General features: G+C 62.2%; 57 protein-coding genes (2 of these 57 running past the window's edge). 34 read left to right on the top strand and 23 right to left on the bottom strand.

The window, feature by feature from the left end; all coding sequences use genetic code 11:
• From rplP to rpmD, 12 genes are all read left to right on the top strand, one after another.
• On the top strand, positions 1-275 hold the 3' portion of the coding sequence (gene rplP, locus ABVV53_RS15200) for a 50S ribosomal protein L16 (protein ID WP_021233439.1). 160 nt of this gene lie to the left of the window's left edge; 275 of the gene's 435 nt are visible here — the last part of the coding sequence; its start codon lies beyond the left edge, outside the window; the stop codon is at positions 273-275.
• A gap of 1 nt (position 276) precedes the next feature.
• On the top strand, positions 277-480 hold the full coding sequence (gene rpmC, locus ABVV53_RS15195) for a 50S ribosomal protein L29 (RefSeq protein ID WP_353985279.1): 204 nt from the start codon (positions 277-279) through the stop codon (positions 478-480).
• Between the two features lie 11 nt (positions 481-491).
• Positions 492-779: a 30S ribosomal protein S17 gene (gene rpsQ, locus ABVV53_RS15190; protein ID WP_353985278.1), complete on the top strand. Its 288-nt coding sequence runs from the start codon at positions 492-494 to the stop codon at positions 777-779.
• A 109-nt stretch (positions 780-888) separates the two neighbouring features.
• Positions 889-1257 carry a 50S ribosomal protein L14 gene (gene rplN / locus ABVV53_RS15185; RefSeq protein ID WP_353985277.1) on the top strand — a complete coding sequence of 123 codons (369 nt, stop codon included), beginning with the start codon at positions 889-891 and terminating at the stop codon, positions 1255-1257.
• On the top strand, positions 1257-1577 hold the full coding sequence (rplX, locus tag ABVV53_RS15180) for a 50S ribosomal protein L24 (protein WP_353985276.1): 321 nt from the start codon (positions 1257-1259) through the stop codon (positions 1575-1577). The genes rplN and rplX overlap by 1 nt, the downstream gene beginning before the upstream one ends.
• Positions 1570-2151 carry a 50S ribosomal protein L5 gene (gene rplE / locus ABVV53_RS15175; RefSeq protein ID WP_353985275.1) on the top strand — a complete coding sequence of 194 codons (582 nt, stop codon included), beginning with the start codon at positions 1570-1572 and terminating at the stop codon, positions 2149-2151. Before rplX ends, rplE begins: the two co-directional genes overlap by 8 nt.
• Before the next feature lie 27 nt (positions 2152-2178).
• Positions 2179-2484 carry a 30S ribosomal protein S14 gene (rpsN, locus tag ABVV53_RS15170; RefSeq protein ID WP_353985274.1) on the top strand — a complete coding sequence of 102 codons (306 nt, stop codon included), beginning with the start codon at positions 2179-2181 and terminating at the stop codon, positions 2482-2484.
• Between the two features lie 12 nt (positions 2485-2496).
• Positions 2497-2892: a 30S ribosomal protein S8 gene (gene rpsH, locus ABVV53_RS15165; protein WP_353985273.1), complete on the top strand. Its 396-nt coding sequence runs from the start codon at positions 2497-2499 to the stop codon at positions 2890-2892.
• A complete protein-coding gene (gene rplF, locus ABVV53_RS15160; protein WP_353985272.1) occupies positions 2892-3425 on the top strand; it encodes a 50S ribosomal protein L6 in 534 nt (177 codons plus the stop codon). Before rpsH ends, rplF begins: the two co-directional genes overlap by 1 nt.
• Positions 3425-3763: a 50S ribosomal protein L18 gene (gene rplR / locus ABVV53_RS15155; protein WP_353985271.1), complete on the top strand. Its 339-nt coding sequence runs from the start codon at positions 3425-3427 to the stop codon at positions 3761-3763. Before rplF ends, rplR begins: the two co-directional genes overlap by 1 nt.
• 2 nt (positions 3764-3765) lie before the next feature.
• Positions 3766-4545, top strand: coding sequence for a 30S ribosomal protein S5 (rpsE, locus tag ABVV53_RS15150; protein WP_353985270.1), 780 nt, complete (start codon positions 3766-3768; stop codon positions 4543-4545).
• 5 nt (positions 4546-4550) lie between these two features.
• The gene (gene rpmD / locus ABVV53_RS15145) at positions 4551-4727 is read left to right on the top strand and encodes a 50S ribosomal protein L30 (protein WP_353985269.1); all 177 of its coding nucleotides are present in this window, start codon (positions 4551-4553) and stop codon (positions 4725-4727) included.
• A gap of 386 nt (positions 4728-5113) precedes the next feature.
• On the opposite strand, the gene ABVV53_RS15140 is transcribed toward rpmD, so the two are convergent.
• Complete coding sequence (locus ABVV53_RS15140; protein ID WP_353985309.1) at positions 5114-5485, bottom strand: TonB family protein; 372 nt, start codon at positions 5483-5485, stop codon at positions 5114-5116.
• A 757-nt stretch (positions 5486-6242) separates the two neighbouring features.
• Between ABVV53_RS15140 and ABVV53_RS15135 the strand changes: the two genes are divergently transcribed.
• Positions 6243-6701 carry a hypothetical protein gene (locus ABVV53_RS15135; RefSeq protein WP_353985268.1) on the top strand — a complete coding sequence of 153 codons (459 nt, stop codon included), beginning with the start codon at positions 6243-6245 and terminating at the stop codon, positions 6699-6701.
• Positions 6702-6754: 53 nt separating this feature from the next.
• Here ABVV53_RS15135 and ABVV53_RS15130 read toward each other — a convergent pair whose 3' ends face one another.
• The 3 genes from ABVV53_RS15130 to ABVV53_RS15120 form a co-directional block, all read right to left on the bottom strand.
• Positions 6755-8173, bottom strand: a complete 1419-nt coding sequence (locus tag ABVV53_RS15130; RefSeq protein WP_353985267.1) for an aromatic ring-hydroxylating oxygenase subunit alpha — start codon at positions 8171-8173, stop codon at positions 6755-6757.
• Between the two features lie 202 nt (positions 8174-8375).
• Positions 8376-10856, bottom strand: a complete 2481-nt coding sequence (locus ABVV53_RS15125) for a PhoX family protein (RefSeq protein WP_353985266.1) — start codon at positions 10854-10856, stop codon at positions 8376-8378.
• Positions 10857-10942: 86 nt separating this feature from the next.
• Positions 10943-11680, bottom strand: a complete 738-nt coding sequence (locus ABVV53_RS15120; protein WP_353985265.1) for a Crp/Fnr family transcriptional regulator — start codon at positions 11678-11680, stop codon at positions 10943-10945.
• 234 nt (positions 11681-11914) lie between these two features.
• Here ABVV53_RS15120 and ABVV53_RS15115 point away from each other — a divergent pair, with 234 nt between their 5' ends.
• Positions 11915-12466: a heme oxygenase-like domain-containing protein gene (locus tag ABVV53_RS15115; RefSeq protein WP_353985264.1), complete on the top strand. Its 552-nt coding sequence runs from the start codon at positions 11915-11917 to the stop codon at positions 12464-12466.
• Positions 12467-12471: 5 nt separating this feature from the next.
• Complete coding sequence (locus tag ABVV53_RS15110) at positions 12472-15045, top strand: HWE histidine kinase domain-containing protein (RefSeq protein ID WP_353985263.1); 2574 nt, start codon at positions 12472-12474, stop codon at positions 15043-15045.
• A gap of 18 nt (positions 15046-15063) precedes the next feature.
• Here the strand turns inward: ABVV53_RS15110 and ABVV53_RS15105 are convergent, their stop codons facing one another.
• The gene (locus ABVV53_RS15105) at positions 15064-16062 is read right to left on the bottom strand and encodes a DNA topoisomerase IB (protein ID WP_353985262.1); all 999 of its coding nucleotides are present in this window, start codon (positions 16060-16062) and stop codon (positions 15064-15066) included.
• A gap of 129 nt (positions 16063-16191) precedes the next feature.
• On the opposite strand from ABVV53_RS15105, the gene ABVV53_RS15100 reads away from it, so the two are divergent.
• From ABVV53_RS15100 to ABVV53_RS15075, 6 genes are all read left to right on the top strand, one after another.
• Positions 16192-17430 carry a putative DNA modification/repair radical SAM protein gene (locus ABVV53_RS15100; protein ID WP_353985261.1) on the top strand — a complete coding sequence of 413 codons (1239 nt, stop codon included), beginning with the start codon at positions 16192-16194 and terminating at the stop codon, positions 17428-17430.
• 65 nt (positions 17431-17495) lie between these two features.
• The gene (locus ABVV53_RS15095) at positions 17496-17978 is read left to right on the top strand and encodes a hemerythrin domain-containing protein (protein ID WP_353985260.1); all 483 of its coding nucleotides are present in this window, start codon (positions 17496-17498) and stop codon (positions 17976-17978) included.
• A gap of 19 nt (positions 17979-17997) precedes the next feature.
• Positions 17998-19389 (top strand): UdgX family uracil-DNA binding protein, encoded by a 1392-nt coding sequence (locus ABVV53_RS15090; RefSeq protein WP_353985308.1) that lies wholly within the window; start codon positions 17998-18000, stop codon positions 19387-19389.
• A 103-nt stretch (positions 19390-19492) separates the two neighbouring features.
• Positions 19493-19957, top strand: coding sequence for a pyridoxamine 5'-phosphate oxidase family protein (locus ABVV53_RS15085; RefSeq protein WP_353985259.1), 465 nt, complete (start codon positions 19493-19495; stop codon positions 19955-19957).
• Between the two features lie 78 nt (positions 19958-20035).
• A complete protein-coding gene (locus tag ABVV53_RS15080; protein ID WP_353985258.1) occupies positions 20036-22783 on the top strand; it encodes an ATP-dependent DNA helicase in 2748 nt (915 codons plus the stop codon).
• Positions 22780-23325, top strand: a complete 546-nt coding sequence (locus tag ABVV53_RS15075; protein ID WP_353985257.1) for a SixA phosphatase family protein — start codon at positions 22780-22782, stop codon at positions 23323-23325. The genes ABVV53_RS15080 and ABVV53_RS15075 overlap by 4 nt, the downstream gene beginning before the upstream one ends.
• Positions 23326-23372: 47 nt before the next feature.
• Here the strand turns inward: ABVV53_RS15075 and ABVV53_RS15070 are convergent, their stop codons facing one another.
• From ABVV53_RS15070 to rpmF, 5 genes are all read right to left on the bottom strand, one after another.
• Positions 23373-23750, bottom strand: a complete 378-nt coding sequence (locus ABVV53_RS15070; RefSeq protein WP_353985256.1) for a MerR family transcriptional regulator — start codon at positions 23748-23750, stop codon at positions 23373-23375.
• Positions 23751-23773: 23 nt separating this feature from the next.
• Positions 23774-24070 carry an integration host factor subunit alpha gene (locus ABVV53_RS15065; protein ID WP_353985255.1) on the bottom strand — a complete coding sequence of 99 codons (297 nt, stop codon included), beginning with the start codon at positions 24068-24070 and terminating at the stop codon, positions 23774-23776.
• Positions 24071-24172: 102 nt separating this feature from the next.
• Positions 24173-25141: a beta-ketoacyl-ACP synthase III gene (locus tag ABVV53_RS15060; RefSeq protein ID WP_353985254.1), complete on the bottom strand. Its 969-nt coding sequence runs from the start codon at positions 25139-25141 to the stop codon at positions 24173-24175.
• The gene (plsX, locus tag ABVV53_RS15055; protein ID WP_353985253.1) at positions 25141-26202 is read right to left on the bottom strand and encodes a phosphate acyltransferase PlsX; all 1062 of its coding nucleotides are present in this window, start codon (positions 26200-26202) and stop codon (positions 25141-25143) included. The genes ABVV53_RS15060 and plsX overlap by 1 nt, the downstream gene beginning before the upstream one ends.
• Before the next feature lie 31 nt (positions 26203-26233).
• Complete coding sequence (rpmF, locus tag ABVV53_RS15050) at positions 26234-26413, bottom strand: 50S ribosomal protein L32 (RefSeq protein WP_353985252.1); 180 nt, start codon at positions 26411-26413, stop codon at positions 26234-26236.
• A 168-nt stretch (positions 26414-26581) separates the two neighbouring features.
• Here rpmF and ABVV53_RS15045 point away from each other — a divergent pair, with 168 nt between their 5' ends.
• Positions 26582-26974: an MAPEG family protein gene (locus tag ABVV53_RS15045; protein ID WP_353985251.1), complete on the top strand. Its 393-nt coding sequence runs from the start codon at positions 26582-26584 to the stop codon at positions 26972-26974.
• Between the two features lie 62 nt (positions 26975-27036).
• On the opposite strand, the gene ABVV53_RS15040 is transcribed toward ABVV53_RS15045, so the two are convergent.
• Both ABVV53_RS15040 and ABVV53_RS15035 read right to left on the bottom strand, forming a co-directional pair.
• On the bottom strand, positions 27037-27714 hold the full coding sequence (locus ABVV53_RS15040; RefSeq protein WP_353985250.1) for an MBL fold metallo-hydrolase: 678 nt from the start codon (positions 27712-27714) through the stop codon (positions 27037-27039).
• A gap of 88 nt (positions 27715-27802) precedes the next feature.
• Positions 27803-28453, bottom strand: a complete 651-nt coding sequence (locus ABVV53_RS15035) for a S24 family peptidase (protein ID WP_419956784.1) — start codon at positions 28451-28453, stop codon at positions 27803-27805.
• A gap of 97 nt (positions 28454-28550) precedes the next feature.
• Between ABVV53_RS15035 and ABVV53_RS15030 the strand changes: the two genes are divergently transcribed.
• Together ABVV53_RS15030 and ABVV53_RS15025 are read left to right on the top strand one after the other, a co-directional pair.
• A complete protein-coding gene (locus ABVV53_RS15030) occupies positions 28551-28739 on the top strand; it encodes a hypothetical protein (protein WP_353985248.1) in 189 nt (62 codons plus the stop codon).
• The gene (locus ABVV53_RS15025; RefSeq protein WP_353985247.1) at positions 28729-29100 is read left to right on the top strand and encodes a hypothetical protein; all 372 of its coding nucleotides are present in this window, start codon (positions 28729-28731) and stop codon (positions 29098-29100) included. Before ABVV53_RS15030 ends, ABVV53_RS15025 begins: the two co-directional genes overlap by 11 nt.
• A 10-nt stretch (positions 29101-29110) precedes the next feature.
• On the opposite strand, the gene ABVV53_RS15020 is transcribed toward ABVV53_RS15025, so the two are convergent.
• The 7 genes from ABVV53_RS15020 to ABVV53_RS14990 form a co-directional block, all read right to left on the bottom strand.
• Entirely contained in the window at positions 29111-30049 is a 939-nt protein-coding gene (locus tag ABVV53_RS15020) for a D-2-hydroxyacid dehydrogenase (RefSeq protein ID WP_353985246.1), read from the bottom strand.
• A gap of 19 nt (positions 30050-30068) precedes the next feature.
• On the bottom strand, positions 30069-31511 hold the full coding sequence (gene cysS / locus ABVV53_RS15015; protein ID WP_353985245.1) for a cysteine--tRNA ligase: 1443 nt from the start codon (positions 31509-31511) through the stop codon (positions 30069-30071).
• A gap of 32 nt (positions 31512-31543) precedes the next feature.
• A complete protein-coding gene (locus ABVV53_RS15010; protein WP_353985244.1) occupies positions 31544-32449 on the bottom strand; it encodes an EamA family transporter in 906 nt (301 codons plus the stop codon).
• Positions 32446-33111: a nitroreductase gene (locus tag ABVV53_RS15005; protein ID WP_353985243.1), complete on the bottom strand. Its 666-nt coding sequence runs from the start codon at positions 33109-33111 to the stop codon at positions 32446-32448. Before ABVV53_RS15005 ends, ABVV53_RS15010 begins: the two co-directional genes overlap by 4 nt.
• Complete coding sequence (gene cobT, locus ABVV53_RS15000; protein ID WP_353985242.1) at positions 33111-34925, bottom strand: cobaltochelatase subunit CobT; 1815 nt, start codon at positions 34923-34925, stop codon at positions 33111-33113. Before cobT ends, ABVV53_RS15005 begins: the two co-directional genes overlap by 1 nt.
• Before the next feature lie 110 nt (positions 34926-35035).
• On the bottom strand, positions 35036-35686 hold the full coding sequence (gene fsa / locus ABVV53_RS14995) for a fructose-6-phosphate aldolase (RefSeq protein WP_353985241.1): 651 nt from the start codon (positions 35684-35686) through the stop codon (positions 35036-35038).
• A gap of 80 nt (positions 35687-35766) precedes the next feature.
• A complete protein-coding gene (locus ABVV53_RS14990) occupies positions 35767-36474 on the bottom strand; it encodes a DUF4197 domain-containing protein (RefSeq protein WP_353985240.1) in 708 nt (235 codons plus the stop codon).
• 48 nt (positions 36475-36522) lie between these two features.
• Here ABVV53_RS14990 and ABVV53_RS14985 point away from each other — a divergent pair, with 48 nt between their 5' ends.
• A complete protein-coding gene (locus ABVV53_RS14985) occupies positions 36523-38709 on the top strand; it encodes a primosomal protein N' (RefSeq protein ID WP_353985239.1) in 2187 nt (728 codons plus the stop codon).
• Positions 38710-38761: 52 nt separating this feature from the next.
• On the opposite strand, the gene ada is transcribed toward ABVV53_RS14985, so the two are convergent.
• The gene (ada, locus tag ABVV53_RS14980) at positions 38762-39784 is read right to left on the bottom strand and encodes a bifunctional DNA-binding transcriptional regulator/O6-methylguanine-DNA methyltransferase Ada (RefSeq protein ID WP_353985237.1); all 1023 of its coding nucleotides are present in this window, start codon (positions 39782-39784) and stop codon (positions 38762-38764) included.
• A gap of 386 nt (positions 39785-40170) precedes the next feature.
• Here ada and ABVV53_RS14975 point away from each other — a divergent pair, with 386 nt between their 5' ends.
• The 6 genes from ABVV53_RS14975 (at position 40171) to ABVV53_RS14950 (ending at position 45294) form a co-directional block, all read left to right on the top strand.
• Positions 40171-40725: a F0F1 ATP synthase subunit delta gene (locus ABVV53_RS14975; RefSeq protein WP_353985236.1), complete on the top strand. Its 555-nt coding sequence runs from the start codon at positions 40171-40173 to the stop codon at positions 40723-40725.
• Between the two features lie 13 nt (positions 40726-40738).
• Complete coding sequence (atpA, locus tag ABVV53_RS14970) at positions 40739-42268, top strand: F0F1 ATP synthase subunit alpha (RefSeq protein WP_353985235.1); 1530 nt, start codon at positions 40739-40741, stop codon at positions 42266-42268.
• Positions 42268-42561, top strand: coding sequence for a putative quinol monooxygenase (locus ABVV53_RS14965; protein WP_353985234.1), 294 nt, complete (start codon positions 42268-42270; stop codon positions 42559-42561). The genes atpA and ABVV53_RS14965 overlap by 1 nt, the downstream gene beginning before the upstream one ends.
• 1 nt (position 42562) lies before the next feature.
• Entirely contained in the window at positions 42563-43438 is an 876-nt protein-coding gene (locus ABVV53_RS14960; protein WP_353985233.1) for a F0F1 ATP synthase subunit gamma, read from the top strand.
• Positions 43439-43462: 24 nt separating this feature from the next.
• Positions 43463-44920: a F0F1 ATP synthase subunit beta gene (gene atpD, locus ABVV53_RS14955; RefSeq protein WP_353985232.1), complete on the top strand. Its 1458-nt coding sequence runs from the start codon at positions 43463-43465 to the stop codon at positions 44918-44920.
• 116 nt (positions 44921-45036) lie between these two features.
• Positions 45037-45294 (top strand): ATP synthase F1 subunit epsilon, encoded by a 258-nt coding sequence (locus tag ABVV53_RS14950; protein ID WP_353985230.1) that lies wholly within the window; start codon positions 45037-45039, stop codon positions 45292-45294.
• A gap of 2 nt (positions 45295-45296) precedes the next feature.
• On the opposite strand, the gene ABVV53_RS14945 is transcribed toward ABVV53_RS14950, so the two are convergent.
• Both ABVV53_RS14945 and ABVV53_RS14940 read right to left on the bottom strand, forming a co-directional pair.
• Positions 45297-45581, bottom strand: coding sequence for an HNH endonuclease (locus ABVV53_RS14945; RefSeq protein WP_353985229.1), 285 nt, complete (start codon positions 45579-45581; stop codon positions 45297-45299).
• 1009 nt (positions 45582-46590) lie between these two features.
• On the bottom strand, positions 46591-47682 hold the full coding sequence (locus tag ABVV53_RS14940) for a potassium channel family protein (protein ID WP_353985228.1): 1092 nt from the start codon (positions 47680-47682) through the stop codon (positions 46591-46593).
• A 442-nt stretch (positions 47683-48124) separates the two neighbouring features.
• Here ABVV53_RS14940 and ABVV53_RS14935 point away from each other — a divergent pair, with 442 nt between their 5' ends.
• The 3 genes from ABVV53_RS14935 to ABVV53_RS14925 are packed head-to-tail and all read left to right on the top strand — an operon-like array spanning position 48125 to position 53986.
• A complete protein-coding gene (locus ABVV53_RS14935; RefSeq protein WP_474101020.1) occupies positions 48125-49294 on the top strand; it encodes an efflux RND transporter periplasmic adaptor subunit in 1170 nt (389 codons plus the stop codon).
• Positions 49295-49301: 7 nt separating this feature from the next.
• Positions 49302-52514, top strand: coding sequence for an efflux RND transporter permease subunit (locus ABVV53_RS14930; protein ID WP_353985227.1), 3213 nt, complete (start codon positions 49302-49304; stop codon positions 52512-52514).
• Positions 52511-53986 (top strand): efflux transporter outer membrane subunit, encoded by a 1476-nt coding sequence (locus tag ABVV53_RS14925; RefSeq protein WP_353985226.1) that lies wholly within the window; start codon positions 52511-52513, stop codon positions 53984-53986. The genes ABVV53_RS14930 and ABVV53_RS14925 overlap by 4 nt, the downstream gene beginning before the upstream one ends.
• A gap of 20 nt (positions 53987-54006) precedes the next feature.
• On the opposite strand, the gene ABVV53_RS14920 is transcribed toward ABVV53_RS14925, so the two are convergent.
• A protein-coding gene (locus tag ABVV53_RS14920; protein ID WP_353985225.1) for an NAD(P)H-dependent amine dehydrogenase family protein crosses the window boundary here: on the bottom strand, positions 54007-54864 show its 3' portion. 183 nt of this gene lie beyond the right edge of the window; only the last 858 of its 1041 coding nucleotides appear in the window; its start codon lies off the right edge, out of view — the gene reads right to left on this strand; the stop codon is at positions 54007-54009.

Below are 54864 nucleotides of genomic sequence, written 5' to 3'. Positions count from 1 at the left end.
TCACCCGCCACATCAAGCGCCAGGGTCGCCTCTGGATTCGCGTCTTCCCGGACGTGCCGGTCTCGAAGAAGCCGGCCGAAGTCCGCCAGGGTAAGGGCAAGGGTTCAGTGGAATACTGGGCCGCACGCGTAAAGCCGGGCCGCATTCTGTTTGAACTCGACGGTGTCGCCGGCCCGCTCGCTGCAGAGGCTTTCAGCCGCGCGGCGATGAAGCTGCCAATCAAGACCAAGGTCGTCGCCCGCCTCGGCGACACCTCACATTTGGGAGGTGAGTGACATGGCCAAGACCGAGGACCTGCGCGCCAAGACTGATGACCAGCTCAATGCTGACTTGGCCGATCTCAAGCGTGAGCAGTTCAACCTGAGATTCCAGGCGGCAACGAGCCAGCTCGAGCGCCCTGCCCGGATCAAGGAAGTCCGCCGCGACATCGCCCGGATCAAGACGCTGCAGACGCAGCGCTCTGCTGAAGCGGCGAAGTAAGGAGACACACGATGCCCAAGCGTATTCTGACGGGGACCGTGGTTTCCGACAAGACCGACAAGACTGTGACCGTGCTGGTCGAGCGTAAGGTGAAGCACCCCCTTTACGGGAAGATCATCCGTCGTTCGAAGAAGTACCACGCCCATGATGAAGCCAACTCGTACCGGACGGGCGAGCGCGTTCGGATTGAAGAGACCAAGCCGATCTCCAAGACCAAGTCCTGGGTCGTGCTTGATCGCCTGCAGGCGAGCAAGGGCACTGCGATTGAGGCGAACCTCGACGTGGACAACGCCCGCTAAGCTGTGTATGGGCGCCGATCCCTCGGTGCCCCTCCAGCTTAGGCAGGGTACGAGATTTTTTGGAACTGCCGGACTAGTTCCGGCAAGCCGTTGAGAAGGAACCGGATCGATGATCCAGATGCAATCCAATCTCGACGTCGCGGATAACAGCGGCGCTAAGCGCGTCCAGTGCATTAAGGTGCTGGGTGGCTCTAAGCGTCGTACCGCAGGCGTCGGCGACATCATCGTGGTGTCGGTCAAGGAGGCGCAGCCCCGTGCACGCGTCAAGAAGGGCGACGTGCACCGCGCGGTGATCGTGCGCACGCGTAAGGATGTGCGCCGTGCCGATGGCAGCGTGATCCGCTTCGATTCGAACGCGGCCGTGCTGATCAACAAGAACGAGGAGCCGATCGGCACTCGTATCTTTGGCCCTGTGGTCCGCGAGCTTCGTGGCCGCGGCTTCATGAAGATCATCTCGCTCGCTCCGGAGGTGTTGTAATGGGCGCCGCTAAGATCAAGAAGGGCGACAGCGTCGTCGTTCGGTCGGGCAAGGACAAGGGCCGTACCGGCACCGTCGTTCAAGTCATGCCGAAGGAAGGCAAAGTCGTGGTCGAGGGCGTCAACGTGATGACCCGCCATCGCAAGCCTAGCCAGGCGAACCCGCAGGGTGGCATCGACCGCCTCCCCGCGCCGATGGCGATCAGCAAGGTCGGCCTTGCCGATCCCAAGGATGGCAAGCCTACTCGCGTCCGTTTCGAGACCAAGGACGGCAAGAAGGTCCGCGTGGCCGTAAAGTCCGGGGAGACCATCGATGGCTGATTCCTACACCCCTCGCCTGCGCCAGCGCTACGACGACGAGATCGTCAAGGCGATGACCGAGAAGTTCGGTTACAAGAACCGCATGGAAGTGCCGAAGATCGAGAAGATCACGCTCAACATGGGCGTGGGCGAAGCGAGCCAGGACAAGAAGAAGGTCCAGACTGCCGCTGCCGAGATGGAGGCGATTGCCGGTCAAAAGCCCGTGATCACCAAGGCTCGCAAGTCGATTGCGCAGTTCAAGCTGCGTGAAGGCATGCCGATCGGCTGCAAAGTCACCTTGCGTCGTGAGCGGATGTACGAGTTTCTTGATCGGCTGGTTACCGTTGCCATGCCGCGCATCCGCGACTTTCGGGGCCTTAACCCGAAGTCATTTGACGGTCGCGGCAATTATGCGATGGGCTTGAAAGAGCAGATCATCTTCCCAGAGATCAGCTACGACAAGATCGACAAGGTGCGTGGCATGGACATCATCGTCACCACCACCGCGAAGTCCGATGACGAGGCGCGCGAGCTGCTGCGCCTGTTCGGGTTCCCGTTCCCGGCGGAAGCCGCCGAAGAGAAGCAGGCCGCGTGAGCGGTTGCAGGAAGAGAGCTTAAGTCCATGGCGAAACTGAGTTCCGTTAATAAGAATGAGCGTCGTAAGAAGCTCGTGAAGAAGTACGCTGGCAAGTATGAGCGACTTAAGGCGATTGCTGATGATCAGTCGCTTGATGAGACCGAGCGTCTTATCGCTCGCCTGAAGCTGGCCGAGATCCCGCGCAATGCCAACCCGACCCGGGTTCGCAACCGTTGCGCCACGACCGGCCGCCCGCGTGGCTACTACCGCAAGTTCGGGATCAACCGGATTGAGATCAGGAACCTTGGCAACAAGGGCATGATCCCCGGCCTGGTCAAGTCGAGCTGGTAAGGATTATTCGAAATGGCTTTGACCGATCCCCTGGGTGACATGCTCACTCGCATCCGTAACGGCCAGCAGGCGAAGAAGGACTCCGTTCTCTCGCCAGCTTCGAAGCTGCGTTCGCGCGTGCTTGAGGTGCTGCAGCGTGAAGGTTACATCCGCGGCTTCAGCGATGATGCCACCGGTGCTCACCCGCAGCTGCGCATTGAGCTGAAGTATTTCGAGGGCGAGCCTGCTATCAAGCACATCGCTCGCGTCTCCAAGCCCGGCCGTCGCGTCTATTCGGGTTCCAAGGAACTTCCGATCGTACGTAACGGCCTCGGCATCACCATCGTCTCGACGCCGCGTGGCGTGCTCTCGGATGCCGAAGCACGTACCCAGAACGTCGGCGGCGAAGTGCTCGCGGAGGTGTTCTGATGAGCCGCATCGGCAAGCGTCCGGTTGCGATCCCCAGCGGGGTCACTGCGGACATCAAGGATGGCGTGCTGTCGGTGAAAGGGCCAAAGGGCACCCTCACCCTCACCATGCGTGACGAGATCAGCTACACGCTCGACGAGGGTTCGATCCTCGTGAAGCCGGCGAACGACACCAAGGAAGCTCGCGCTTTCTGGGGCATGCAGCGCACGCTCGTGTCGAACCTGGTTGAAGGCGTAACTGCGGGCTTCACCAAGACGCTCGAGATCACTGGCGTTGGCTACCGTGCCTCAGCCCAGGGCAAGAAGCTCAAGCTTCAGCTCGGCTATTCGCACGATGTCGACATCGACGTGCCGGAAGGCATCGAGATCAAGACGCCCGATAACACTACGATCGAGATCTCCGGCACCGACAAGCAGAAGGTCGGGCAGATTGCCGCTGAGATCCGCCGCTGGCGCAAGCCCGAGCCCTATAAGGGCAAGGGCATCAAGTACCGTGGCGAGTACATCTTCCGCAAGGAAGGGAAGAAGAAGTAATGGCCAAGCTGTCCCTCTTCGATCGCCGCCGGCGTCGTGTGCGTACCGCACTACGCGCTCGCTCCGGCAACCGCCCTCGCCTTTCGGTGCACCGCACCGGCCGGCATATCTATGCGCAAATTATTGACGATGCGCAGGGCCGGACCATCGCTGCCGCCAATACGCTTGGCGCCAAGGGCACTGACATCGACGCAGCAACGCGCGTCGGTCAGCAGCTCGCCGAGGCTGCCAAGCAGGCCGGCGTGACGGCTGTCGTGTTCGACCGCGGCGGTTTCCTGTTCCACGGTCGCGTGAAGGCGCTGGCCGAAGCCGCCCGTGAAGGCGGGCTGGAGTTCTGATCATGGCAGACGAAAACAACAACGAGCAGCCGATCGCGGCTGAGCACCCGCAGACTGGCGAGCCGGTTGCGGTCGAAGCACGCGAGAGCGGCTTCGGCGGCGGTCAAGGTGGTGGCCAGGGCGGTCGCGGCGGCAACCGTGGCGGCCGCGGTCGCGGTGGTGACAACCGTGGCGGTGGCCGCGGTGGCAATGACCGTGGCGGCCGTCGTGACGATCGTCGCGGCCGTGGCGGCGATGATGACGGTGGCGAGGAGCTCATCGAGAAGCTCGTTCACATCAATCGCGTTTCCAAGACGGTGAAGGGCGGCAAGCGCTTCGGTTTCGCCGCGCTTGTCGTGGTTGGCGATGGCAAGGGCCGGGTCGGCTTTGGGCACTCCAAGGCTCGCGAAGTTCCTGAGGCAATCACCAAGGCGACCGCCTCGGCCAAGAAGAAGATGGTTCGCGTTCCGCTGAAGGAAGGCCGGACTTTGCACCATGATGGCCGTGGTCACTTCGGCGCCGGCAAGGTGAACGTGCGGACCGCTCCGGCGGGTACTGGCATCATCGCGGGCGGCCCGATGCGCGCTGTTTTCGAGAGCTTGGGTGTGGCGGACGTGGTGACCAAGTCGGTCGGCACTTCGAACCCCTACAATATGATCCGTGCCACCTTCGACGCGCTGACCAATCAGACTTCGCCGAAGTCGGTTGCGCAGCGTCGCGGCAAGAAGGTCGCCGACTTGCTCGGCCGCGGTGGCGCCAACGAAGCAGAGGCTGAAGCCGCTGCCGAAGCCATCGTGGAGTAAGCGACATGGCCAAGATCAAAATCAAGCAGATCGGTTCTCCGATCCGTCGGCCAGAGAGCCAGAAGAAGATCCTCATCGGTCTTGGACTCGGCAAGATGCACCGCATCGTCGAGATCGAAGACAGCGCGGAAGTGCGTGGCGCCATTGCCAAGCTGCCGCACATGGTGGCGATTGTAGACTGAGCTACTTGGGCCTTAAGCCTTCGAGCAGAAGCAAAACCCCGGCCGAAAGGTCGGGGTTTTTTGTGTGCGCTCGATCGCTTCGTAGAGCTGTGCCTGCCCGCGGTGATGGCGTCCCGAAGCGGCGTGCTTGCGGTCGACACATCGGCGAGATTGCGCGTGCACGAGATGAAGAAGAAGCAGGCGAAGACCTAATGCATCCACGAGCATGAGCGCCAGCACTGGCGCGGGCGGTTTGAACCTAAGCGAGAACGTCGGCTCGCGGGAGGCCGTCCGAAGGCGCCCAGCCTACTAGCGTGAATCCAACATGACCTATCCCGGCATTGCTGCCACGCTCAACGTCGTGGATCGAGCGGAAGCCGGCAGGTCCGGATCGTCGCTTAATGGTGTTAGCTGCCGTCCTGTTCGGGCGGTGGAAACACCCAGCTATGCTCGTACGTCGCCGTCCGCTCCTGCGGTGCCACTGGAGGCCGAAACCTAGCGCGACGCAAGAAAACACCACAGGTCGTCTTGTCTAGGAGTGCTTTGCCGGTGGACTCGGTAACCCTGCATGAGGCGGCCTTGCCACTATCGCCGACGGAGGCCTGTATCCTGACCAAGCCTTCAACGCACTCGCGCAGGGCCTGCGTAGGATAGTCGTCGTTGGTGACCCAATATGCGGAATTACCACGCGGTATGGGTCCGCCTCCATGCTTCTTTAGCAACAACAGTCGGCGCTCTCGCACGATGTGGGGAACAGCACGGGCAAGCTGAGGATCCATCTCAATGGCTTCGTCTAATCTGAGCCAGCCAGCTACAGTCGTTGCACCAAAGTTTTGATGCTCGTAGACCGCGACATGATCTCCTTGCTTGACGATTGACGATGGCGGAGCGAAGGGTATCATCTTCGGCCAACGTATTTCAATCGTGTCCGGCCCCTTGGGCCCCACCGCGACCACCTTGATCCTCACTGTAGCTGTGATCCAGGTCCGCACCTTGTTCACTCGAACAACCTGCCCAACGATTATCCGACCGAAGTGCCGGTCGGCAGGACGAAACTGTTCGGTTGGTACTGTGCAGGCTAAAGCGTCCGCACTTGCCTCAATAGCCACCAGGCTTAGTACAAGGCGGAGCCAGGCCAGCATCCGCTTATGTTAAGCGGGTCGCCGTCTATCGTGCACGGGTCAGGCAGGCTTGCACCGAAACGACCGCGATCGGGCGCAAGCTGCCGCACCGGGTCTCTTTTGACGCGCCGCCAGACTGCTGCAGAACAGCCCCTTGGCCTTCACGGCTAGATGCCGATCGGTAAATTCGTCTCAAGCTCCGCGCCTCGTGCCATCTGGATGGACGATCCGTGTTTTTTGCCTATCTTGCCGGTCACCCCATTTGGCGTGGAAGGGTTCAGCGCTGCTCTGCGCCACGTCATCAATCCGCCGAAGAGTGGCAAACTTAAGTGCTGGTACGCAGACGGGACTTTGCAGTTCGGCAGCGAACGTCAGCTAGGCGGTTGCTACGACTACACTGCTAAAACGAGACGTTATGGCGCAATGGAACTTTACGAACTGGTTGCCTGGCGAGTGGATCACCGCCTTGTACGAGTTGACGAAGTATTGCGCCGAGAGCGAAGCTAACGAGACCGATTGCTACATCCGCCGCATGAATGAGCTGCTCACGACCGCACCCAACAAGGACTTGTTGAAGGGTCTTCGGGCGATCGACCCGCCGCGGCTCGAACTGTTGCTCGCGATTGGGGCCCACGAGACGGCCGCCATGGCCATGCTCATCGACGACGCTGGCTACATGTTGTCACGCAGCTACGATGGCCAGAGCCTTGCAACGGTGGCCCTACCCGGCCTTAATGACGAGAAGTCGGCCGCAGGCGCCACACCTGCTCTCGCGTTGGTCGCAGCAGTTGCTCTGTCGTTATCCAGTGCTCCTAGTCTGACGAGCTCTCGCCGCGGGGGTGGGAAGAGCTCGTCGAGAGCGGCGCTGCACTAACCTAGCTGAGTACGAGCGGACGTACGAGGAGCGTGCGGCTGCTCTCGCAGGATTCAGTCTACGGCGAGAAGACTGGGAGCTCCGCGCCCTTCCATGAACTCAGCCAAGTTGCGGTGCAGGTTGATGACCTTTTGCTCCTGGTGCGGGTTAGGCAGCGGCCCACGGAACCCGGAGGACTTCATCCCCTTCTGCACAAACTCCATGTTTGAAAAGTCCTGCGCGAGAACCGAACCCCAGTGCTCACCGATGGGATCGGCATAGACCCACTCCGTCTTGGGTTCCTCTCCCTTGGGGAAACGCTCAAGAGCGTAGCTCTCAAAGATGCACTTGTTCGGATCGTCGCCGTACGGACGGACACGGTAGCACAGCGCGAAAGTCTCACCGTGCAGAATGTTCTGGTTCGGGAACAGGCCCCAGGCAAGGCCGGACTCCTTCTTGATGTCCGAAGGCACCTCCGGCCAGATAACTCCTCGCGCGGCATCATCGGCTTTGGCCGACTTCAACCAGTGCGCGATGCATTCCTGCGGCGTCGCCGTCTCCGGCAGTTCGTCCTTAAGCCGGCCTGCTGCGTTCACCAGTGTCTCTGTCGACGCGGAGTAGTTAACCGTCTCGTAGTTCTCGCGGATGAGCTCATAAGTGGAGACGCGCGGATCATCCCCCTTGCCTGCGCGGGTGGTGCCGGCGCTCTCGCTCATAGCGAACTTCTCATCACGCGTATCGTAGCTTGATACCGAGTGGAGCCCGTACTGTTTGGAAAGAGCGTAGTAATCACCATAAGCAAGCAGCTGCGTGTGCGTGCCCGCAACGTGGTACGGCTCGAGGAACGCTTCGATCGCGGTCTTCCAGTTGCAATTATAAATCGCCCATTGGCGCCATTTGTAATTCATTCCGGCAAGATCGAAGTGGCTGAGGATTTCGCCGGCGCGGCCCATCCAGTCCTTCAGCGGCACGCAGTCGTGATCCATGTTGATATAGATGTAGCCGCCCCAGGTATCGACCTTCACCTCTGACAGGCAGGTCATCTCAGGCGTGAGCTTGTTGTCCCAGTCTTGCGGATCGAGAATGTAGGTGTTCTCACCCTCAAGATCGAACGTCCATCCGTGAAAGCCGCAGATGAAGTTTTTGCGGTTACTGCCCCGCACGTCATGGACCCTGTTCGGCAGCATATCAGGCACGCTGACGAGCTGGCGCCCGCGATGTGGGCACACGTTGTGGAAAGCCTTGAGAGTGCCGTCCTCCTTGCGCAGCACAACGACAGACTCGTCCGCGACGTTGTACGTCATCCAGTCACCGGGATTAGGGAGGTCTGTTTCGCGCTCGACCATTTGCCAGATTCGCGGCCAAAGCAGACGCTTCTCGGCCTCGAGGTACTCCTTCGACAGGAAGGCCTCCGTCGGATAGGTGACGAGCCGCTCTTGATCCATATCCTGGGCGGTGATGTTCGCAGGTGCAAACGTCTCGGGCTTGTTCATCGGGGCATCTCCCATTCCTTCCGCGACGGCGCTCTTGTGACTAGCGCTCGGGAACGCGGCAAACCTTAACCAACACTCCTGTTTACTAAGGAATGTCGCCGCCAATAGCCAGCGCGGAATTGCAGCTCGTGATTACGAAGTGGGCAAGCAAAAGGGGCGGACGACTCTCGCCGCCCGCCCCTCCGTGTGCGTTCTCAGTTGATCAGAGCGCGATTACGCCGCCGTCATCCTTGGTGATCGCGACAATGGCCGAACGCGGCCGAGCCGTCGCGGGGGCATTGGCGTTGCCCTGGGTATCCGGCCAGTTGCTCGATGGCGCGTCGGGTGTACCATCCTCACCGGGATGCTGGATGCCAACGAACACGGTGCGGCCATCAGGCGTGGTGTCGATGCCGGTGATCTCACACTCGACAGGCCCGACCAGGAAGCGTCGCAGCGTCGCCACGGTGGCAGGAGCACCTACGAAGGTGGTCTGCGTGGCGGTTGCCCCATCGGCGCCGGTATTGGTGATGGTCTGAGCGCCGCCATCGCCGACACTTCCTGGCATGGCCGCAAGCATCATGTTGTTGGTGCGGTCAGAAAGGGCGCCGTCATCCGTCTGAATCCACATCAGCGGCTTGACCTTGCCCGCAGGGTTGGTCTCACGCGAGAAGTAGAGGCCGTCGGGGCTGGAGAAGTCGTTCTCGGCGGTGAGGCCAGAAAGGTTTACATTCGGGCCAGCATCGGCAGAGTCCGCGCCAAACAAGTAGATGTCCCAGCGGAAGCTGGTTGCCGCCGGGTCGTCGCCATTCTCGCGCAAGCGGATGATGTGGCCGTTCGGGTTGCCGTACTGGGCCCTGTTGGCCGGGCCGTACGGGTCGTTGTAGTGGCGGGGATTGGCCGCGTTGGTATCATTCAGCGGCCGGTTCGAGGCGTTGTTGTTGGTCAGCGTGAGGTAGATCTCACCGGTGAGCGGGTTCCCAGCGGTCCATTCCGGGCGATCCATCGGTGTCGCCCCGAGCGCGTCACCAGCCAGACGTGCGTTGATCAAGATATCAGCTTGATCGGCGAACGAGTATGCTGGTGTATTTGATGTCGCAGGACGATCCGGCACTTGACCGAATACCAGCGGCAGCCACCGACCCGTGCCGTCGGCTTCGAAGCGCGCGACGTAGAGCGTCCCGGTGTCGAGGTACTTGTCGCCCATCGCCAGACGATTTGCGGACCGTCCATCGGCCTCTGTGAAAGTAGCGCTGGAAACGAACTTGTAGAGGTACTCACGACGTGCATCGTCGCCCATGTAGACAGCCAGCTTTTTGCCAGCGGCCGCCTGCACGAACGCGCCCTCATGCCCAAAGCGGCCAAGACTGGTGCGCTTGCGTGGTGTTGAATTGGGGTCGTACGGGTCCAACTCAACCACCCAGCCGAACTGGTTGGGCTCGTTGCGGAAGTCCTCAACCGCAGAGGCACCCTTCACACGCGCATCCCAGCGAGTGTAGAGTGTGTCCGCGCTCTGTACGGTAGACCAGGCGTAATTGCCGGTGTTGCTGTTAACGCCGTAGCGCCGCAGCGCGACCAGTTCCTCAGGCGACCGCAGTGTATTGTCGGTGCCCGATCCGGAGTTGTCCCGGCGGAAGTAACCCGCCCAGTTTTCTTCAGCCGTGAGATAGGTTGCCCAAGGCGTCACGCCGTGCGCACAATTGTTGATCGTCCCGCGGCCGCGCGTTCCATCCGGCGAATAGGCCGTCCGGAGCATGGCCGAGGCTGCAGCGGCGCCGGCGAACTGCATCTGGGTTCCCGGCGTGATGCGGCGATTAAGGGGACTGTTGGGCACGTAGCCCCACTTGCGATTGCCCGCGTCCACATACTCAGTGATGCTGACGCCGTGCGCCATCATTTCCTTGAGCGCTTCCGCCTGCGGACGCGGACCGCTGGACACGTTAGTCGGGCCGTTGGGGTGCAGATACTGGACGCTGAGGTTTTCGTGGTTCTGAACCATCAGGCCGCGCGTGTTGCTGTTGTCGTCGCGCGCGCCAGCAGCACTTAGACCGTAGAAGGCGAACGCGTCGCCGTGATCGCCAATGCGCTTGTCGAAGTCACCATCCGTGCCATTGTTGGAGTAGGCTGAGACGCCCGCGGCAAGGGGATCACCCAAGCGCGTAAGAACAGTTACAGTGTAGCCGGCCGGTACCGTAACCACGTCGTTGAGGTTTTTGGCGACCGCAGCGAAGCCAAGCACCGCAGGCGAGACGCGCACCGTGCTGGTTCCGCTCGCGTTGGCGCCACGATGGGTGGTGACGGAGTAAGTGAACGTCAGATCGGAAGGCTGGCTGACGGCGGGCGCAATGAAAGTAGAGGTGGTTGCGTCAACCTTGACCAGCTGAACCGGTTCGCCGCTCGTCTGTGCCCAGCTTCCAGAGATCACGTCAGCAGCAGTTTGTGCCGTCAAGGTAACCAGACGGCCCGCGCTTGTCGCGGCCACCGCACCGGGCACCACGATCGGGCTCGAATCGACCTCCGTCTCGTCACAGGCGGTCAGCATCGTCGTGCCGAACAGGGCCATCGTCGTGGCACCGATACCACCAAAGAGAGTCTGGCGACGCGAGTATCGCTCTGCTGCCAGGCTTTCCAGCGAACGAACGGTGCTGTCGTTGGTATCGACGTCGCCGTCCGAATACCCGGTTAAGTCAAAGCGATCGGTCATGTGGTTCCCCCTTTTGGTAGTTCTCGGGGTGGGTTCCTATGGCCGAAAAATGACAGGATTGCGCAGATTAGATGACGCTTCAGAGACTACATAGCTCGACTCGCCGGAGCGGTCTCAAGGGGAGGATAGACGCTCGGCAACACAGCGTCGAAATGTCGCTTCACCAGATGTTCACAAGTGCAAGCACTCTGCTCGAGCAATGCCGGGTTCAGTACGTCGATCCCACCTCGTCTTGTGCGAACTATCCCCTCTGCCTTGAAACGCTGGACCACTCGGCTCGCGTAACTGCGACCTACACCTAGCACCGAAGCGAGTTGCTCCTGTGTGATGGTGATCTCGTGACGGCCGATCCGCGCTGTCGCAGCAACCAGCCACTTGGCGGCACGCTGTTCAATTGTATGGATGGCGTTGCAGGCTACGGACTGAAAGACCTGCGCAAGCAAGCAATCCGCGTAGCGAGCAAAGAACGAGCGCAATTCGCTGGACGCCTCTTTAGCATGCTCGAAATCAGCGCTTGAGATTCGCAGGAACTGTCCTCCGTGCAACACGCTCGCGCGTGCATAGGCAGGCGTAGAGCCGTTGCTGACGATTCCGCCGAGTGCACCTTCGTTTCCGACCATGAGCGCCTCGACGGCTATCCCGTTTGAAAACAGGACCTGCAGGGATGCCACCGCTCCGCCCGTCGGGAAGTAACAATGATCGACGACACCCCCGGCGTCGTAAAGAACTTTGCCGGTCTCAAGGCGAATTGGGGTGACGCGGGAGATCAGAACATTGCGATCTTCTGGGCTCAGCGCCTCCAGCAGCTCGCTCCGTTCGGGCATTCACACCTCATCATGGCAAATCAATCTCGACAAAAAACGACGCGGAAGAGGTGAAGTTCCGCGATAAGCTCACAAGTGAACAGTCAGGTTCTGCGGAACCTGTTATACACCGGTGACTATGTGCAAGTCAGCGACGACCGACCCGAGGCGGCTTGAGGCGTCCGGCTGCCAGTTTGGCTGGACAAAGCCGTTCGGCAGCACCTAGCAAGGCGCCCGGAGATAAATTCGCTTCACATGCAATCGCTTCTTTCCCTCTATCGCGCGGCTACCAAGGGTTCGCACGATTCGCTTGACGCTGCGTTTGGGTCCCTGGATCTCTCCAATCGCGCCGACTACGTTCGCTTCCTACGTGGTCACGCGATGGGTTTAGCATCGATCTTCGATGGCTTCCGCCGGTTCGTGGAAGAAGACCTTCATCTCGCTTGCCCGGACTATCCAGCGATGCTGGCAGACGATCTAACCAAAGTAGGCGTTGATGCACGTGATCTTCGGTCAGTCTCACCCGCAGGTGAAGTGTCACAGAGGGCAGCCGGATACGTGATCGCCGGCTCACGCCTGGGCCTCGCCGCGCTCGCACGCAGCGGCTACTGGGGCCGCACCCACGCCCTGCCCTCCACTTACATGGATGATCGACAGGGCTTGGCAATTTGGAAGCACACCGCAGCCAAATTGAAGCAGGTCGTGCCGGATGAAGCGCGCGCGGAGCGGGAAAGCAGTAGCGCGATCACCGTGTTCGACACGTTCCGCGATGCGTTTGCAGCAAGCGCTCCGGCCGCGGTCCGGTAAACGACATGACCTATTCACCGCAGCAGGTTGATCTTTCCACCTGCGATCTCGAGCCGATTCATATCATTGGGCGGATCCAGAGCTTCGGATGGCTCCTGTCATTCTCCAGTGACTGGATCATCAATCACGTCTCGGTGAACTGCGCCGAGATCTTCGGACTTGATGCCATTGACATGATCGGCCGGGCTGCGACGGACTTCATTGCACCCAGCGCCTTGCATGACATTCGAACCCGTTTGCAGATTCTGGGCGCCGGGGACTCGGTTGAGCGGATATTCTCGATCGAGTTGCTCGACGACGGGCACTGTTTCGACATCGCGCTTCACGCGTCGGGGCGCTCGTTTGTGTTGGAAATCGAGCCCAGCGAAACGGGGCGCCGTCGCGACTACGTAGGGTACGTGCGGCCGATGATCGACCGTTTGCGCACGTGCAGCACCATTGAACAACTCTGCACAAGCGCTGCCCGGCATTTGCGGGCCCTCACCGGCTTCGATCGAGTAATGATCTACAGGTTTGAGCCATCCGGCGCAGGCGAGGTTATCGCGGAAAGCCTCAATGGCAGTGTCGACAGCTTCTACGGCCTGCACTTCCCGGCCTCGGACATTCCCGCGCAGGCGCGGCGGCTCTATTCCCGCAACATTCTACGCATCATTACCGACATCGATGATCCCACGGTTCCAGTCGTCCCCGCCACAAGTCCGCAAGGAGAGCCGCTCGACCTGTCCATGAGCGGACTGCGCGCAGTTTCGCCAATCCATATCGAGTACTTGCGCAACATGGGCGTGAAGGCGTCCATGTCGGTGTCGATCATGCGACGGGGCAAGCTGTGGGGGCTGATGGCCTGTCATCACTACTCGCCCCTGCGTTTATCCTATTCTGTCCGCACAGCCGCTGAACTCTTCGGCGAGTTTTTCTCGTACCTGCTGGATCAGCGCGAGAGCGACTACTCCTACGAAAAGCGCGGCCAGTCGATGCGTCTTCATGACGAGATCATGGCGCGGGTAGCGGGCGGCGATTCGCTGCTCACCGCCTTCGAGGACTTCGCAGACTCTATCGGCAAAGTCATTGCATTCGACGGTATTGTGGGATGGGTTGACGGCCAATTCATGGCTCGTGGCTCCACGCCGACGCAGGCGCAGTTCGAGGGTCTTGCCAGGTTCCTGAACACGGCCGGCGCGAGCACTGTCTGGTCGACCGAAAACCTCTCGACCGTGTATGAGCCCGCCCAGCACTACAGCGACGTGGCGGCGGGGCTCCTCGCTTTACCGGTCTCACGATCACCACGCGACTACATCGTGTTGTTTCGTCGTGAACAGCACCGCGAGGTCTACTGGGCGGGCAATCCGGAGAAGACGATCGATCTGGGGCCTAACGGGCCGCGCTTGACGCCCCGCAAAAGCTTTGATCTCTGGAAGGAAGAGCGGCGGGGCTTTTGTAAGCCGTGGACGGGGGACGAGATATCGGCGGCTGAATCCCTGCGCATCACTCTGCTGGAGGTGGTGCTGCGCCTGGCAGACGCTGCAAATATCGAGCGGGAGCAGGCTAACAAGCAGCAGGACATGCTGATCGCGGAGCTCAACCACCGCGTACGCAACATTTTGAACCTTATCCGTGGCCTGGTCTCGCAGTCCAAGGAGGGCGCCGAGACAATTGACCACTTCGCTGAGATCATCGGCAGCCGCATTCACGCTCTGGCTCGCGCGCACGACCAGGTCACGCAGACGGACTGGTCACCCTCGTCGCTGTACAAACTCATTCGCACTGAGACCGACGCCTACGCCAGCGAGAGCGCAGATCGGGTCACCATCGATGGTCCGGACGCCATGATTGCTCCCGGAGCATTCACAACCCTGGCGCTGGTCGTTCACGAGATGATGACGAACTCGTGCAAGTATGGTGCGCTTTCAGACTCTCGAGGCTCGATCGCCATTACGGTCAGCAGTGGCGATGACCAATCACTCGAAATCCATTGGCGCGAAAGTGGCGGTCCTCCGGTAAAAACGCCGACGCGTCGAGGATTTGGGTCTACAATCATCGAACGCACGATCCCGCACGAGTTGGGTGGTGCCGCGGCGGTCGATTATCCTGCGGATGGGCTTCGCGCGACCTTCCTCATTCCCGGTGAGCACATTGCCGCGTACGATACGCCCATGCCGTCTTCCCATGAGGTACTCACCACAATCTCCGTCGTACGTGACAGTGCACCCGAGCTGTTTTCCGCAACCGCGCTAATCGTCGAGGATAATGTGATCATCGCGATGGAAGCGGAAGACGTCCTGCGCGACTTGGGCTTCAATGATTGTGAGATCGTCGGTTCGGTGAGAGCGGCACGCGCACTTGTCGAGAGCAAGGACATCAGCTTCGCGATGCTGGACGTGAACCTGGGCAAGGAGACCAGCGAGGAGGTAGCTGACCTTCTCTACGGTCGCGGTGTGCCGTTCATCTTCGCGAGTGGTTATGGCGACCGTTCCTTCACTACCAGCCGCTTCGAAGGCGTGCCAGTGATCACCAAGCCCTACACAGAGCGCGACATTCGGGCAGCGATCGCGCGCTTGACCCCTAAACCCACCGTGCAGTGATCCTTCGCGCGGCGCGCGCTAAGCAGCGACAGCCGCGAGGGAGAACGTGTCGAGAAAGTCGATCAGCCCCCGTTCCTCACGGGCGAGCCACTGCGTGCGGCGCGGCAAGAACTTCGGGAGCGCCCGCGCATCTTCGCCGCCCTTGGCCACGGCAACCACCGCTGGATGCACGTAGGACTTTCGGGCGATAGCAGGCGTGTTACCAAGCTTTTCGGAAACTTCCTTCATAAGCTCCTTGAGCGAAATCTGCGGATCTTCCGAAAGCCTCCTAAAGGCGAAGGCACTCGCCGCCCATGTTCGGAAGTGCTTGGCGGTGAAAGCATCCCCCATCGTTTCATGAAGGTAGTCATTCACGTCGTGGCTGTGGACGGGCGTAGGCACACCCTCTTCATCCAGATACTGAAACAGGTGCTGTCCAGGCAGATCCTGCATCTTCCGCACGCATCGCACGAGCTTCGGGTCCTCACAGTCGATTTCGTGCAGCTTTCCGGACTTGCCGCGAAAACGAAGTCGCAGATGGCCGCGGTCGATTTTTGCGTGGCGGTTGCGCAGCGTCGTTGCCCCAAAGCTCTTGTTTGCTTTGGCGTACCGCTCGTTGCCAATGCGGATCGCACCGGTGTCCAGCAGAGCGATCACGGAAGCGATCGCCCGCTCTCGCGACAGCTTGCGTGAGGCCAAGTCCATCGCCACGCGCTTGCGCAACTCCGAGAGACCTCTTCCGAACTGGGGACACAACTCGAACTTCATCGCCTCGCGCTCTTCGCGCCAGTCCGGATGATAGCGGTACTGCTTACGACCCTTCGCGTCATATCCGATCGCGAGGAGGTGGCCATCCGGTTCAGGGCAGAACCAGCAGTTCTCATAAGCGGGAGGAAGAGCGATGCGGTTCAGCCGATCAATCTCGTCCCGGTTCCTGATGCGCTCGCCTTCAGGCGAAAAGTATCCCCACTTACCGCCGCGCATCTTGCGCCGTGTAATTCCAGGTTCGCTGTCATGGACGAAGCGCAGCTTGGCCATTCCTGTTTGGCTTTCTCATCAATGGTTTGCCGTCAACGCACCAGATGCAGCAAAGTTTGCGTACGCCTATTGCCGGCCTGCACCAAAGGGCACTGGCAGGGCTCCATCTGAGAACATATATCGAACATTATGGCCAAACTGACGCTCAAGGAGAAGCTGGAAGTCCTCGCGGACGCCGCCAAATACGATGCGTCATGCGCCTCCTCAGGCACAGCCAAGCGCGACAGCCGCAAAGGTGGGATCGGCTCGACCGAGGGCATGGGCATATGCCACGCCTACGCACCCGACGGACGCTGCATTTCGCTGCTAAAGATATTGCTGACGAACTATTGCCAGTTTGATTGCCACTATTGCATCAATCGGAAGAGCTCGTCCGTCAGACGGGCAGCGTTTACCGTGGCGGAGGTAGTTGATCTTACACTCGGGTTTTACCGGCGAAACTACATCGAAGGGCTGTTCCTCTCCTCCGGTATAATCCGTAGCCCCGACCATACCATGGAGCAGCTGGTAGAAGTGGCCCGAACCCTGCGGGAGGAACACGGCTTCCAAGGGTACATTCACCTAAAGACCATTCCGGATGCCGATCCCGAAATCGTTGCGCAGGCCGGCCTCTGGGCTGACCGGGTTTCCATCAACATCGAGCTTCCGACCACCAATGCGTTGACTCGTCTCGCTCCGGACAAATCAGAACAGCGGATTACCGGTGCCATGGCGGATATGAGCGCGTTGATCACAGAAGCGAAGGATGCAACTCGCCGCTTCAAATCGGCTCCGATTTTCGCTCCTGCTGGACAGTCAACGCAGATGATCGTCGGTGCAGACGCTGCCACCGATGTGCAGATCGTAGACCGGGCGGCGTCGCTCTACCGCGGATACGGGATGCGCCGCGTCTACTATTCGGCATTCTCGCCAATCCCCGATGCCAGCGCGGTGCTGCCTCTGCAACGTCCGCCATTGCTGCGCGAGCACCGGCTCTATCAGTCCGATTGGCTGATGCGGTTCTATGGATATCAGCCGAATGATATTCGCGATGCGGCCGACAACGGGATGCTCGACCTCGAGATCGATCCCAAGCTGGCGTGGGCGCTGAAGTTTCGCGATGTATTTCCCGTCGATGTGAACCGCGCCGAAAAGGAGCGGCTGCTCCGCGTGCCGGGGCTCGGCGTGAAAGCTGTGAAGACGATCCTGACGGCAAGACGGCTTCGTAAACTGCGGCTCGATGACGTTGCGCGACTGACGCAGTCGATATCCAAGGTCCGCCCGTTCATTATCGCTGCCGATTGGCGGCCAACGGCTCTCACCGATCGCGCTGACCTGCGGCGCATCTTGGCCCCGCGAGAAAAGCAGCTTGAACTGTTTGCGGCCTGAGAATCGTTCGCGACAGCAACCCTGCTGAGAGCTGCCGGTTTTCCTCTGCAAGAAGGAGATCGACTATGGCAGACGCACAAATTTTTCAGGATCTGAAAGCCGATCATAATCGGCACCGCGAAATGCTGGAACAGCTTGGTGATACCTCGAGCAAAGGTGACGAGCGTCCGAAGTTGTTCGAAGAACTGCGTAAGGAATTGCAGGCGCACGCCGCAGCAGAAGAGGAATCCTTGTATGCGACCATGCTTGCTTGCCCAGACCTGCGCGACGAGGCACGACACTCGGTTTCAGAGCACAAGGAAGTCGATGATTACCTTGGCGAGCTTCTTCAGCTCGATGTGACTTCTGAAGAATGGCTCACCAAGTTCAAGGAAATGCGCCACCGCTATCTTCATCACATCGATGAAGAGGAAGAGGAGATGTTCCCAGAAGCCGCGAAGACGCTGAGTGACGAAGCCGAGAACCGGTTGGCCCGCGTCTTCGAAGATCGCAAGCCGAAAGAGCTTCAGATAGCGGAAGAAGAAAAGCCGGGTGACGAACGCGAATAGCCTTCACTCGCAAGACACGATGCGCGCCCCGCCGGCGCGCGTCGTCCGGCTGGAGAGCGAGGATGACTGGGAAGGCTGGCGCGACGCAGCGCGTCGTTTCCTCGCTGCCCGCGTAGAGCCCGACCGCATCGTCTGGCACGTGGGCGAAAGCGCCGATGACCTGTTCGCAGATGGCGACAGCGGGCTTCCTCCGTCGCCCCAGTTGGAGTTGCGAGTTGCCCGCAGCTTCCCGGACTTGGCGCAGAGCGCGCTGCTGCATTCCGATCCAGAGCGGTTTGCCTTAATTTACAAGCTGCTTTGGCAGATCACGGAGCATCCGGGGCTGCTTGCAGACCACGCGGATCCACTTGTGCGGCGGGTTGAGCTGATGGCGAAAGCCGTGCGCCGAGATATCCATAAGATGCAGGCCTTTTTACGCTTTCGCGAAGTGGAGGAAGGCGAAGACACGAAGCGCTTCGTGGCCTGGTTCGAACCAGAGCACCACATTGTTCGCGCAAATGCCGGGTTCTTCTTGCGGCGCTTCGCCAACATGTCGTGGTCGATTCTCACCCCAGAAATCACCATCCATTGGGATGGCCAGACGCTTCGCGAAGGGCCCGGCGCAGATCGCTCCATGGCCCCGCGCGAAGACGCGCTGGAGGACATGTGGAAGGCCTATTACGCCGCGATCTTCAACCCGGCTCGGCTGAAGGTGGGGGCGATGACACGTGAGATGCCCCGCAAGTACTGGAAAAACATGCCAGAGGCACAACTCATCGCACCGCTGATCGCGGGAGCCCAAGCTAGAGAGGCCCACATGGTCGCACAGCACGTCCCCTCCGCCGCGCGCGCGACGACCTTGCGTGCTCTTGCCGAAGAAGCCCAGGGTTGCCGCCGCTGCCCCTTGTGGAAAGGGACCAATGGCTGCGTTTTCGGAGAAGGCCCGGCCAGCGCCCGACTGATGATTGTCGGCGAGCAACCCGGGGACGAGGAAGATAAGGTGCACCGCCCCTTTGTCGGTCCCGCCGGGGGCGTGCTCGACCGTGCGCTGGGTGAAGCCGGGATCGAGCGTGGAGACGTGTACCTCACGAATGCGGTCAAGCACTTCAAGTATGTGATGCGCGGAAAACGGCGGTTGCACCAGAAGCCCGACGCATCGGAAATCGAGGCGTGTCGCTGGTGGCTCGATCAGGAGATGAACCTGGCCCGCCCTCGCGCGACGGTGATGCTCGGCGCTACCGCCGTGCGGGGAGTGACAGGAAAGCCTGGCACGATCGGCAAGATGCGCGGCTCGCCTCTTAGCCTCCCGCATGGAGCGGGCATCGTCACATGGCACCCCTCATACATCCTGCGGTTGCCTGATCGAGACGCTGCAGAGAATGCGTTCTCCGCCCTTGTGGAGGACCTGCGCCGCGCGGTGCAGCATACCTAGCTCAGCTGACGACATGCACTCTGCCCTTAAGAACAGGGAACGCGGGCAAGCCCCCCGCGTTGATTCCCTCGAACCAGGCAATATGCCGCGAGGAGGAAGAATCATGGACCACGACACCCGCGAGACGTTCTGGAAAGCCTTTGACGACAGTCCATTCATCATGATGAAGCTGGACGGCTCCAACGAACACTCCGAGCCAATGACAGCGCAGCTCGACAAGGACGCCCATCACGCGATCTGGTTCTTCCTGGCCCGCGACAATCGCATCGCTCAAGGTGGCGCAGCCACCGGCCATGTGGCGACCAAGGGACATGATGTTTTCGCGTCCTTGAAGGGCGTGCTGGTCCCGGAGACCGATCCATCTGTGCGCGAGAAGCAGTGGAATACGGTTGTGGAAAGCTGGTTTCCCAATGGAAAGAACGATCCCAACGTTCTGATGCTGCGCTTTGACATCCGGGATTCCGAGGTCTGGATCTCTGATCTTTCGCTGAAAGGGAAGTTCAAGATGTTTACCGGGCAGCCCGTCAAGCCAAGCGAGGCCGGCGAACACGAGACCGGGCCCGTCTAACCGGAGGAGGCTCCGCATAGCATTATGCGGAGCCTCGCTTGTTTACTTTTCGTTCCACGCTCCCCATCGTGGTAGCTCATGGACGTACTTGCCCTCCCCGCGTTTCATGCGAGTCATGCCGGATCCTGGTTGCGCGATGCAGCCGGGACTACCCGGACCGTTGGTAAGGGCGAGGCAGTGACGGCCGTTGCCGACACTCCCCATCTCATCCTCAATGCACCTCTTGTAGCCACGCGGCTGGGCTACCCGGACTTATCCGGGCTCGACGTGCTGGAACTGTTTGCTTTCGTGCATCCGGCTCGCTTCGTGGTGCCCACGGCCAAGGGGCTCGCTTATGCTCTGGGTCTTGAAGAGCCTGGGGACGACGCTCAGGTGCCACGCCTGCTGCAGGAAGCGGCGGGGACGCTTCTGGCAACCTGTGCGACTCCGGAGTGGGCGGAGCGCGAGGGAGCCTGGAGCGCTCTGCAGTCCCTCACGCGCCTGCGATGGACGTGGGCGGCGCCCCTCACCAACCGAATTGCTCGTCCCGAGCACGCGGAGCGCTGGCTTTTCGCCAAGTTGCCTGAGTGGGACGATGCAGGCGAGCAGCCCCAGCCAAAGCAAGTCACCATAGATGAGGCAGAGACCCTCACACGGCTGCAACGACTGACCGGCGCAAGCGCTGAACAGCGCACCAGCCAGCGTGACTACGCCATGCGGGCTGCGGGCGCGTTCTCCCCCCGCCGCAAGCCAGGCGAGCCGCACTTGCTGCTGGCACAGGCGGGGACGGGAATTGGCAAGACGCTCGGCTATCTGGCACCGGCCTCCCTTTGGAGCGAGCTTTCGGGCGGGACCGTATGGGTTTCCACGTTCACGAAGGCACTTCAGCGCCAGCTCCGGCAAGAGAGCCGCCGTGCCTGGCCCGAACGGCGCGCCGACGGCTCGCAACCCGTGGTCGTACGCAAAGGGCGCGAGAACTACTTGTGTCTGCTTAACCTGGAGGATGCGCTGCAAGGCGGCTTCGCTGGCCGAGCCGCCATCCTGGCCCATCTCGTCGCACGCTGGGCGGCCTATACACAAGATGGAGACATGATCGGCGGAGACTTGCCGGGTTGGCTAGGTACGCTCTTCCGCCAGCGTGGAATAACAGCCCTCACTGATCGGCGAGGCGAGTGCGTCTATGCTGGCTGTCCTCATTACCGGAAATGCTTCATCGAACGCTCCTCACGGGCGAGCGCCGGTGCAGACCTCGTCATCGGCAACCATGCTCTGGTAATGGTGAACGCTGCCCGCGGCCGGGATCATGCCGCGCGCCCGACGCGGATCGTGTTCGACGAAGGGCACCATGTATTCGATGCGGCCGATTCCACGTTCGCCGCTGCTCTGACCGGCGCTGAGACAATCGAATTGCGGCGTTGGGTGATCGGACCTGAGAAAACCTCGCGTGGCCGGCGGCGCGGGCTTTCTGCACGACTTGCAGATGTTGCGAGCTACGACGAGGCAGGGGGCCGCGCGATCAGCGCTGCAGTTGCCGCCGCCGAAGCCCTCCCTTCGGACGGGTGGCTTCAGCGCCTGGTTGAAGGCACCCCACACGGACCGCTGGAAGAGTTGCTCGCAGCCGTCCGCGCCACTGTGTACGCCCGCGATGAGAGCGGCGGCACTGAAGCCGGCTACGGGCTCGAGACCGAAGCTGCCGGCCTGGAAGGCCCGTTCGTGCAACTGGCGCAATCTGCCCGCGCCGCGATTGCCGAACTGCGCCAGCCGCTTATCCGCATCGGCACGCGACTCGAAGCGATGCTGGAGGAGCCGCCAGACTGGCTCGACGGCCAGGGACGTCAGCGCATCGAAGGCGCACGTCACTCGCTGAGTTGGCGAGTGGACTTGCTCGCAGGCTGGGAAGCCCTGCTCGAACGCCTTGGCGGGCCCGCCGATCCCGAGTTCGTGGACTGGCTTGCGATCGACCGCAGCGAGGCTCGCGAGTTTGACATTGGCATCCACCGTCGCTGGTTGGATCCGATGAAGCCCTTTGCACGCACGGTACTGGAGCCGGCGCATGGCGTGGTGATGACGTCTGCCACGTTGGCTGACCGCACCGGATGCGAGGACGAGGATTGGCGCCTTGCCGTATCGCGCAGCGGTGCGCCGCACATCGGCATCACGCCGCAGATGTCCCAGCATGAAAGTCCGTTCGACTACGCGGGACAGGCAGAGGTGTTGATCGTTACCGACGTGCCGCGCGGCGACATCCCTGCCCTTTCAGGTGCTTACGGGCGTTTGATCGAAGCATCAGGCGGCGGCGTGCTGGGCCTTTTCACCGCAATCCGGCGGCTACGCGCGGTGCACGGGCGGATAGCGGATCGACTGGCCCGAGGCGGCTTGCCGCTCTACGCGCAGCATGTTGATCCCATCGATACCGGCACTCTGGTCGACATTTTCCGCGATGATCCCGCAGCTTCGCTGCTCGGGACAGACGCCCTGCGCGACGGCGTGGACGTTCCCGGCCGCTCTCTGCGACTCGTGGTGATGGAACAAGTGCCATGGCCGCGCCCTACGATCCTTCATCGAGCACGCAGGCTCGCTGCTGCTACCGAGAAAGGAGGTGCCGCCGCCTATGACGACGGCATCATCCGCGCCCGGCTGGCGCAAGCGTTCGGGCGGCTGATCCGCAGCAAGGACGACAGTGGCCACTTCGTCGTGCTGTCGCCGGCCTTTCCCTCCAGGCTGCTGTCAGCATTCCCCGCCGGCACGCCGATCCGCCGCGCTAGCTTGGAGGAGGCCTTGCAACGGGTGGCTTCGCATGGTCAGGAGCGGGCAATGAACGAACAAGCTGCCTTGCCTCCTGCATGAAGACTCTCGGTCTATTTCGCCATGCCAAGTCGGACTGGAACGACGCGCGCCTGCGCGACTTTGACCGGCCGCTCAACGCCCGAGGGCGGAAGGGCGCGGGCCTAATGGGTCTGCATATCCGCGACTACGGGATGCGCTGGAAGCGTATTCTTGCCTCGCCTGCGGTACGGGTCACGCAGACGATTGAGCTGGCCGCGCAAGCCGCGGGAGAAAGCCCACCCCTCAACTGGGACCGACGCATTTACCTCGCCAGTTCGCCGACCCTGGCCGACATTCTGCGAGAGCAGGACGGCGATCCCCCAACGATCTTGATGGTGGGCCATAATCCGGGGCTGGAAGATCTCATTTTCGATCTGGTGCCCGATGACGGTAGCAGCCCGTTGCGCGATATTGTGGAAGAGAAGTTCCCTACCGCCACTTTTGCTGTACTCGAACTCGAGATTGAGGCTTGGTCAGATCTGACCGATAGTTGCGCTCGCTTGCTGCATTTAATGCGCCCTCGTGATCTCGACCCGCGGCTTGGGCCTCAAATCGAGGATTGAAGGGCAGTCACCGAAACGTTCATTGATCTGTAAACGCGAGGTTGTGTTCAGGAGCGCGCAAGCGCTGCGGCCAGGTCATCCCTGATGGATCGGAGCTCGTCCTGAAAGTTAGGCACCGCTTGGTTGCTGGAATTGGTCTGTACCGACGCCTCGTTGGCCGCGAATGACCCGCTTGCCTCCATCGCCTGCCGCGCTCCCCGCAAGGTGAAGCCCTCGCGATGCACGAGCCTGTTGATTTCGGCGATTAGCGCGATGTCTTCAGAACGATAATATCGGCGCCCGCCGCTGCGCTTGATCGGGCGCAGCATGGGGAACTGCTCTTCCCAATACCGCAGAACGTGCTGGCGGATGTCTAGAACACGCGCCACTTCGCCGATCGTGCGAAGCGCGCCGGGAGCCTTACCGTCGTCGAATTCAGGCAACATGCTTCCGCCTCCTGCTGCCCGCGTCAGACTCCTGCAATGCGATCCTTAAGCATCTGACTGGCGCGGAAAGTCATCACTCTACGAGGTGTGATGGGCACTTCAACGCCCGTCTTTGGGTTACGCCCGACGCGCTCCCCTTTATCTCGCAAAAGGAATGTTCCGAAGCCCGAGATCTTCACGTTCTCACCGTCGGAAAGAGCCTCGCACATGTGGCCCAAGATCGATTCGACCATCGCAAGCGACTCGGCGCGCGAGAGGCCGAGCTTCTTGTGAATGGCTTCTGCTATCGCCGCCCGCGTCAGCGTCTCCGTAGAGCGCATCGATCAACCACCTTCTATCCGCAAATTCCCCAGGGCACCCATTAGGTTTATACGCCGTGAAAATCAACAAATGTGAATAGTCACGATAATGGCCTTCGGCGATTACATTCTCACGAGACTGGCGCCCCAGGTGAAACCGCCGCCCATCGCCTCAAGCATGACGAGGTGGCCGGGCTGAATTCGTCCATCACGCACGGCCGCATCCAACGCGAGCGGAACCGAGGCCGCTGAAGTATTCGCGTGCTGATCGACGGTGACCACCACTTTCTCTACCGGCATCGCAAGCTTCCGAGCTGTGGCGTCGAGGATGCGGGCATTTGCCTGATGCGGCACGAGCCAGTCGATATCGCTGGTGGTCAGGCCGGCATCATCGAGCACCTCGCGCAGAACCTCGGCAAGGTTGACGACGGCGTGGCGGAACACCTCGCGCCCCTTCATACGTAGCTTACCGATAGTGCCGGTAGTCGAGGCACCGCCGTCAACGTAGAGAAGCTGATTGTGATTGCCGTCGGCGTGGAGCTTTGTGGCAATCACGCCACGCGGTGCATCGCCTTCTTCTTCACGCGACTCTAGCAGGATGGCGCCAGCCCCATCTCCGAACAGAACGCATGTCGTGCGGTCTTCCCAATCCAGAATGCGACTAAACGTCTCAGAGCCGATCACCAGAGCGCGCTTGCCCATGCCCGTGCGGAGCATCGAGTCGGCGACGCCCAGCGCGTAAAGGAAACCGGAGCAGACTGCCGCCACGTCGAAAGCAATCCCGCCGTGGCAGCCCAGATTGTGCTGAACCGTCGTCGCGGTGGCAGGGAAAGTCTGGTCCGGCGTGGCCGTGGCCAGAACGATAAGGTCTATGTCCTTCGGCTCCAGGCCCGCTGCGGCGATCGCCTTTCGGGCCGCTTCGGTCGCCAGGCTCGCCGTCGTCTCGTCGCTCTCGGCAATATAGCGCTGGCGGATGCCGGTGCGCTCGACGATCCATTCGTCGGTGGTTTCGACCCTTGCTGCAAGTTCAGCATTGCTGACGACAGTGCGAGGCAACGCCGAGCCAGTGCCAATGACGACGGAACGGCGCATCAGGCGCTTTCCTCTTGACCGCGCATCACACGCAGGGAGTCAGCGCCCACGCGAGCAAGGTCCGCAGTGATCCGTTCGGTCACATTTTCCTCCAGCAGGCGGGCTGTGACCGCCACCGCATTTGCGACACCAGCAGCGTTGGCGCTGCCATGGCTCTTCACGACAATGCCGTTAAGCCCAAGGAATACGGCGCCGTTGTGGTTGTTCGGATCAAGATGATGCTTCAGCAGCTCTGTCGCTGGCCGTGAAACCAGGAAGCCGATCTTGGATCGCAGGGAGCTGGAGAAGCTGCGGCGCAGAAGGTCGCCCACGAAACGCGCGGTGCCCTCAATAGCCTTGAGAGCAACGTTTCCGGAGAAACCATCAGTGACCACCACGTCGACATCTCCGCGGCAGACCTTGTCCGCCTCCGTGAAGCCATCGAATGACATCGATAGGTCTCCCGAGACGGACTTCAGCACGTTGGCCGCATCACGCAGTTCCTCTGTGCCTTTCGTGTCTTCGGTACCAATGTTGAGCAAACGCACACGGGGCGCGTCACGACCGGTGACAACCCTCGAGTAAGCGGCGCCCATGATTGCGAACTGCACGAGGTTGCGAGTGTCGCACTCGGTATTGGCGCCGAGGTCGAGCATGACCACGTCGTTATCGCCCAACGTGGGAAGCAGTGCCGCGAGAGCGGGACGGTCGATACCGGGCATCGTCCGCAGCGTCAGCTTGGCAATCGCCATCAACGCGCCGGTGTTGCCCCCGCTGACCGCGGCTCCGGCGTCTCCCGCCTTCACCGCGTGGATCGCCATGCCCATCGAGGTCGTCTTGGCCCGGCGCAGTGCCTGGCTAGGCTTGTCCTCGCCACTGATGACGTCTTGCGTGTGGAGGATCTCCGAAGAGGCGCGCAAGTTCGGGTGGCTTTCGAGCGCGGCCTTGATCCGCGTCTCGTCACCCACCAGCAGAAACTTGAAACGCTCGTGACGGCGGCGCGCGAGTGCCGCGCCTTCAACCATCACGCGCACGCCCTCGTCGCCGCCCATCGCGTCAACGGCGATACGCGGCAAGCTCATCGGTAGTCTCCAGACTTCAGAGCGCTAGGACTTAAGCTTCGACCGCGACGATTTCACGGCCATTGTAGTGGCCACAAGCGGTGCAAAGATGGTGCGGGCGCTTCAACTCGCCACAGTTCTTGCATTCGCTGAATGCATCAACCGTGAGCGCGTCATGGCTGCGGCGCATGCCCCGGCGTGAGGGGGATACTTTTCTTTTAGGGACAGCCATTTCGGCACCTGTTCCTGAAAACTTGCGTTGCTGTTAAAAAGCCGCCGAGACCAACAAGGGCTGGCGGCTTGCGAAGGCGGCCCTATACCGGATCTGGCGCGAGTTGCAAGCCGTAGTCGATTGCCGCATGCTCCACACCTCACATTCCACGACGGGGCAAAGACGAGCATGATCCTGCAAACGACGTTAACTCTGGCCGCGGCAGCCGTCTTTATCAATCTCTGGCTTTTCGTCAGAGTGGTGCGCGTCCGGATGGCTGAGCGAGTGATCCACGGAGACGGCGGCAACACCCTCCTGCTGCAGCGCATGCGCGCGCAGTCGAACTTCATCGAACATGCTCCGCTGTTCCTCATTCTCGTCGCCTCGATCGAACTGACTGGCAAGGGAGACAGCTGGCTCGCAGTCGTTGGGTCGCTCTTCATGCTCGCGCGCGTGTCGCATGGCTTTGGCATGGACCGCGCAGGCTCCAATCTTTTCCGAGCCGGAGGAATGGTGGTCACCCTGCTGACGGAGATCGGACTGGCAGTAGTCGCGGTTCTGATCGGGCTGCAACTGATGTGACGCAGGCTGAGCTGAACCTTAGCTGCCCTGAGGCTTAGCCTGGCCTGAAGGAGCCCTCTCGATCATGCCAGTGCCGCGTCCCCAACAAAGGGATTGGAACGCCGCTCGTCCCCGAATGTGCTGATTGGGCCGTGCCCCGGGACGAAAGTAGTCTCGTCGCCGAGCGGCCAGAGCCGGCCAGTGATGGATGTCACGAGCGTCTGGAGATCGCCGCGCGGGAAGTCCGTGCGGCCGATCGAGCCTTGGAACAACACGTCTCCGACAATCGCGAAGCGTGAGGGCGCATGGTGGAACACGACATGACCAGGAGTGTGACCGGGGCAGTGATAGACGTCGAGCGTGAGGTCGCCCAGGGCGACCTGATCCCCGTTTTCCAGCCACCGATCCGGCTCGAAGCTGTGCGCCTCCATGTTCCACCGGGGGCCGTCTTCGTCAAGCTGAGCGATCCAGAACCGGTCTTCCTCTTGAGGGCCCTCGATCGGCACACCGAGCTCTTTGGCCAGTTCACCCGCCATGCCGCAGTGGTCTAGGTGGCCGTGCGTAACGAGCACTTTCTCGAGTGTTACTCCAGACTTGGCGAGCGCGGCCTTAAGCATGTCAAGGTCCCCGCCGGGATCCACGAACGCACCGCGCATCGTCTTGGTGCACCAGATCAGCGTACAGTTCTGCTGCAGCGGCGTGACGGGCAGGATTGCCACGCGCATCGGCGGCTCCTGCGAAGTCTGAGAGGTCTCGTTCATGCCTGCGGAAATGGCTGGCGCATCCGATGAATGCAAGCCGCAGACCCCCTGCCCTTAACGCATTGAGCCAGTCACCGGCCCAACCCAGTCACAGGCGGCCGCTCTTCCACACGACGCGGCCGATCAGGTCGAGCTGGTCGGGCGCACATTCGATCGGCGGATAGGCTGTATTGTCACTGAGCAGCGCAATGCGATCCGGACGGCTGGTATCGAGCCGCTTGACCAGCAGCGCGCCATCGAGTCGGACGACGTGAATGCCGTCGCGCAAGCTCCGGCGATTGCGATCCACCAGGATCTCATCGCCGTCACGCAGCGTCGGTTCCATCGAGTCGCCCCGCACGGCAATGGCCGAAAGCCAATGGGGCTGCAGTCCCTGATCGCGCAGCCAGCGCTGCGAGAAACGGAAGCTGCCGATCGCATCCTCTCCGCTGACATCGGCCCCGGGTCCGGCGGAAGCCTGAAGAGGAAGGCGCGGAATCTCCACCCAGGTCACATCACCAGACGGCGAAGGAAATGCGCCATATTTTTCCTGATGCGCACCCAGCTCCGTTTCTGCCACCCCGAAGAACCGCGCGAGGATCGCGCGATCGTTCTCCTCCAGTTTGCGAGGACTGCCCTTGCGCACGAACTGCTGCAGATAACTGGCATTCTTGCCGATCATCCGGGACAATCGGGCGAGGCTCACATGCCGTTCCTCAGATAAAGCGAGCAAGCGGTGGCGCGAAGGGTCCATCTCCATAGCCGGAAGATAAATCAAATAAATTTCCTAGACAAGTAGGATTTCTCTTGGAACAAACAGGGAACTGAAATCGAGTCTTACTTAGGCGAGGGATGTCATGCTGTTGCGCCGCATAGAGCGTTTTCTGCGAACCACAGGCATGCCCTGGACCAGGTTCGGTCGCCTCGCCGCTGGTGATCCGCGACTGGTGGCAGACTTGCGCAATGGGCGCACGCCACGTCCCACGATGGAGCGACGAGTGGAGCATTTCATGAACACATATCAGGAGGAAAACCATGCTCGTTGAACCCGCTCGCCATTGCGCGATGATCGAAGCACTCCGCAAAGGCGGCGCGCGAGGCCCTTGGCTCGGCCTCCTACGCGAGGTCCTGGCCTTGGCCGGTCCCGAAGCGCAGTTTCTGCGCCATTCCGAACGCCCTTGGTCGAGCGCGACGTTCAGTGGCGCGCGGCATACGGTGGTTCTCGCGTTTGAGGGCGTTTCCGCCGTGGCGCAAGGCGAAGCGTTTATCGCTGCGCTGCCTGATCATGAGTTCACCCTCCGCGGTAGTCTCGTCGCGGACGCAACCATTTCCAGCGCGGCGCACAGCGTCCTGCCCTCGCCCCGCCTGTTGCTCGAGGCTGAACTGCTGGTTCTCGACGATCATTGACGAGAACCGCTCAGTAGCCTGCGCGAAGATCGACGACGTGTTCCAGCGGCTCACCCCGAAGGAAACGCGAACAGTTCGCGAGGAAGCGCTCGGCTGCTTTTTGGAAGATCGTGTCCTGCGACCGTCCGGAAAGATGCATGGAAATGTGGACGTTCTCACGGCTCCACAGGGGATGGTCCGGTGGCAACGGCTCGGGATCGGTCACGTCAAGGAAGGCGCCGCCCAGACGGCCGCTGTCGATCGCAGCAAGGAGAGCATCGGTTTCAATCACTTCGCCGCGCGCAAAGTTCAGGATGACCGCGCCTTCCTTCATCGCCGCGAACGTCTCCGGGCCGAACAAGGCGTGAGTCTCAGGCGTGGAAGGCACGGCGACGATGATCCAGTCGAAATCGCCGAGACGGGCTTGCCATTCATCGGGGCGCAGCGTGTCCGGTCCCGGACTGCGACGGACTTCCGTCACGGCCACATCGAAGGCGCGCAGCAGATGCGCAATGCGGCCGCCGATCGCCCCTGCGCCGACGATCAACGCTGAAGTTCCCGCGAGTTCGCCCTTGCCCGGCGGCGTCTGCAGCCAATCGCGCCGATCCTGCGCCCGCATCACCTCGCGATACCCCTTAGCGATCGTCAGCATACCCAGCAGCGCATACTCCGCGATCGTGCCGGCGTGCAGACCGGCGCCATTGGTCAGCGTGGTTCCACGCGCGGCCAGCAGGTCCAGCGGCAAGTGATTGATACCCGCCGCCACCGTGGTCAGCCAGCGCAGCTTGCCGGCCTGCCGCACGGCTTCTGGCATGGCAGCCGACCCGAATGCATCGAACCAACCGATCTCGGCGTCGGCCGCATGCGCAAGTAGGTCTTCAGGAGTTTCGAACCACACCGGCTCGATTCCACGCGGGAGGCGATCCCCGAGAAACGGACGAGCCAGCGATGTCAGCACGGCTACCGTCATGCGCTTGCTCCTGTCCAGCTCAGCCGAGCTTCCATTCCCACCCCAGCGGATCGCCGTCCATCACCTCGACCCCGCGCCCGGCAAGCTCGTCGCGCAAGGCATCGGAAGTCGCGAAGTCCTTCTCGGCCCGTGCAGCCTTGCGCCGCTCCAGAGCCGCTTCGATCTCGCTCTCGGTGATGTCCGCTGCTTTCGGACGGAGCCGCATGTCGACGCGGGTCTTGCCGAACAGATCAAGCCCAAGGACGGCATCCATCCGCTCGACGACGGCGCGCTTGGCGCCAGCATCAACCTTCTTGGCCGCCAGCACGTCTTCAAGCGCCGTCAGCGCGACCGGCGTGTTCAGGTCGTCCGCCAGGGCGGCAGCAAAGGTGTCCAGCATTGGCGCCAGCTTGGGATGGGCCTGCTCGGCCGGCGCCACGTCGCGAAGGCGCTCGGCCGCCATGATCATGCGCTTGAGCCGCGTGAGGGCCGCACCCAGGTTCTCCCAGGAGAACTCAAGCTCGCTGCGATAATGGGCCTGGAGGCACATCAGGCGATAGGCCAGCGGGTGATAGCCCCTGTCAATGAGAAGCTGGAGGCGAAGGAACTCCCCGCTCGACTTGCTCATCTTGCCCGACCGCTCGACGAGAAAGTTGTTGTGCATCCACACGCGCGCGCCGGAATTGGCGGGCACATCGAGACCGTTGGTGCAGCAGAAGGCCTGGTTCTGCGCGATCTCGTTGGGGTGGTGGATCTCGCGATGATCGATGCCGCCGGTGTGAATGTCGAAGGGGAAGCCCAGCAAGTCACCTGACATGACGGAGCATTCAAGGTGCCAGCCCGGCGCACCGCGGCCCCAGGGCGAGTCCCATTCCATCTGCCGCTTCTCACCGGTGGGCGTCTTGCGCCAGATCGCGAAGTCGGCGGCGTTGCGCTTGCCCTCCACCGCCTCGATACGGCCCTCCCCCTCCTCCGTGACGGCGCGGGCCAGGCGGCCGTAGTCGGACACGGTGGAGACATCGAAGTAGAGGCCACTCTCCAATTCGTAGCAGTGCTTGTTGGCGATGCTCGTCGCGAACTCGATCATCTGTGGAACGTAGTCAGTTGCGATCGACCACTTCGCGGGCTCGCGGATGTTCAGCGCGCGGATGTCGGCCCAGTAGGCCTCCGTGTAGTGCTTTGCGATCTCCCAGATGGACTGCGCCTGCTGGCGCGCCATCTTCTCCATCTTGTCCTCTCCGGCGTCGGCATCGTCCGTGAGGTGGCCGACATCGGTGATGTTGATGACGTGGGTGAGCTTGTATCCGTTGAAGCTCAGCGCCCGGCCCAGCACGTCTGCAAAGACATAGGCGCGCATGTTGCCGATGTGGGGATAATTGTAGACCGTGGGCCCGCAGGTATAGACCCGTGCCTCACCCGGATGAACCGGCGTGAACTCTTCGAGGCTGCGGGTCAGGCTGTTGTAAAGGCGCAAGTCGGTCATGGAGGGCGGACTTACGCTGCCCCCCTCCGCAGTCAAGCGTAGGCAAGCAGCAGCAGCGCGACGCCGACAGTGATGATCGCGAACCCAGTCGCCTCTCGCGGTGACAGCCACTTGCCCGAAACCCGTCGCGTGACGAGCGCAACGATCGGCATTTCGATCAGTCCCAATGTCCGCACGTTCGCAGCCGGGGTCAGCGAGAAGGCGACGAACCATCCGGCCGAGGCGAACGCTCCCAGCGCTCCTGCGGCAGTGCTCATCCGCCAATGGCGCAGCGAGGCGGTCAGCGGCGCTGCGCCTCGCAGGGCAAACCAGGCAAGCAGCATCACCGATTGCATCGCCAGCGAAATGACCAGCATCAGCAGGCTTCGCATCATGAACGAGCCTTCCGGCAAGCCTTCAATGCCGGCTCGAAAGGCGATGGCCGACAGCCCGAACAGTCCACCGCTGGCAATACCGACGAGGACCGAGCGCACTTCCGTCAGCCTCGCCATGCCATCGCCGGGCCGCAACGAGGACAGCACCACGCCTACCGTCACCAGGACCACCGCCGCCCATCCCAGCGGCGGCAACCTGTCGCCGATCAGCACCAGTCCAAGCAGCGCAACCGTCACCGGTTCCGTCTTGATGTAGGCATAAGCAACGCCGAAGTCGCGACGCGCCATGACTTCCAGCATCAGGGCAGTCGCGCCAATCTGGCTGGCCGCGCCGAGCAGGACCCAGCCCAGAGCGGTCGCTTCCATGGCGGGCGGCCGCTCTCCCGATATGGCGATATACAGCGCAAGGAACGTCGCAGCGAACGGCAGGCCATAGACGAACCGTACTTGAGTGGCGCCGAGAGTGCCGATCTCCTTCGTGAGACCGGACTGCAGGGCATTGCGCATGACCTGCCCGCCCGCCGCCAGCAAGGTGAAGGGCACCCAGAGGTAAGCGCCGCTCACTCCCAGCCGGCGAAGCGAACTTGCTCCCCAAGCGGTACACGCGGACGCTCGAAGTTGTTCACGGGTGCATCGGGATCGCGATGGCCGATGGCGATCCCACAGAACAGGAGTTGCTCTTCTTCGGGCACGCCGATCTCCGCCTTGATCAGGCGGGCGTAGAGCGACATCCACTCCTGCGGACAGCTGTCGAGGCCCTCGCCGCGCAAGAGCAGCATGATCGTCTGCAGCCACATCCCCACGTCCGACCACTGCGGCGAGCCCATGAATCGCTCAAAGTGGCACAGCAGCAGCACAGGCGCACCGAAGGAGACGATGTTCTGCCGCGAGAAGTCATCGCGGCCTTCCTTGTCGGCGCGATCCACTTGCATCGCGCCGTACATGCAAGCACCCAGGTTCTGCAGGCGAGCTAGATGCGTGGGCGAGGCGTTCGGCTCGGAAAAGCTGTACTCGATAGGGTCCTGCGGCGCGCTGGCGAGCATCTTGGCCTGGAGCGCCTTAAGCGGCTCGCCGGTCAGAACTGTCGCGCGCCAAGGCTGAAAGTTGCAGCCGGACGGTGCCATCCGCGCCTGGTCCAGCACTCTGCGGATCGTCTCCAGATCGACCGGAGTGTCCCGGAAGGCCCGGATGGAGCGCCGTGTGGCTACGGCTTCGGCAACGTCCATCAATCCTCCTCGAACAATCCCGCGAGCTGCTCGATCATAGTGCCGCCGAGTTGCTCGACGTCCATGATCGTGACGGCGCGGCGGTAGTAACGCGTCACGTCGTGTCCGATGCCGATGGCAACGAGTTGCACCGGCGACTGGCGCTCGATCCACTCGATCACGCGACGCAAGTGGGCTTCGAGGTACCCGGCGCTGTTCACGCTCAGGGTGGAGTCGTCGACCGGCGCGCCGTCCGAGATGACCATCAGGATGCGGCGGTCCTCCGGGCGGGCGAGCAGGCGCGTATGCGCCCACAGCAGCGCCTCCCCGTCAATGTTCTCCTTGAGGAGACCTTCGCGCATCATCAGGCCCAGGTTCTTGCGAGCTCGCCGCCAAGGCTCGTCGGCCTTCTTGTAGACGATATGGCGCAGATCGTTGAGCCGGCCCGGGTGCTGCGGCTTCCCGCTGGCGAGCCAGGCTTCGCGGCTCTGCCCACCCTTCCATGCGCGCGTGGTGAAGCCGAGGATCTCGACCTTCACGCCGCAGCGCTCCAGCGTTCGAGCAAGGACATCCGCGCTGATGGCTGCAATCGAGATCGGACGTCCGCGCATCGAGCCGGAGTTGTCGATGAGCAGGGTCACCACCGTGTCCTTGAACTCAACGTCGCGCTCGATCTTGTAGGAAAGCGACTGTCCGGGCGAGACGACCACGCGCGCGAGCCGCGCGGCGTCCAGCATGCCCTCTTCCTGATCGAAGTCCCACGACCGGTTCTGCTGCGCCATCAACCGGCGCTGCAGCCGATTTGCCAGCCTCGTGACGATGCCCTGCAGACCCTTCAACTGCGCGTCGAGATAAGCGCGAAGGCGGGTCAGTTCCTCCTCATCGCACAAGTCGTGGGCGGCGGTCACCTCGTCGAAGGACTCGGTGAACACCTGGTAGTCGAAGGTCTCCGGGATGTCAGTCCAGGGGCGGTTCTGACGGACCGGGAGCATGCCCTCCTCGCCCTCGTCGCCTTCCTGGCCTTCTTGCATGTCGTCGGAGGATTCGCCCTCGGCTTCGCTTTCGCCGTCGTCCTGCCCATCGGACGGCTCGGCAGCGACTTCGCTGGGCTGCTGCTCCTCGCCCTTGTCGTCACCGGTCTGCTCTTCCTCGGTCTCCTCGTCGCCGTCCATGTCGTCGGCGTCGTCCGGCTCCTGCGGGAGCTGCTCGGTACGCGTAAGCTCGAGATGCTGGAGCATGTCGAGCGAAAGCGACTGAAACGCCTTCTGGTCGTCCAGCGACTCAGCGAGCGCTTCGAAGTCGCCGCCTGCGCGGTCCTGGATCCACTGGCGCAACATATCGACGCCGCCTTGGGCAGCCTCAGGGATGGGCTGCCCGGTCAGCCGCTCACGCAGCAGAAGCGCAAGGGCGGCTTGCACAGGCACTTCGTCGGCACTGGCTGCGCGAGTGATGGGATCGGCGCCCATCCGCACGCCGAGCGCGGCATCCAGATTGTCGCGCATGCCCGCGAATCGGTTCGAACCCAGCGCCTCATAGCGCACCAGCTCGACCGCATCGTAGCACGCGCGTGCAGCAGGCTCTGCCGGAGCATTGCGCTGGTGCAGGCGCTCGTCGTGGTGGCGCAGCTTCAGCGAGAAGCTATCGGCAAAGCCCCGAGCCTGCATAGCAGCGGCGCGCGGCAGCGAACGGCCAGGCATCGGCACGCGAAAGGTGTTGCCGGAGGAACTGGGCGCCTCGGCGGTCCAGTTCACCTCAACCTCAGGTTCGTGCGCGATGGCGCGGCTGGCGCCAGCGAGGACGGACTTGAAGCGGTCTGCAGGGGTTTCGTCGGACATATTCAGGGAACGCTAGACGCCTACGCATGGTCGCAGCAAGTGTTGTCCTGCGTCCCCTTGCGCCAGCTTCGAGAGCGGGCTGCAAGGGAGTGCCGGCTGCGCCTGTCTGCTCAGATCGACTGCCCCGTCTTGGCCCAGTCTGCCAGGAAGCCTTCGATGCCCTTGTCGGTGAGCACGTGCTTGAACAACGCGCGGATCACCGCCGGGGGCGCCGTCATCACGTCGGCGCCGATCTTGGCGCATTCCAGAACGTGGATGGGGTGGCGGATCGAGGCGGCGAGGATTTCCGTTTCGAAGGCATAGTTATCGTAGACCAGGCGAATATCGCGGATCAGGTCGAGGCCATCGAAGCCGTTGTCGTCATGGCGACCGACGAACGGCGAGATGAAGCTGGCGCCCGCCTTTGCCGCAAGCAGCGCCTGGTTCGCAGAGAAACACAGCGTGACGTTGACCATGGTGCCGTCGCCGGTCAGCTTCTTGCAGGTCTTGAGGCCATCGACGGTGAGCGGCACCTTAATGCAGACGTTGTCGGCGATCTTGCGCAGCACTTCAGCTTCACGCATCATCTCGGCATGGTCGAGCGCGACCACTTCGGCGCTGACGGGACCTTCAACAAGGCCGCAGATTTCCTTGGTGACTTCCATGAAGTCACGCCCGGACTTCGCGATCAGCGAAGGATTGGTGGTGACGCCGTCGAGAAGGCCGGTTTCGGCTAGGTCGGCGATTTCCTTAGTGTCGGCGGTGTCGACGAAGAACTTCATGGCAGCTTCCTGTTGCGCGGTTTGAGTGTCCTATAGGGAGGCCATCGGCAAGCGGCTAGCCCGTCCTCCCCATGGAGCCATCAGTCCCCGAAGGCTCGCCTCAGAAGTGGATCGGTTATCCTGCTGGGGTCATGGCGGATCGCTGCTTCCTCAGCACCAATCTCGTACCAGATCGCATTGTCCGCCTCGAGGGCAAGCGCGTGCGCGGCATCGGCCACATCAACGCCGGCCAGCAGCGTAAGCGCCTGCCCTACGAGCGGATCAGAGGCCACTCGCATCATCTGACCGAGCTGCGGAATCATGGCGTTCACGAGTGCCGGACCCATTTGCGCGCGCAGGTAAGTCGTGGCCGCCGTCGGCTCGCCCGTGACAAGCGCGTAGGCGTTCTCGATGCCGATCGTTCGCACAGTGTCAGCTACCACCGGTGCGGCGGCACGAGCACCGTCCTCGGCAATGATGTTCAAGCGGTGCTGGAGCTGGTCGCGAAACGCGGGCGAGCGCAGCATGCCCTGCATCACCGAGCCGCGCTTGCCGAACAGAACGGGCAAGTTGATCCGCCCCACCGCGCTGTCCCAGAAGCCCTCGGGTGCGGTCAACCGGGCAAAGGCGTTGCGGGTGGATGCCTCCAGAAGCCGGCGCACAACCTCGTCATAGGGAATTGCGCCCATCCCGCCCGTGGTCGCGCAACCCGGCAGCAGCAGGATGCCCGCCAAGGCGGTGCCACCCGTCAAAAAACCGCGGCGCTGCAGTGATATACACGAGACGGCGGCGGACTGATCTTCAAACATGCCCCAATTCCTTCACGAGAGTTTCCCCGAATGCCTATATGCGGGGCGATGTCCAAGTCTGTGGCCCCTGTAGAACGCGTCCGCCTCCTCGTCTTCAATGCCGCGCTGGGCGTGCTCGACTATCGCAAGCCCGAGGGTCTGGCGCTGGAGTACGGGTCGGTTGTCGTCGCCCCGCTCGGCCCGCGTCAGATCCTGGGGATCGTCTGGGAAGCGGAACGCCTGAGTGGAAAGGAAGTGCCTGAGACAAAGCTGCGCCCGGTCCTCGAGGTGCTGCCGGTCCCTCCGCTGTCTGCCGAGTTGCGCCGGCTGATCGAGTGGACGGCCGACTACTATTGCGCGCCGCTGGTCAGTGTCGCCCGAATGGCTCTGTCTAGCAGTGCTGCACTGCGCGGCGGCGGCACCACGACCGAGTACCGCCTGACAGGTGCCGAGCCGGCCCGCCTGACGCCGCAGCGTGCCGCTGCGCTGGACGCCCTTCAGGGGGAGCAAGGCTCGATTCGGGAACTGGCAGAGCTGGCGAGTGTCTCCGAAGGCGTACTGCGCGGCATGGCCGGCGCGGGGCTCCTGGAACCGGTCCTGGTCGACTGCGACCGCCCTTACCCCCCTGCTCTTCCGGATTTCGCGCAACCGCAGCTCAGCGAGGGACAAAAGGAAGCGGCGCGGACATTCGTCGACGCGGTACGGTCGGGCGGCTTCACGCCCTTCCTGCTCGACGGGGTGACCGGATCGGGCAAGACGGAGACCTACTTCGAGGGGGTGGCGGAGGCTCTGCGAGGCGACCGGCAGGTGCTGGTCCTGCTTCCCGAAATCGCTCTGACGGAAAACTTCCTGCGCCGTTTCGAGCAGCGCTTCGGCGTGCCTCCGATCCTGTGGCACTCCTCTTTGAAGGCCAGCGAACGCCGACGGGCCTGGCGCGCCATTGCGCATGGCGAAGCGCAAGTCGTGGTCGGTGCGCGTTCGGCACTGTTCCTGCCATACGCGCGGCTCGGCCTGATCGTGGTGGACGAAGCGCACGAAGTCTCGTTCAAGCAGGACGACGGGGTGCGCTACAATGCGCGCGATGTTGCGGTGATACGCGCGCGCTTTGAACGAGTGCCGGTAATTCTTGCCAGCGCCACTCCGGCGCTCGAATCGATGCAGCTTGCGGAGGCGGGCATTTACAAGCGGGTCGAATTGCCAAATCGGTTCGGAGGCGCGCAGTTGCCGGAGGTCTCGGTCCTCGACTTGCGCACGGAGGCACCGGCGCGTGGCCGCTGGCTGGCGCCCAAGCTGGTCGAGGAAATGCAGGCCCGGCTGGAGCGTGGCGAGCAATCGCTGCTGTTCCTCAATCGGCGTGGCTATGCGCCGCTGACGCTGTGCCGGCACTGCGGCTATCGCTTTCAATGCCCGAACTGCACTGCGTGGCTGGTGGAACACCGCTTCTCCAGCCGCCTCGCCTGCCATCATTGCGGGCATGAAGTGCCAGTGCCCGAGGTCTGTCCGGAGTGCGGGACGCCTGATTGTCTTGTCGCCTGCGGCCCCGGAGTAGAGCGTATCGCAGACGAGGTGGCGGAACTGCTGCCGGACGCCCGGATCGCCGTGGTCACGTCCGACACTCTCAACTCGCGCGAGGCGGTGGCGCGATTCGTCGCCCAAGCCGAGGAAGGAGCGATCGACGTGATCGTCGGTACCCAACTCGTCACCAAGGGCTACCACTTCCCCGAACTGACGCTGGTGGGCGTCGTCGATGCGGACCTGGGGCTGGAGGGCGGCGACTTGCGCGCGGGCGAGCGGACCTACCAGCAGATCGCCCAGGTCGCAGGACGGGCAGGCCGAGGCGCCAAGCCGGGAGAAGTCCTGATCCAGACTCGGCACCCCGAGGCCGCTGTGATCACAGCCTTGGCCTCCGGCGACCGCGATGCTTTCTACGAAGCAGAAACTCAGGCCAGGCGCGAAGCGGGCGCCCCACCTTTCGGCCGCTGGGCAGCGATCATCGTGTCGAGCGAGGACCAGGCGGAAGCGCAGTCCGCCGCCCGTGCGATCGGCGGCACTGCGCCGGGTCATCCGGACATGTTGGTGCTCGGGCCAGCGCCGGCACCGATGGCTCTGCTACGCGGGCGCCACCGCTATCGGCTCCTGATCAACGCGCGGCGCTCGGCCGAACTGCAGCGTTATCTGCAGGAATGGCTGGGTGCGCTTGAATTCCCGCAGGGTGTGCGCGTAGCGATCGATATCGACCCGTACAGCTTCGTGTGATGCAGGCCGCCACGACCCTCCACCGTTAATCTGCCGTGATGCACGCGGGCGCTCAGTCGCCCTTCTCCCGCCGCAACAGCTCTCGCTTGATGTCGAGGCCGTAGGCGTATCCGCCAAGCGATCCGTCGGCACGCACCACCCGGTGGCAAGGGATCAGCACCGCCACGTTGTTGGCGCCGTTGGCCGAGCCCGCCGCGCGTACTGCCCCGGGCTTGCCGATAGCCGCTGCAATTTGAGCATAACTGCGCGTCTCACCCTTGGGAATGCGCTGCAGTTCTTGCCAGACCGCCTCCTGGAAGGCGGTGCCCTGCACGTCAAGGGGAATTGTTCTGGAGCTACCGGGCTGCTCGACCGCTACGATCACTTCCTGCAGCAATTCCTCGAATGCATCGCCGCCTCTGGCCAACTCCGCACGGGGAAAGCGCTGGGCGAGCGCCTCCGGTCCTTCATCAAACGCGAGCCTGCAGACGCCTTTGTCTGTTGCGGCAACCAGCATCGGTCCGAGCGTCGTGGGCACCACTGCCCACCGAATCGTTACGCCCGCACCGCCGTCGCGCCATGCCGAAGGCGCCATGCCGGGCCTCCGGGCATCCGCCTCGTAGAACCGGGAGGGCGCCCCATAGCCCGCCGCGTAGACAGCCTCAGTCACGCTCGCACCTTCCCTCAGAGTCTCATGGGCGCGCTCGAGCTTGAGCGCCCGTGCATAGGCGGCCGGGCTGAGGCCGACCGCTCGCTTGAAAATACGCTGAAAGTGCGTCGGCGAGTAGCCGGTCTGTGCTGCGAGCCGCTCAAGCGTCAGGGCCTCGTCGCGAGTCCGCAACAGGCTCAGGGCCTGCGCCACTGCTGCTTCTTCTCGGGTCACATCGCCTGGAAGACAGCGCTTGCACGCGCGCAAGCCTGCTGCTTCCGCCTCAGCGACCGAAGCATAGAACCGAACGTTCTCCCGCCGGGGATGCCGCGCCGGGCATGACGGCCGGCAGTATACGCCGGTCGAATGAACGCCTGTGACAAAACGCCCGTCGAAGCTGCGGTTGCGCGCCAGCACAGCTCTCCAGGCATCGTCGTCGACTATCATGCGGTTCTCCTCGCTCCCCAAGACCCATCGCTAGTCGCCCCCGTCAGATCCCGCTGTGTCGCGAATGACAAAGAGGCACCGCCCTGCCCCGGCCAGCCAAATGGCTATCTACGCCTATAGATATGATTCGGAGGTATTGCCTCCCGCACCTTGCGGCCAAAGCACTGCGCCCCTCAACCGGCTGGCTTGCCCACGCCCTCACGTGTTCCGTTTCACTTCCTCATAGCCGAAGTGTCCGCACACCGGCGATCTTTCCCCAGCCTCGTCTGGGTAGCTTGCACCATCCAAGAATCGCCGCTATGCGCCGGCCGTCTGGGGGCTTCGGAGCGCGTTTTCGCGCCTTCGCAGGCGCGCCCCGGCGAACCTGATGCAAGGATAGGACACGCGTGGAGAATTCCGGCGGAATCAAGGCCAGTCTGCAGGGGCGTTATGCGTCGGCCCTGTTCGACCTCGCCAGTGAGAACGGCACAGTTACGGCCGTCGAGGGTGATCTCGACCGGATCGGCCAAGCCATTCGCGAGAGCGCCGAATTCGGAGCGCTGATCCGTAACCCGCAAGTGAGCCGTGAGGCGGCTGGCGGCGCGATGAATGCTATTGCGCCCCTCCTGGGCCTCTCGGATCTCACCAAGAACTTCATGGGCGTACTCGCGGCCAACCGCCGCCTTTTCGTTCTGCCCGAGATCATTCGCGCCTTTCACGCGATCGCCGCTGCTCAGCGTGGCGAAGCGACTGCCGAAGTCACGTCCGCTCACCCGCTCAGCGATGGCCAGATCGAAGCGCTGCGCCAGAAGCTGGAAGCGCGCGAGGGCCGCAACGTCAAGATCCGCACCAGCGTCGATCCTGAGCTTCTCGGAGGGCTGGTCGTCACGATCGGCTCCAAGCGCATCGATAGCTCGATCCGCACTCGTCTCAATTCGCTCGCCCAGGCCATGAAGGGCTAAGAAGGAAAACCCGATGGACATCCGCGCCGCAGAAATCTCGAAGGTCATCAAGGACCAGATCGCCAGCTTCGGCACCGAAGCGCAGGTCTCCGAAGTCGGCACCGTGCTTTCGGTGGGTGACGGCATTGCCCGCATCCACGGCCTCGACAACGTCCAGGCCGGCGAGATGGTCGAATTCAACGGCGGCATTCAGGGCATGGCGCTGAACCTCGAGGCTGACAACGTCGGCGTCGTGATCTTCGGCTCGGACGCGTCGATCAAGGAAGGCGACAGCGTCAAGCGTACCGGCACCATCGTGGACGTGCCGGTCGGCAAGGGCCTGCTCGGCCGCGTCGTTGACGCGCTGGGCAACCCGATCGACGGCAAGGGCCCGATCGTGTCGACCGAGCGTCGCCGCGTTGAGACCAAGGCTCCCGGCATCATCCCGCGCAAGTCGGTGCACGAGCCCGTGCAGACCGGCCTCAAGGCAATCGACGCGCTCGTTCCCGTGGGCCGCGGCCAGCGCGAACTGATCATCGGTGACCGTCAGACCGGCAAGTCGGCTGTGGCGATCGATACCTTCATCAACCAGAAGGGTCCGAACTCGGGCACCGACGAGAATAAGAAGCTCTACTGCATCTACGTTGCGGTGGGCCAGAAGCGCTCGACCGTCGCTCAGATCGTGCGCCAGCTCGAAGAGAACGGCGCGATGGAATACTCCATCGTCATCGCCGCGACCGCTTCCGAGCCTGCACCGCTGCAGTACCTCGCGCCCTACACCGGCGCTGCCATGGGTGAGTTCTTCCGCGACAACGGCATGCACGCCGTCATCGTGTTCGACGATCTTTCCAAGCAAGCTGTCGCCTATCGCCAGATGTCGCTGCTGCTGCGTCGTCCTCCGGGCCGCGAAGCTTACCCTGGCGACGTGTTCTACCTTCACAGCCGTCTGCTCGAGCGCGCGGCGAAGATGAACGACGACTTCGGAGCCGGCTCGCTTACCGCGCTGCCGATCATCGAAACGCAGGCAGGCGACGTCTCGGCCTACATCCCGACCAACGTGATCTCGATCACCGACGGCCAGATCTTCCTTGAGACGGGCCTGTTCTACCAGGGCGTGCGTCCGGCCATCAACGTCGGCCTCTCTGTAAGCCGCGTCGGCGGGTCGGCTCAGACGAAGGCGATGAAGAAGGTCGCCGGATCGATCAAGCTGGAGCTGGCGCAGTATCGCGAAATGGCCGCCTTCGCGCAGTTCGGTTCGGATCTCGACGCTTCGACCCAGAAGCTGCTCAACCGTGGTGCGCGTCTGACCGAATTGCTCAAGCAGAAGCAGTTCTCGCCGCTCGCAATGGAAGAGCAGGTCGCCTCGATCTACGCGGGAACCAACGGCTACCTCGACAAGCTGCCAGTCGACAAGGTGACGCAGTACGAGAGCGAAATGCTCAGCTACCTGCACTCCGAGCACCCGGCGGTTCTCGCCGAGATCCGCGACACCGGCAAGTTCGAGGGCGAAACCCCGAAGAAGCTGGCAGCGGCGCTCGAAGCCTTCGGCAAGCAGTTCGCCTGATGAGCTACGCGGTGTTCGCGACCATTCCCCTCAAGCCCGAGCATCTCGACGATGCACGGACGGCGATTGTGGCTATCGTGTCGCAAACGCGGGCGGAAGCGGGCTGCGAACACTTCGAACCCTATCGCGCCGCCGATGGGTCTTCGAACATCTACATCTTCGAACGCTGGGCCGATCGCGCGGCGTTCGATTTTCATCATGCCCAGGATTACACCAAGAATGTCTTCGCTAAGTACGAAGGCTGGCTGCGTGACGATCCCAAGCTGGTGGAAGTGACGGAACTGAAGGACTGACATGGCCAGCCTCAAGGAACTCAAAGGCCGGATCAACTCGGTCAAATCGACCCAGAAGATCACCAAGGCCAAGCAGATGGTCGCTGCTGCGAAGCTGCGCAAGGCGCAGGCGGCGGCGGAATCAGGCCGTCCGTATGCTCAGCGCTTGGCCGAAGTCATGGCTTCGCTGTCGAGCAAGATCACTGTGACTGAAAACAGCCCCAAGCTGCTCGCAGGAACGGGCAGCAACAGCGTCCACTTGCTGGTCGTCGCCAACTCGGACAAGGGCTTGGCGGGCGCGTTCAACTCGAACATCGTCAAAGCCGCGCTCGCAGCGGCTCGCCGGCTCGAGGGCGAAGGCAAGACGGTGCTATTCTACCTCATCGGCCGCAAGGGTCGCGCTGTAATCCGACGCAATTACCCCAAGTCGATCCTCCATATGTTCGACACCACGGACGTGCGTGAGCCCGGCTTCAACGAAGCCGAGAAGATCGCTGACGAGTTGGTGAAGCTCTATGAGGAGGGCCGCTTTGACGTTGCGCACTTGTTCTTCTCGAAGTTCAAGAACGCACTGACTCAGGAGCCCACCGAGCAGCAGATCATTCCGGTCCCTGCACCGAAGGCGGCGGTTGCGAAGAGCGATGCTGTCGTCGAGTATGAGCCTGACGAAGAGGAAATCCTCGCCGCCCTGCTCCCGCGTTATCTCAAGACTCAGATCTTCGGTGCGCTGCTGGAGAACATGGCGTCCGAACAAGGCGCGTCGATGACTGCGATGGACAACGCCACGCGCAACGCCGGCGACCTGATCAAGAAGCTGACGATCCAGTACAACCGCAGCCGTCAGGCCGCGATCACCACCGAGCTGGTCGAAATCATTGCAGGCGCGGAAGCGCTCTAAAGCCACGAAGGCAAGGAAACGAAAATGGCAACCGCACCCGTGCTCAACCAGACCACTACCGGCAAGATCAGCCAGGTCATCGGCGCCGTCGTCGACGTGACCTTCGAAGGCGAGCTGCCGCCGATCCTCACCGCGCTGTCAACCGACAACAACGGCAACAAGCTCGTGCTCGAGGTTGCCCAGCATCTCGGTGAGAACACCGTGCGCTGCATCGCCATGGACGGCACCGACGGCCTAACCCGTGGTCAGAGCGTGACCAACTCCGGCGCGCAGATCTCGGTGCCGGTCGGCCCGAAGACGCTCGGCCGCATCCTCAACGTCGTCGGCGATCCGATCGACGAGCGTGGCCCGGTCGGTTCCGACATGTTCGCGCCGATCCACGCCGAGGCCCCCGCCTTTATCGACCAGTCCACCGAAGCGGCGATCCTGGTCACCGGCATCAAGGTTATCGACTTACTCGCCCCTTACGCCAAGGGCGGCAAGATCGGCCTGTTTGGCGGCGCCGGCGTCGGCAAGACCGTGCTGATCCAGGAGCTGATCAACAACATCGCCAAGGGCCACGGCGGCGTGTCCGTGTTCGCAGGCGTTGGTGAGCGTACCCGCGAGGGCAACGACCTTTACCACGAGTTCCTCGACGCTGGCGTTATCGCCAAGGACGCCGAGGGCAACGCGACCTCGGAAGGCTCCAAGGTGGCACTCGTGTTCGGCCAGATGAACGAGCCCCCGGGCGCCCGCGCTCGCGTTGCCCTCTCGGGTCTGACCATGGCCGAATATTTCCGTGACCAGGAGGGCCAGGACGTGCTCTTCTTCGTCGACAACATCTTCCGCTTCACGCAGGCAGGCGCAGAAGTGTCGGCTCTGCTGGGCCGTATTCCTTCGGCCGTGGGCTACCAGCCGACCCTGTCGACCGACATGGGCCAGCTGCAAGAGCGCATCACCTCGACCAACAAGGGCTCGATCACCTCGGTGCAGGCGATCTACGTTCCCGCGGACGACTTGACCGACCCGGCGCCTGCGACTTCTTTCGCTCACTTGGACGCGACGACCACGCTGAACCGCGCGATTTCGGAGCTGGGCATCTACCCGGCGGTCGACCCGCTCGACTCCACCTCGCGCGTTCTCGAACCGCGCGTTGTCGGCACCGAGCACTACGAGACGGCTCGCCGCGTTCAGGAGACGCTGCAGAAGTACAAGTCGCTGCAGGACATCATCGCGATCTTGGGCATGGACGAGCTTTCCGAAGAGGATAAGCTGACCGTTGCCCGCGCCCGCAAGATCCAGAAGTTCCTCAGCCAACCGTTCCACGTGGCCGAAGTCTTCACCGGCATCCCCGGCAAGTTCGTGCAGATCGAGGACACCGTGAAGTCGTTCAAGGCGGTCGTCGAAGGTGAATACGACCACCTGCCAGAGAACGCCTTCTACATGGTCGGCGGTATCGACGAAGCGGTCGAGAAAGCCAAGAAGCTGGCCGACGAGGCCTGATGACCGACTAGGCTCCTCCCGCTTTGCGGGAGGAGCTCGGGGTGAGTTGCTACAGCGCAGCACCCCCTGCCCAACCTCAGCCCCTCCCGCTCTCGGGAGGGGATAGGAACAAGACAATGGCACTGCATTTCGAACTCGTGACTCCCGCTCGGCTCGTCCGTTCCGAGGAGGTCCACATGGTCGTCATTCCCGGCACTGAGGGCGAAATGGGCGTGCTCCAGGGTCACGCGCCTTTCATGACGACGATCAAGGATGGCCCCCTCAGGGTTTACCGCACCGAGAACGGCGCGCCTGAGGAGATCCAGATCCAAGGCGGTTTCGCTGAAGTTGGCACCGCTGGCCTCACCGTATTGGCTGAGCACGTCGAGGGCTAAGCTTAGGGTTTGCGCTTAGCCGTTGGCGCATGAAAGTCGGGCAACTTACCGGCGATCCATTCCAGAAACTGTGCGATAGCTGGATCCCGGCGTAGCGACGCAACATCAGAACCTCGGCGCGCCAATTCCGCGTTAGCGAAATTCGCATGAAGAGTGCGGTGGCAAATCGGATGGACGGCGACCCTATGCCGGCCGCCGCGGCTTTTTGGAATCGGATGGTGCCATTCCACCGGCCGACCCAGAGGCCTCTCGCAAAGCCAGCAAACCTGAGTTTCAGTTTCGCTCACCTCGTGCAAGATAAGCCTGGATAGCCGTAAAGCGAGACCTGTCGCTGGCAACGCCTTTTGGTATCTGATTGCCTGAAGTGCCTAGGCGCAAGAGCGTCACAGCAAAGGCAGAATAGCACCAGGCTGGTCTTCTTCCCTATCCGATCCATACTACCGAACTGCGGGTTCTTTCGTGGCCCGCGGGCGACTCCGCCCTGCCTGCTCCGACAGTACTCGACGCGTCGCGGATCTATGCCGATCAACCGGGGTAGACGTGATCCCGGAACGCTCTTGCCGCCGCCGCGCCTCCTGCGCCAGTCGTCGAGAGGTGCGTAGTGCAAGCGAAGCCAGCCCATCCATGTCGCATAATCGTAGAAATTGCTTAGCCTTGACGGGTCGGCGTCCCTCTTTGGCACTCTTGGCGCCGCCACGCCTGACAACTGTATGGAGGAACAAGCAGCGGCGTCGTAAATTGCAATGGAGTTCCTGATCGAAAGGCCGCGAAACATGATCGAAGACTGGAAGGCAGGTGACCTCGCATTGTGTGTACGAGGTGGGCGAATTTTGGCGGGTGCACCTGAGAATGAGGACGGCTACCCGGCGACGGGACGCCTCTACACGGTTGAGAGGGTATCTCTCGCGAAGTTCTCGGTTGGCGTGCACACAGCTCTCACGCTGCGCGACGGACCACTCAACCAGAAGGGGAATGGTCCCCAATCCAAATCGGAAGCCGTTTGGCCCGCGGTGCGCTTCTGCAAGATAGCCTCTCTGACCAGGGATGAGCGAGTTCGCTTCATCACCGAACTTGAGGAAACAAGCGCAACGGTAAAGCGGGGCGGTCACGCGCCATCCATGCGGGATTCCCGTCGAGAGACTTAAGCACGAGACTCCCGTGTTCAGGCATGGGAGGGCCGCGCAAGGGCGTTGATTCATTGTGAGTGACCGCGTGGCCGTAGCGCGAGGTAAGACCATGGGCGTGCGGCCCTACAGCCCGGCCGGCATGCTTGCTCTCCAACTCCCCTGAGGTGAGCTACCCGCCCGGCCGTGGGTGGCTCTGCTCGGATGAGGAGGTTGTGGGCGGGACGATATCCTCGACCCGATAGCCCATCAGATCGACGAAGGCATTGATCGTCGGAAACCACTCGTCACGGGCAGCGCAGTAGGCTTCGAACTGGTCATCGCTGGTGGCGATGTTGGATCTACTCAGAACTTCGAGAGCGCTGCGAAAGGTCTCGCGGTCATCTCGTTTCAGCTTCTCGTCCGGCGAGCCGTGCAGGAAGCATGTGCTGGTCTGCTGCAGCAGATCCTGCGCGCTCCCCCACAACAGGCTGACGGCTGCGGAGCGCTGCAGCGACCCGTACTCGGGAGCGAGCGCAGTGTGTATGAGCGTGGCACTCTCAAGAGTGATGTACGCTATCCTCGTCGTTGCATAACGCGCGTCGCGCATCCGAAAGTAGTGCAGAATTGGGTACGAATGATGCGACTCGAGCAAATCGAGAATCTGAGAGCCGATGGGCATCAGCTGGCTCTTGGCCCCCTCACACCCCCCCTCTACCAGGCCTGCCACCAGACGTACCGGCTGACCGCTGCCGTCTGTCATGTGATGAAGAATCTGGGCTAGCGTGTTCCTTCTCACTAGAGCCGAATAAACCGACATGAGGTACGTCAGCGTCAAAGTGAGCACCGAAAAGCCGATCCAAGCCTCCGCAATCATCAGCATTCGATAAGCCGGCGTCTGGGGAGTGATGTCACCCGTACCCAGCGTGGTGAAAGAGTATCCGGAGAAATAGAGCGCCGTGCTAAAGTCGGTTGAAGTGCTCCCACTCGCTGCGCTGATACCGCTGCCCAAGGCTGGCCAGTAGATCAGCGCAAAGCCGAACTGGATCAGCAGGCTCCAGACAATCACGGTTTCGACGATCATCAGCGGCCCTGCATAGGAGAGCAAAGCGTTTCGGCCGCCCTCCTTCGCCGGAGCAACCGCTTTAAGGGTCAGCCACGTAGCGCGGTAGAGGCGCGGCGTCAGGAAGCCGACACTGATGCGAGCGTAGAGAACCGTCAGGAATACGTCAGCAATCGCAATCAGGATGAGAGCCGCGCCGGCGAGCGTCAGCAAGGCGTTCAACGCTCGCCTCCTTGCCGCACGGACTTGCCGAAAAGCATCATACGCAGCCGCCGGCCCGCTGTCGGTCCATGATGATCATCCCCTCGTGATCGGGAAACACCCGCCACAACACTGTGAGCACAGCCGTGCAGGCGGCGTAGCCCGCATCCACCGCTCCTTCATGGTGCGACGAACCTTTCCATTCCACACTTGTTCCCTGGAGCTTTGGCTCACCGCCTCCGGCGAGAGTACCTCCAGGTCATGGTGCGGCGGTGCAGCATGCTTCTCCGGCCCATAAACGCATCAATTTTGTCGCAGAATGTCGCTCCCGCCACTTCTTGTCTTGCGACTGCACAGAAACAGTCTGATACGATCGGCAAGAACGGTCGCGAGGCTCCCTTTGAAATCCGTATATTGTTCCCTCAAGAGGGCACGGTCGCAACGCGGACCGGCTTTTGCCGGTGTGGCGCTGCTATCAGCCGTCTTGCTCTCCGGTTGTGACAGTTCCGGCAATCCACAGACTGGCGGTCGCCCAGCGCCGCAGGTCGGCTATGTTCTGGTGACCACTTCGGCAGTTCCGGAGCCTGTGACGCTTGGCGGCCGAACCGTAGCTTTCGAGACCAGCGAAGTGCGGCCGCAGGTGGCGGGCGTCATCCGTCGTCGTTTGTTCACCGAAGGCAGCTACGTCCGTGCAGGACAGCCGCTTTTTGAGGTAGACCCCAGCCTCTATCGCGCCGCCGTCAACCAAGCGGAGGCGAACCTCGCCAGCGCTCGGGCAAGTGCAGAGGCTGCGATCGCGCGGGCTGAGCGCCTGAAACCTCTTGCCGAGATGGAAGCAGTCGCACAGCAGGAATATGCAGACGCCGCAGCGCAAGCGCGTGTGGCGCGCGCCACCATCGCGCAGAACAATGCCGCGTTGGAAACGGCGCGCGTGAATTTGCGGTTTACAACGGTTCCGGCGCCGATCAGCGGCCATATTGGCCGTGCACTGGTTACAGTGGGCGGTTTGGCGAGCACTGGACAGGAGAGCCCGCTCGCCATCATCCAGCGCACCGATCCGATGTACATAGACATGCAACAGTCTGCTGCGGATCTCGTCGCGATGCGGCGCAAGCTGCGCGACGGCGGACTGGCGGCGGGTAGCACTGCGGCTACGCTGAAGCTGGAAGACGGAAGCGACTATCCGCTGCAGGGTACCGTCAAGTTTTCAGAAGTTACGGTGAACCAGCAGACCGGCACGGTAACGCTGCGCGCGCAGTTCCCCAACCCAAACGGGCTGCTGCTTCCCGGCATGTTCGTGAACGCGGTGTTTACTCAGGCGATCGATCCGAACGCCGTGCTCGTTCCGCAACAAGCCTTGCGGCGCGATTTTGATGGCTCTGCCTATGTCATGCTGGTGGGCAAGGACAACAAGGCCGTCCGCAGGAAGGTCAATGCGACGCGCACATATGGCAGCAGTTGGGTCGTCACCTCCGGATTGAAGAAAAACGAGAAGGTTATCACGCAAGGCCTGAACGGGCTGAAGCAGGGAGCGGGGATCCGGCCCGTATCCGCCAACACACCACAAGATCCGACCAGAGCGCCAGGAGCACCCCGCGCTTCTGGCGCAGGCGCGTCCAAGCAAGGCAACTGATCGCCCGATGTCGAGGATCTTCATTGACCGGCCGATTTTTGCCTGGGTGATTGCGATCATCGTCATGCTCGCTGGCCTCGGCGCGCTGTTGAACCTGCCCAATGAGCAATACCCGGACATCGCGCCGACACAGGTGAACGTCTCCGCCACCTATCCCGGTGCCTCGGCAGAAGCGATCGAGAACAGCGTCACGCAGGTGCTGGAGCAGCAGCTCACCGGGCTCGACGGGTTGCTCTACTTCAGTTCGCAATCCTCAAACCGCGGGCGCGCCTCGATCAGCGTGACTTTCGCCAAGGGTACCGACCCGGACATCGCGCAAGTCCAGGTCCAAAACCAGATCCAGAGCGCGCTCGCCCGCCTCCCTCAGCCGGTGCAAGAGCAAGGCGTCAGGGTCACCAAGTCCAACCCCGACCAGCTTATGCTCGTGGCGATGTACGACGTGACCGACACGCGATCCAACCAGGACGTTTCGGACTACCTGACATCCAATGTTCAGGACCCACTCTCACGGGTTGATGGCGTGGGCGAGGTCAACGTCTTCGGCGCACCGCACGCTATGCGCATCTGGCTCGACCCCCGCAAGCTTGCTGCCGTGCGCCTGATGCCGAGCGATGTCATCAGCGCAGTACGGGCGCAAAACACCGAGATTGCTGCCGGCGAAGTGGGCGGCGTCCCCTCGCCCGAAGAGCAGGCGCTCAACGCCACGGTGACGGCTCAGTCGCGCCTGCAAACGCCGGAACAGTTTCGCGCCATCATCCTCAAGACCGAAACCGACGGCTCGACCGTGACCGTGGGCGATGTCGCGCGCGTGGAGATCGGCGCCGAAAGCTACGCGGTGGTAAGCCGCGTCAACGGCCATCCGGGCGCCGGCATGTCCATCTCCCTCTCTCCGGGCGCCGATGCCCTGCGCACCGCAGAAGCAGTAAAGGCTCGAATGCAGGAGCTGGCCGAGGGCCTGCCCGATGGCATGGAGTACATCTACGGCAACGATTCCACCGAGTTCATCAAGCTCTCGGTATCGGAGGTTCAGGAAGCGCTCCTGGAGGCAATCGTCCTCGTCGTGATCGTCATGTTCATTTTCCTTCAGAGCTGGCGTGCCACCCTGATCCCGACGATCGCGGTACCGGTCGTACTGCTCGGCACCTTCGCAGTTTTCTACGTCGCGGGCTTTTCCATTAACACGCTGACGCTGTTCGGTTTGGTGCTGGCGATCGGCCTTCTGGTGGATGACGCCATTGTCGTGGTGGAAAACGTGCAGCGTTTGCTGGAGGAAAACCCCGGAATGAGCGCGCGCGAGGCGACCATCCTGTCCATGCAAGAACTTCAGGTCGCGCTCGTGGCGATTGCGCTCGTGCTTGTCGCCGTGTTTCTTCCGATGGCATTCTTCGGGGGCTCTACGGGCGTCATCTACCGCCAGTTCTCGCTCACGATCATCACGGCAATGGTCCTCTCGGTCTTCGTGGCGCTGATCCTGACGCCCGCTCTCACGGCGACGCTGCTCAAACCCACCGGAGAGAAAGCACCTCCCGGAAGGCTGCAGCGGCGTTTCCCCGCAGCTGGCCAGGTGCTCGCGCGCTCAAAGGACACCTTCAATCGCGGGTTTGAGCGGGTTACTGATCGGTATGGCAGGATCGTTCTGCGCACAGTCGAGCGCAAGTGGATCTTTCTGGCAATCTACGCGGCGGTGGTCGCCATGATGGCGATCCTCTTCTTCCGCCTGCCCAACGGCTTCCTTCCGAACGAGGATCAAGGCTCGGTGATGGTGCAGTTCCGTTTGCCTCCGGGCACGGTTCTTAACGGCACTCAGGATGTTCAGCGGGCGGTAGAACGATACTTCCTCACGAATGAGAAGAAGAACGTGCAGAGCATCTTCACCGTCGCGGGCGGCGGCATGGGTGCCAGTGGGCAGAACACAGGCCAAGGCTTCCTCAAGCTCACGAACTGGGAAGAGCGCAAGGGACGCGAGAACGGCGCCAACGCAATCGTCGAGCGTGCGGGAAAATCGCTTTCAGTTTTGCGCGATGCGCAAATCTTCGCCCTTGTGCCAGGTGCTGTGCGAGGACTGGGCGCGTCCGCCGGTTTCTCGCTCGAGTTTCAGAATACGAGCGGAATGAGCCGCGAGAAGTTCACGGAAGCACGTGACCGCCTGCTCGAACTCGCCACGGCAGACCCGCGCCTGACCGGCGTTCGGCTCAGCGACTTACCTGAGGTGTCGACCGTGGACATCGACATGGACACGCGCAGACTTACCGCATTCGGTCTCAACCCCAGCGACGTGAACAGCACCCTGGCGACAGCTTGGGGCGGTTCCTACGTCAACGACTTCGTCGATGCGGGTCGAGTGAAGCGCGTCTACGTACAAGGGGATGCTCCGTTCCGGATGAAGCCGGAGGATCTCGCGCAATGGTATGTCCGCTCGAACAGCGGTGACATGTCTCCTTTTTCCGCATTCGCTCGCGTGGGATGGTCCACGGTGCCGAGCACATCCTCTCGCTTTAACGGCGTTCCCTCTTACCAATTCTCAGGACAGGCCGCGCCGGGAGTCAGCTCCGGCACCGCCATGGACGTGATGGCCGAATTGGCGAGCCAACTACCTGGCACGAGCGTCGCCTGGTCCGGTGCATCCTACCAGGAGCGGCTGAGTTCAGGCCAGGCACCGATCCTGTACGGCTTGTCACTGCTGGTGGTGTTTCTTTGCCTCGCCGCGCTTTACGAGAGCTGGTCAATCCCCGTGGCTGCCATTCTGGTGATCCCGCTCGGCCTTGTTGGCGCTATCTTTGCTGTGACGCTGCGTGGCCTTGAGAACGACGTCTACCTTCAAATCGGCCTGCTCACCACCATGGGCCTCGCTGCCCGAAATGCCATCCTGATGATCGAGTTTGCCGAGCAGGCAGAAAAGCGCGGCAAGCGAGTGATCGACGCCGCGCTTGAGGCAGCGCGCATTCGACTGCGCCCGATCCTGATGACCAGCTTTGCTTTCATCTTTGGCGTCCTTCCGCTCGCGCTCGCGACTGGCCCTGGCGCAAACAGCCGCATCGCAATCGGGACGGCAGTGGTCGGGGGAATGCTGACAGCGACGATCCTGGCTATCTTCTACATTCCGCTGTTCTTCGTCCTCGTACGCCGCAGTGTGCGCGACGGGTTGAACGCGGCGCGCGAGCGACTGCGCCCCCCCTCCCCCACCCAGGACGCCCCACCTGTCGATGGCGAACTCACGTGAGGAGGCTGCGTTTTCCTTCTCGGCTGCTTGCCGGATTATCCGCCTTATCGCTGGGCGCCTGCTCGCTCGCGCCGACTTACGTTACCCCGGCTGCCCCTGTTCCGCCGACCTTACCTGCGGGAGATGCGTACCTGGCGGAGGCTGAAGCCGCCCTCCCCGCAGTTTCCTACGCCGAGATCTTTCGTGACCCCGGCCTCCAGCAACTGATCGCGCAAGCTCTCGAGAACAATCGTGATCTGCAGGTCGCCGCCGCGAACGTCACTGCTGCTCGCGCCTTGGTGCGAGTGGTTCGGGCCGATCAAATCCCGGCAATCGGCGTGACGGGCGGCGGCACCTATGCCGACAATGGGGGCTCAGGAACGATCGCCGGATCGCCGGGGGTAGCTGCATCGGCAAGGCGCGGCTGGGCCTACTCTGCACAAGGGGGCGTCTCCAGTTTCGAGCTGGATTTCTTCGGCAAGTACGCAAACGCCACTGAGGCACAGCGCAACGATGCCCTCGCCAGCGAAGCGGCCGCACGAACGGTGCGCCTGGCTGTTGTCGCGGATCTGGTGCAGGCGTGGGCCACGTACGGTGCAGATCGCGAGTTACTTGCGATTGCCCGCGCCACGGTGACAAACGCCGAGCGCAGCGTCGAGCTGACAAGCGCACGCCTGCGCGGAGGTATCGCGCCGCGCACCGACTTGCGGCAAGCGGAGCAAGTGCTGGAGACCGCCCGAAGCGATGTGGCGGAGCAGACGACGGCCCTGGCGCAAGACGCAAACGCAATCCGCCTGCTGGTTGGATCTAACTTCGACCAGGCATTGCTGCCCGCCGGCGTTGATGATGTTGTGAACTCGCTGGCTCCTCTTGCTGCCGGCACCAGTTCTCAAGTCCTGCTACGGCGGCCTGACGTGGTGCAGGCTGAGTACCAGCTCCGCGCCGCCAATGCCGACATCGGGGTAGCCCGGGCACAGCTGTTTCCCTCCATCACGCTGAACGGCCTGACGGGGTTTGCCAGCGATGCTTTGTCGAGCCTGTTCAGCGGTAGTCACTTCCGCTGGTCTGGCGGCGCCAGTGCTTCCGGGTCGATTTTCAATGCGGGAGGCCGCCAAGCCAATGTGGAGGTCACCAAGGCCCAGCGCGATGCGGCACTCGCCAGCTACGAACGCGCCGTGCAGATCGCGTTTCGCGAGGTGTCCGACGCACTCGCGGACCAAGGCACCTTAAGCGAACGCCTACGCGCCGCGACTGCCGGAACCGACGCTGCCGCAGACACTGCGCGGCTTACCGAGGCGCGCTACCGCTTCGGAGTGGACAGCTTTCTCGCGAGTCTCGACGCGCAGCGAAGCCTCTACGCAGCGCAGCGGGCCTTAATCGCAACGCGGCTGGCCGTGGCGAACAACCGCATCACACTCTACCGTGTCCTCGGCGGCGATCGGGCGACGGCGACCGCGGCTATCCCGCCGCGCGATGCACCGTCGCCATTCTAGGTAGCGCCCCCTGCCGCTTCTTACGAGAAGGTCGGGATTATCTGTGGCAAATCTGATGTTGTCCGAATGCCGGGAGGCGCTGCGCACACCACCGCAACTGCATTCACCGGACGATGCGCAGTCAGCCCCGGGGTAAAGGCGGCATAGTCTTCCTCCGGCACAGGGAAATGCACGTCGACCAGCAAAGGCGTGTCGCCCTCGGTGCGAACACGCCATCCAGAGTCGCGCAAGTTCCAGTCATCTTCGATGTCGGTGGTGACGTACCAGTTCGCCCGGAAGCGAATAACGTCCCGGCCCTTGTGCTTGCACGTGATCGTCGTGCGCATGGCGCCGACCGTGCCCGCTTCGATGGTCCCTGCCGGAATCTCCAGCGTGTTCCTCGCAGCCGAAAGCTCGCCCAGCGCATCGATTTCGTCGATCGGCAATCCGATCGCCTCACCAAGCTGCGACAGCGAGCTGCCGAAATCACCCTTCAAGTGCTCAGCCCTGTGCTGGTCGAAAGGCGCCATGGGCTGGCCGAAACCCATGATCCGGAACAACATGTCCGGGGAGTTGCGGCTTGAGCAATCCGCATACTCCTCAATCGTAAGCAAATCGTGCCGCCGGGCAATCGAGAGCAAAGGGACTACAAACGCTTCGGTGATGAAACCGGGGCTCGAACCGGTGCTGTAGATCGAGCTGTTCCCCGCCTGGCAGGCTTCCTCCACCCGTGCGCGGTTCGCGGGATCCATCATCGCGGGATAGTGGAATTCGCCCCGCGTGGTGACGATGTTCTTCCCGGAGGCGAGGAGATTGCAGACTTCGTCCCAATCGATCCCCTGCCGCATATAGAGTACGCAATCCGCGTCGAGCGCGATCAGGTCCTGAGCAGAGTTGGT

The sequence above is a fragment of the Novosphingobium kalidii genome, from assembly GCF_040534015.1.
In the GTDB taxonomy this organism is placed as follows: domain Bacteria; phylum Pseudomonadota; class Alphaproteobacteria; order Sphingomonadales; family Sphingomonadaceae; genus Novosphingobium; species Novosphingobium kalidii.
Note: the sequence above shows the minus strand (reverse complement) of the source record. Positions and strands in the feature narration are given on the sequence as shown.

Excerpts from the sequence above, each read along its gene's own strand:
- rpmC (WP_353985279.1), top strand. The coding sequence starts at position 277 with ATGGCCAAGACCGAGGACCTGCGCGCCAAGACTGATGACCAGCTCAAT.
- rpsQ (WP_353985278.1), top strand. The coding sequence starts at position 492 with ATGCCCAAGCGTATTCTGACGGGGACCGTGGTTTCCGACAAGACCGAC.
- rplN (WP_353985277.1), top strand. The coding sequence starts at position 889 with ATGATCCAGATGCAATCCAATCTCGACGTCGCGGATAACAGCGGCGCT.
- rplX (WP_353985276.1), top strand. The coding sequence starts at position 1,257 with ATGGGCGCCGCTAAGATCAAGAAGGGCGACAGCGTCGTCGTTCGGTCG.
- rplE (WP_353985275.1), top strand. The coding sequence starts at position 1,570 with ATGGCTGATTCCTACACCCCTCGCCTGCGCCAGCGCTACGACGACGAG.
- rpsN (WP_353985274.1), top strand. The coding sequence starts at position 2,179 with ATGGCGAAACTGAGTTCCGTTAATAAGAATGAGCGTCGTAAGAAGCTC.
- rpsH (WP_353985273.1), top strand. The coding sequence starts at position 2,497 with ATGGCTTTGACCGATCCCCTGGGTGACATGCTCACTCGCATCCGTAAC.
- rplF (WP_353985272.1), top strand. The coding sequence starts at position 2,892 with ATGAGCCGCATCGGCAAGCGTCCGGTTGCGATCCCCAGCGGGGTCACT.
- rplR (WP_353985271.1), top strand. The coding sequence starts at position 3,425 with ATGGCCAAGCTGTCCCTCTTCGATCGCCGCCGGCGTCGTGTGCGTACC.
- rpsE (WP_353985270.1), top strand. The coding sequence starts at position 3,766 with ATGGCAGACGAAAACAACAACGAGCAGCCGATCGCGGCTGAGCACCCG.
- rpmD (WP_353985269.1), top strand. The coding sequence starts at position 4,551 with ATGGCCAAGATCAAAATCAAGCAGATCGGTTCTCCGATCCGTCGGCCA.
- ABVV53_RS15140 (WP_353985309.1), bottom strand. The coding sequence starts at position 5,485 with ATGGATCCTCAGCTTGCCCGTGCTGTTCCCCACATCGTGCGAGAGCGC.
- ABVV53_RS15135 (WP_353985268.1), top strand. The coding sequence starts at position 6,243 with ATGGCGCAATGGAACTTTACGAACTGGTTGCCTGGCGAGTGGATCACC.
- ABVV53_RS15130 (WP_353985267.1), bottom strand. The coding sequence starts at position 8,173 with ATGAACAAGCCCGAGACGTTTGCACCTGCGAACATCACCGCCCAGGAT.
- ABVV53_RS15125 (WP_353985266.1), bottom strand. The coding sequence starts at position 10,856 with ATGACCGATCGCTTTGACTTAACCGGGTATTCGGACGGCGACGTCGAT.
- ABVV53_RS15120 (WP_353985265.1), bottom strand. The coding sequence starts at position 11,680 with ATGCCCGAACGGAGCGAGCTGCTGGAGGCGCTGAGCCCAGAAGATCGC.
- ABVV53_RS15115 (WP_353985264.1), top strand. The coding sequence starts at position 11,915 with ATGCAATCGCTTCTTTCCCTCTATCGCGCGGCTACCAAGGGTTCGCAC.
- ABVV53_RS15110 (WP_353985263.1), top strand. The coding sequence starts at position 12,472 with ATGACCTATTCACCGCAGCAGGTTGATCTTTCCACCTGCGATCTCGAG.
- ABVV53_RS15105 (WP_353985262.1), bottom strand. The coding sequence starts at position 16,062 with ATGGCCAAGCTGCGCTTCGTCCATGACAGCGAACCTGGAATTACACGG.
- ABVV53_RS15100 (WP_353985261.1), top strand. The coding sequence starts at position 16,192 with ATGGCCAAACTGACGCTCAAGGAGAAGCTGGAAGTCCTCGCGGACGCC.
- ABVV53_RS15095 (WP_353985260.1), top strand. The coding sequence starts at position 17,496 with ATGGCAGACGCACAAATTTTTCAGGATCTGAAAGCCGATCATAATCGG.
- ABVV53_RS15090 (WP_353985308.1), top strand. The coding sequence starts at position 17,998 with ATGCGCGCCCCGCCGGCGCGCGTCGTCCGGCTGGAGAGCGAGGATGAC.
- ABVV53_RS15085 (WP_353985259.1), top strand. The coding sequence starts at position 19,493 with ATGGACCACGACACCCGCGAGACGTTCTGGAAAGCCTTTGACGACAGT.
- ABVV53_RS15080 (WP_353985258.1), top strand. The coding sequence starts at position 20,036 with ATGGACGTACTTGCCCTCCCCGCGTTTCATGCGAGTCATGCCGGATCC.
- ABVV53_RS15075 (WP_353985257.1), top strand. The coding sequence starts at position 22,780 with ATGAAGACTCTCGGTCTATTTCGCCATGCCAAGTCGGACTGGAACGAC.
- ABVV53_RS15070 (WP_353985256.1), bottom strand. The coding sequence starts at position 23,750 with ATGTTGCCTGAATTCGACGACGGTAAGGCTCCCGGCGCGCTTCGCACG.
- ABVV53_RS15065 (WP_353985255.1), bottom strand. The coding sequence starts at position 24,070 with ATGCGCTCTACGGAGACGCTGACGCGGGCGGCGATAGCAGAAGCCATT.
- ABVV53_RS15060 (WP_353985254.1), bottom strand. The coding sequence starts at position 25,141 with ATGCGCCGTTCCGTCGTCATTGGCACTGGCTCGGCGTTGCCTCGCACT.
- plsX (WP_353985253.1), bottom strand. The coding sequence starts at position 26,202 with ATGAGCTTGCCGCGTATCGCCGTTGACGCGATGGGCGGCGACGAGGGC.
- rpmF (WP_353985252.1), bottom strand. The coding sequence starts at position 26,413 with ATGGCTGTCCCTAAAAGAAAAGTATCCCCCTCACGCCGGGGCATGCGC.
- ABVV53_RS15045 (WP_353985251.1), top strand. The coding sequence starts at position 26,582 with ATGATCCTGCAAACGACGTTAACTCTGGCCGCGGCAGCCGTCTTTATC.
- ABVV53_RS15040 (WP_353985250.1), bottom strand. The coding sequence starts at position 27,714 with ATGAACGAGACCTCTCAGACTTCGCAGGAGCCGCCGATGCGCGTGGCA.
- ABVV53_RS15035 (WP_419956784.1), bottom strand. The coding sequence starts at position 28,453 with ATGGAGATGGACCCTTCGCGCCACCGCTTGCTCGCTTTATCTGAGGAA.
- ABVV53_RS15030 (WP_353985248.1), top strand. The coding sequence starts at position 28,551 with ATGCTGTTGCGCCGCATAGAGCGTTTTCTGCGAACCACAGGCATGCCC.
- ABVV53_RS15025 (WP_353985247.1), top strand. The coding sequence starts at position 28,729 with ATGCTCGTTGAACCCGCTCGCCATTGCGCGATGATCGAAGCACTCCGC.
- ABVV53_RS15020 (WP_353985246.1), bottom strand. The coding sequence starts at position 30,049 with ATGACGGTAGCCGTGCTGACATCGCTGGCTCGTCCGTTTCTCGGGGAT.
- cysS (WP_353985245.1), bottom strand. The coding sequence starts at position 31,511 with ATGACCGACTTGCGCCTTTACAACAGCCTGACCCGCAGCCTCGAAGAG.
- ABVV53_RS15005 (WP_353985243.1), bottom strand. The coding sequence starts at position 33,111 with ATGGACGTTGCCGAAGCCGTAGCCACACGGCGCTCCATCCGGGCCTTC.
- cobT (WP_353985242.1), bottom strand. The coding sequence starts at position 34,925 with ATGTCCGACGAAACCCCTGCAGACCGCTTCAAGTCCGTCCTCGCTGGC.
- fsa (WP_353985241.1), bottom strand. The coding sequence starts at position 35,686 with ATGAAGTTCTTCGTCGACACCGCCGACACTAAGGAAATCGCCGACCTA.
- ABVV53_RS14990 (WP_353985240.1), bottom strand. The coding sequence starts at position 36,474 with ATGTTTGAAGATCAGTCCGCCGCCGTCTCGTGTATATCACTGCAGCGC.
- ABVV53_RS14985 (WP_353985239.1), top strand. The coding sequence starts at position 36,523 with ATGTCCAAGTCTGTGGCCCCTGTAGAACGCGTCCGCCTCCTCGTCTTC.
- ada (WP_353985237.1), bottom strand. The coding sequence starts at position 39,784 with ATGATAGTCGACGACGATGCCTGGAGAGCTGTGCTGGCGCGCAACCGC.
- atpA (WP_353985235.1), top strand. The coding sequence starts at position 40,739 with ATGGACATCCGCGCCGCAGAAATCTCGAAGGTCATCAAGGACCAGATC.
- ABVV53_RS14965 (WP_353985234.1), top strand. The coding sequence starts at position 42,268 with ATGAGCTACGCGGTGTTCGCGACCATTCCCCTCAAGCCCGAGCATCTC.
- ABVV53_RS14960 (WP_353985233.1), top strand. The coding sequence starts at position 42,563 with ATGGCCAGCCTCAAGGAACTCAAAGGCCGGATCAACTCGGTCAAATCG.
- atpD (WP_353985232.1), top strand. The coding sequence starts at position 43,463 with ATGGCAACCGCACCCGTGCTCAACCAGACCACTACCGGCAAGATCAGC.
- ABVV53_RS14950 (WP_353985230.1), top strand. The coding sequence starts at position 45,037 with ATGGCACTGCATTTCGAACTCGTGACTCCCGCTCGGCTCGTCCGTTCC.
- ABVV53_RS14930 (WP_353985227.1), top strand. The coding sequence starts at position 49,302 with ATGTCGAGGATCTTCATTGACCGGCCGATTTTTGCCTGGGTGATTGCG.